This window comes from Aliidiomarina shirensis (genome assembly GCF_003987345.1).
GTDB lineage: Bacteria > Pseudomonadota > Gammaproteobacteria > Enterobacterales > Alteromonadaceae > Aliidiomarina > Aliidiomarina shirensis.
The window spans coordinates 1-57671 of the sequence record NZ_PIPP01000004.1; the positions used below are offsets into that span (position 1 = coordinate 1).

Genomic DNA, 57671 nt, shown 5'->3' on the forward strand with positions numbered 1-57671 from the left:
GTATAAAAGTAAACTTTCATACCTGCCACCGAAATGGCGTTTGGTTGATGCTTTTCTTGCGCAAGTGCCCACACAGATTACTTGGCTTGATATATTGTTAAAGAACGTTTGCTCGGCTCAGTGGAGCGCGTAGCAGGGAAGCGAATTTTACGCGACCCAGTGAAGAAGTCAAGAGCTTGATTTCATTTTTTATCAAATCATTTTGCTTGGTTCTTACTGGCTGCCACCTCGGTGACAACGGAGGCGAATTATATAGATCATATTTGATCGCGCAACCCCCAAATATGCTTTTTTCTTTAAAAAAGACTCGTTCGCTCGAACTTTCACCAAGTACAGATCATTTCGCGAACAAAGCCTCCGTTTTGATACATTTTATCAACAAAAAGGCCCGCTCTTTTTCAAGAGCGGGCCATAGATTCTTGTTCATATTTTGAGATGTAACTTATCTTTTTGGCTAATATATCTATTCAGCAACGTAAAACAGGCGATTCTCTAAGTTAGTTATTCTAACTTTGCTACAAACTAATCTTTATTCTTTTCACCATTAGCCGAGTCGGTTGCCTTCACATTCTCGTCTTTGCTGTGGTTGGTTGGTGTATCGATATCATCTTTCTGGTCACCGAGCACGTGCTCAAGTTTCAACTTGTTTACGTTTTTGATTGTCATTACCGGGCCGGATACCGCGTAAGCAGTAAACAATAGAAACAACACGAGAGCCGGTTCAGTTGCAACAATAACAAATACAAGCACCACTAAAAGGATAACGAGGAAGTTAACCTTGCCTCGCCAATCAACATCTTTAAATGAATGGTACTTAAAGTTGCTCACCATCAAGAGGCCACAAGCGATGGTAAATAGCACTACTATTAGGCTCACACTTTCAGGATCAAAATCGTATTTCGCACCAACCCAAACTAAACCAGCCACGATAGCTGCTGCGCTTGGGATAGCTAAACCTTGAAAATACTTTTTATCTGCACTTGCACTAGCGGTATTAAACCGAGCCAGCCTCAATGCACCACCTGCCACGAAAATAAATGCAGCCAGCCAACCTAACTTACCCACATCATGTAGCGCCCAGTTATAAGCTACTAACGCTGGTGCGATACCAAAGGAAACGATATCGGCCATACTATCGTATTCGGCACCAAACTCACTTTGAGTATTCGTTAAACGAGCAACCCGCCCATCGAGACCATCAAATACCATAGCAACAAAAATGGCAATTGCCGCTAACTCAAAGCTTCCATTCATCGAGGCAACAATGGCATAAAAGCCTGAAAACAAACCAGCGGTTGTCAGCAGGTTTGGTAACAAATAGATACCGCGATGTTTATTCTGGTCTGGCATAGTTTTTCCTGTGATTACAAAAAGAATCTTATCCGTTAGCTTCAAAGCATATCATATTTGCCTACTATATATAAAAAGCGCTACCCAGAGATAGCGCTTTTCATTACGAGCGATGTCATATAGAACAACACTTGGTTACTGCTTGAGTACCAATCCTTCTTCCCCAGCATCCACTTTAATAACCTTTCCTGGTATCAAAGTTCCTGCAAGAATTTGTTGTGCCAACGGGTTCTCCAATTCATTTTGAATAGCGCGCTTCAAAGGCCGGGCACCGAAAATAGGATCGAAGCCAACTTTTGCAAGCTGAGTAATTGCCGCATCGGATACATCAAGTTTGTAATCTCGGCTTTCTAGACGATCGAACAAACGCTGCAACTGAATCTTAGCAATTTTATTCAAATGTGAATCCGCCAGTGGATGAAACACAACCGTTTCATCAATTCGATTAAGAAACTCAGGTTTAAACGCAGTTCGAAGAACATCATTTAACATCGCTTTCATTTCTTCGTATTCAACTTCGCCGGCATGCTCTTGAATTAAATGGGAGCCTAAATTCGAGGTCATGATGATTACGGTGTTGCGAAAATCTACCGTACGCCCTTGGCCGTCGGTAAGCCGCCCATCATCAAGCACCTGCAACAAGATATTAAACACATCAGGATGTGCTTTCTCCACTTCATCAAGCAATACTACCGAATATGGGCGACGGCGCACTGCTTCCGTTAAATAACCACCTTCCTCATACCCAACATATCCCGGAGGTGCACCTACAAGCCGAGCAACACTGTGCTTTTCCATAAACTCCGACATATCAATTCGTACCATTGCATCATCGGAATCAAACATAAATCGAGCTAGTGCTTTGCACAGTTCCGTTTTACCCACCCCAGTAGGGCCAAGAAATAGGAACGAACCCGTAGGTCGATCCGGGTCGCTTAAACCCGCTCGCGAGCGGCGAATTGAATTTGCTACTGCAACCACAGCTTCATGTTGACCAACAACCCGTTGATGCAAATTATCTTCCATATGAAGAAGCTTTTCACGCTCACCTTCCAGCATTCTTGCTACAGGAATACCTGTCCATCGCGCAAGCACCTCAGCAATTTCTTCATCGGTAACGCGATTTCGCAGCAATGTCATCTCTTGAATTTCCGCGCTTAACGCTACTTCTAACTGGCGTTCTAAATCTGGAATTTTTCCATATTGAAGCTCGGCCATGCGATTAAGATCTCGAGCCCGATTGGCTATTTCAAGATCATTTCGCGCCTGATCCAACAGCTCCTTTATATGTTGGTGCCCTTGCACCGCCATTTTCTCGCTATTCCACACGGTTTCTAATTCTGCGTATGAACCTTCGAGTTCACTTAGTTCATTACTCAACGTTTCTAAGCGCTTTTTACTCGCATCATCTTTCTCTTTCGCCAGCGCCTGCTGTTCAATTTTTAGCTGAATGATTCTACGTTCAAGGCGATCCAACTCCTCAGGTTTTGAATCCATTTGCATGCGAATACTAGAGGCGGCTTCATCAATGAGATCTATCGCTTTATCTGGCAGCTTACGATCACTGATGTAACGATGAGATAACGTTGCCGCCGCTACAATAGCGGGATCGGTAATCTCAACAGAATGATGGAGTTCATATTTTTCCTTCAAGCCTCGAAGGATCGCGATCGTATCTTCAACAGAAGGCTCTTCTACTAGAACCTTTTGGAAGCGGCGCTCGAGAGCTGCATCTTTCTCAATGTATTTTCTATACTCATCCAACGTGGTAGCGCCAACACAATGAAGCTCCCCGCGTGCTAAAGCTGGTTTCAGCATATTGCCGGCATCCATTGCACCTTCCGCTTTACCGGCACCCACCATGGTGTGCAGCTCATCGATGAATAAAATAACTTGCCCTTCTTCTTGCTGCAGCTCATTCAAAACCGCTTTTAAGCGCTCTTCAAATTCCCCACGGTATTTTGCGCCAGCTAACAGTGCACCTAGATCTAATGAAAGTACGCGTTTGCGCTTTAAGCCTTCAGGCACTTCGCCGTTAACTATACGCTGGGCCAACCCTTCAACAATGGCGGTTTTACCCACCCCTGGTTCACCTATCAGCACTGGGTTGTTCTTCGTACGCCGCTGCAGCACTTGTAAAGTTCGGCGAATTTCCTCATCCCGGCCAATAACCGGATCAAGCTTGCCCTGCTCAGCACGCTCAGTTAAATCAATTGTGTATTTCTGCAACGCTTGGCGTTGCTCTTCAGCGTTTGCATCATCAACACTTTGCCCTTTCCGCAAATCTTCGATTACCTTTTCTACCTGCTTAGTCTGCACACCCTGTGATTTAAGAAGGGCGCCAAGCTTGCCTTTATCTTCCGTTGCCGCAAGAACAAATAACTCACTCGAAATAAAACTATCTTTCCGTTTCTGCGAGAATTTATCGCATAAATTTAATAAGTTAGCGCTATCCCGAGAAATTTGAACGTCGCCACCAGTGCCCTGAACTTCGGCTACACTATCGAGAATTTTAGTTAGCTCAGCTCTAAAGGTGGCAATGTTAACACCAAGTTGCTGGAGCAACGGCCGCACAGAACCGCCATCTTGGTTCATGAGGGCAAGCATAATATGCACAGGCTCAATAAACTGATGATCACGCCCAAGCGCCATTGATTGGGCCTCCGCGATAGCGGATTGAAATTTACTTGTAAAACGTTCCATACCCATGATTTACCTCACTGAAAGCATAAAGTAATGCCAATACAAGTAATGTGGGTATGTTTTCTGCTATTTCAAGGATGTTTAGGAAGGATTGTAAAGAATTATTTACGTGCGCCAGATCAATGTAGCCATGCGCCCCGTTTTACCATCGCGGCGAAAAGAAAAGTAATCCAAAGGCTGGTTATAAGTACATTCACCGCCGCCTGACACGGATTGCACTCCATGAAGCTGCAGCTGCTGGGTAGCTATCGCATATATATCTGCAAGGTATTTCGCACCATAAGGCCGAAATGCATGCGCTAAATCACTATGTAACGACAGCATTGCAGTACGTACATCTTCACCGACTTCAAATGCATTAGGCCCAATGGCAGGACCAAGCCATGCATGTATCTTATTTTTAGGAGATTTAAATTCTGCGAGCGCATGCTCTAAAATATTACTCGCCAAGCTGCGCCAACCACAATGAACTGCGGCTAACTCTTGCCCATCTTCACTAGCCAGTAATACGGGCAAACAATCCGCCGTCATTATTACCAAAGGTGTGTTCGCACAATCGGTATATGCCGCATCCCCCTCAGGTATATCTTTACAGCCATTTTCTGAGATGCGAATTACACCGTTGCCATGCACTTGATTCAGCCAGCAAGGTTGCTTTGGAAGTTTTAAGTATCGCGTTAATCGCTTCCGATTCGTTTTTACTGCCGCCGGCAAATCATGCACATGCGCCCCTAAGTTCAAACTTCCGTAAGGGGCTACGCTCACTCCACCACTGCGTTGGCTACTAAAGCCATGAACTTTGTCAGCTATGGGCCAGTTCGGCAGTAAACCACGAATCATACTTCTTTATGTTCCTTCAAATCAGTTCGCAATGCCGCTAACAAGTCCTGCATATCATCAGGCAATGGCACTTCCCATTCCATTAGCTCCCCCGTTCTTGGGTGCTCCAACGCTAATCGAATAGCATGCAAAGACTGCCTAGTGAATCCTCGCAATAGCGTAATAAAAGTTTCGCTTGCTTGCCGAGGAGGTCTTGGCCGCCCGCCATACTGCGGATCACCAACAAGTGGATAACCTAAGTGAGCCATGTGCACGCGTATTTGGTGCGTCCGGCCACTTTCTAATCTTAAGCGTAACCGAGTGTGCGCGCGAAACCGTTCCGCTACCCGATAATGCGTTACCGCCGGCTTGCCTGATCGCGTAACTGCCATTAACGTGCGCTTTGTTGGGTGCCGGCCAATCGCCGCGTCCACAGAACCACCCGCGGTCATAACACCGGTACAAACCGCTTCATACTCACGGGTAATTTCCCTCGCTTGCAAAGCAGCCACTAAGGCCGTGTAACTTGGCAATGTTTTCGCCACCACCATTAAACCTGTGGTTTCTTTATCCAACCGATGCACGATACCAGCGCGTGGCAATTGCTCAAGGCTAGTACAATGATGCAACAACGCGTTCAGCAAGGTTCCATCAGGTGTACCGGCGCCAGGGTGCACCACCAAACCAGCAGGTTTATTGATAATTAAAATATCATCATCTTCATAGATAACGTTTAAATCAATAGCTTCTGGTGCCGAGAAAACCTCCGGCTCAAGCGTTGCTTCAAGCACAACCTCTTGACCTGAAATAACTTTTTCGCGTGGCTTTGTTACTACTTCGCCATCTATCCGAACATTACCTTCTTGAATCCAAGTTTTTAAACGCGAACGCGAAAAATCTGGGAACAATTCTGCTAATGCTTGGTCCAATCTCGCACCTAGAAGGTGATCAGCAATAATTGCTGTTTGTTTCACATAGTCTGTCATAGAACCTGCGTTATGCATCCTCGTGCTGTGCATCGTTGCTTTAGTACGTTACAATCTGGAATTAGTACCTAGTGTACTTCAGATGATGATAAACATCCCAGGGAATTCAACGGAAAAATAAAAGAGATCAGGTTAATCATGAGAGTAGTTCTTTCGATCGCCATCTGCGCAGTGTTATTTTTAAGCGGATGTTCATCTCGCTCAGACGACAATATACAACGTTCTGAGCTAGAAAATTTATACGAATTATCACAAGATTATTTGCAAAATGGGCGCTTCGCCGATGCGGCAACGTTATTAAGCCAAATAAATGCGCGTTACCCTTTTGGCCCATACGCACAGCAAATTCAACTCGATTTGATTTATGCGCAATATAAGGTAGGCCGACAAGATCAGGCGCTTACGGTTATTGACCGCTTTTTATCATTAAATCCAAATCATGCGGATAACGATTACGTTCGTTACATGCGTGGGCTTGTGCACCTTCAAGCCGAAGGCGCATTTTTCCAAGATGTATTTGGTGTCGATCGTAGTGATAGAAACCCAGTTTATGCCGAGCGCGCGTTTGATGATTTTGCTGAGTTAGTGCAACGTCATCCCGACAGCAAGTATGCCGCTGATGCACGCCAGCGCATGGTATGGATTCAATCTCGCTTAGCTAAACATGAACTTGCGGCAGCGGAATACTATTTACGCCGGGAAGCCTACATGGCAGCAGCGCGGCGCAGCGTTTACATTGTGGAGAATTTCCCCAACGTAATCGAGGCCAAGCGTGCACTAGAAATCATGGTAGCCAGCTATGAAGCGCTAGATTTAACGCAAGAAGCGAATGATGCACAGCAGGTGTTGAACGCTAACTTCTAAAATAATGGGCGCTATTTAAACTTAAATAGCGTCCTCATTTTCTTCCCCAGTACGAATTCTTATCACCCGCTCCACCGACGAAACAAAGATCTTCCCATCACCGATTTTGCCGGTTTGTGCCGTTTCAATAATAGCCTCTACACAACGATCCAGATCATCATCGGCAACTACAATTTCAAGTTTCACCTTCGGTAGAAAATCAACCATATACTCAGCGCCACGATACAGTTCGGTATGGCCACGTTGGCGGCCAAACCCCTTAACTTCAGAAACCGTCATCCCGGCAATACCTACCTCCGATAATGCAGCGCGCACGTCATCGAGTTTGAAAGGTTTAATGATTGCTTCAATCTTTTTCATAGAAGTTAACCTTCGTTCTTAGCAAATGAATTCATCAATGTATGCACATAATGATTCGTTATTGGATAGCGGCGATCTTTATTGAAATTACGCCGAGTTACTTTCGGCCCTACGGCTCCTTGGCGCCGCTTATATTCGTTTCGCTCGATTTTACGAATAATATCTTTTACTAACGTTTCTGAATATCCCAAAGCAACCAAATCTGCAATCGAAAGATCACGCTCTGCATACCCATCAATAATCTCGTCCAACACCTCATAAGGCGGCAAAGAATCTTGGTCTTTTTGATCCGGCGCTAATTCTGCCGAAGGTGCTCGGGTAATAACACGTTCAGGAATTGCGGGGCTGTCTTTTGGGTTCAGTGTATTTCGGTAAATTGAAAGCTGATACACCAAACACTTCGGCAAATCTTTAATCGGTGCGAAGCCACCACACATATCGCCATAAAGCGTGCAGTAGCCAACCGCTAGCTCGCTTTTATTACCCGTGGTTAACAACAAACTGCCGTGCTTATTCGATAACCCCATCAAAATTACCCCACGGCAGCGTGCTTGCAAATTCTCTTCTGTAGTATCCCGTTCGGTATTCCCAAACAATGGCGTTAACGTTTCCATGAAACTATTTACCATAGGTTCAATAGGAACAATGTCGAACGCACAACCTAAGGTTTTCGCTTGTGCTTCGGCATCAGCCACACTGATGTCAGCGGTGTACCGGTATGGCATCATAACTGCGCGAACTTTGTCACCACCCAATGCATCCACCGCAAGGGCAAGCGTTAATGCCGAATCGATACCACCGGAAAGACCAAGTAATACACTCGGGAAACCATTTTTTTGTACGTAATCGCGGAGCGCCAGCACCAGAGCCTGATATATGCTCGCGGAATTGTCTGGCACGGTAGGTAGCTTTTGTTTAACCGGTTGTACACCATCGAAGTGAGCCGTTACTACCGCTTCTTCACAATGTGGTAAATGCACAGCAACATCACCGCTAGCATCGAGCACCACCGAGTTGCCATCAAAAATCAACTCATCTTGCCCACCCACGGCGTTCACGTACACCAAAGGCAGTTGTGTCTCCTTACAGCGGGCCGAGAGAACTTGCAGGCGCTGCGAATACTTATATTCTTCAAACGGGGAGGCGTTTACCGACACCAGAATTTGCGCGCCAGCTTCCCGAGTTTGTCGTGCAGCCTCAGGGCTCCACAAATCTTCACAAATCAATAACCCGATACGCACGCCTTGCAATTCAACTACTACCGCTTCATCGCCTGGGGTAAAATATCGGTTTTCATCAAAGACACCATAATTCGGAAGCTTCCGCTTATGATAAGTGGCTACTTGTCGCTTATTAGAAAAAACCGTTAATGCATTCCAGAACGTTTCGCCATCGGTTTGCGGATGCCCAACCGCTACGGCCACATTCTCAGTGGCAGCAGAAATCTCATCGAGAGCTGAGGATACTACTTGGTATAAATCGGGGCGGTAGAGAAGATCTTCAGGCGGATATCCCGTTATCGCTAACTCTGGGAAAATAATTAGATCAGAACCTTCATGTTCAGCGATAACTGCCAATATTTTTTCTTTGTTCGCTTGAATCGCACCCACGGTAAGGTTTAATTGCGCCAAGGTAATATTTAACGGTAAGTGCATGCCGACATCCAATTCCAAGCAAAGGGAGATGCGCTAAGTGCGCTCTAATGCTGCGAATAATATAGTAACCTCAAGCCCCTCGCAAACTTCAGCAAGGTGCGAGTAGAAAACGGCTATCACCACTGGCTAAATAAAAACCCGGATGTTCATCATCCCGTTCTGATTCAGCAATTTCTGCCCATTGATAATATACATTTCGCTGCACCCGAGCCCTGAATTGATCACGCACTATCACTGCAGGTAAATCATTATCAATAACTAGGGGGTGAGATTCGTTGATGAGATAACGCTCATCAACGTTAGTGGATACTTGTAAAAACGGTTTATCGTCTTTTGTAACTTGCTGCCAAGTGGTGATAACAAAGGGCAAATCGTCAACTTGGATGCGAACTTTCTCGGCTGGTGTCACCAGAAAATATTCGCTGCCCTCTCGTTTTAGCACGCTCGCAAACAAACGCACTAATGCGTGCCGACCAATTGGCGAGTTCATGTAAAACCACTGCCCATCGGCCGCTATGCGAATATCGATATCGCCACAAAAAGGTGGGTTCCATTGCTCAACTGGCGCTCTATGCTGATGCTCCAAGCTAGCTTGTAGTTTACCTATGTCCATAATTCGTATTTAGTTTTGGCGCAACAAATACCAAAGTGTTGCTTCGGTGCGATTAGAAACCTTAATCGCTTTAAAAATCGCCGATAAATGCACACGAATGGTACCTTCAGTAATACCAAGGATATTCGCAATCTCTTTATTTGATAAACCCTGAGCGAGAAGCTGCATAATTTCCCGTTGCCGCGGCGACAATTTTCGATCTGCCTCGGTTTGTTTACGATAAGGGAGATCATCAAGCGGTAGATAGGGCTTATCTTGCAATAACCCATGAATGGCAAGTTTCACACTCTCGGCGCTCGCATCTTTACGCAAATAGCTTTGCGCACCCTGAGCGATTCCGGTTTGAATATCCGCTGTAGCTCGACGCCACGTAAACAACACAATATGGGAGTTAGGCGCTAAGCTATGCAGTGTATTCGTAACAAACCGATGATCAGCGTCAGGTAAATCTAATTCAGCGAAAATAAGATCGTAAGTTTCCCCTGAATTAATGTAGCTTTTCGCTACTTCAAGGCTTGTTGCTTCGTAAATTGCAACTGATCCTGGTTGCGAAGTCAGCAAATGAATCAGCCCGGTTCGCGTTAGAAACTGCGGATCAATAATTAAAATCTTCATAATCGCTTGTGCTCTCTACAGTAACAGCAGGTGTTCGGTAAGAAACATGTTGATGGCGAGTTCCCCTCTATTTACACAAACTTTAACAAATATATTAGATAAGTGTTAGCTCTAGGTGTGTAAATAGAGATTATTCGATGCCTTTATGAGATGAATCTCATAGTATTCCTGCAATATCGCGTTCGTACTAGCTAGATTCAATGAATTGAGTGCTTGTTAAATCAGAACCTGTACTGATGGTAAAAAACGAGTATATTAACTATTACAATTTTTTGGCTAACAAAAGGTCCGCAATGAAGGCAATTAAACTTCTTACGAACTGGGTTCAAACAGTTTTTCGCTCTAGCAAACGTATTCGAAACGTCCCGCACCAACTGCTCAGTATTAAGCGTTGCCTTGCTATTTCTGCATCAACACTACTGCTCTTAAGCGCTGCGAACGTGGCAGCAGAGCAACAAGAGCAATTCGCAGACCATACGATTTTCCACAATTTTAATGGTTATACCTTCACGGGTGAACCGGGAAATAACGCACGTCTATTAAGCTTTTCGGTTATGGTCGTTGCCGATGGTAAAATTGTGGAAACTGGAACCAATAGCCTCATCGAACAATACGCAGGCGCGCAACAAATAGATTTGCTCGGCCGCACGGTAATACCAGGATTAATCGATGCGCACGGGCATATTTCCAGTTTAGGCGAGAACTTAACTCTGGTAGATGTGCGCGGAACCACGAGCCGAACGCAGGCTGTTGCCGCAGTTGCAAACTACGCAGATAAGCACCAAAGCCAAGAGTGGATTGTTGGCCGCGGTTGGAATCAGGAGCTGTGGCCAGATCGACGTTTCCCTACTCGGCAAGATTTAGATGAAGTAATTAATGATCGCCCGGTTTGGTTAGTGCGTGTTGATGCACATGCTGGCTGGGCTAATTCGAAAGCTTTGGAAATGGCTGGGATAACGGACGATACTATTGATCCTCCTGGTGGGCAGATTATTCGTGATAGTTCTGGGAAAGCAACCGGCGTATTGATTGATACCGCTATGGCCATGGTGCAAGAAGCACTTCCAGTAGCAACGGATGAAGAGCTAGCCGACATTAACAGTAAAGCATTCCAGCACTTATTATCGCTTGGGATTACCCAAGTTCACGACGCTGGCGTAGACGCTCGCCGCTTACAAATATTTAAAGACCTCGCTGAAGCTGAAGAACTTCCGCTACGTGTAAACGCAATGATAGCGTCGAGTGAGCCTCGGTTATTGGAGCTTCTAGAAGCCGGCACCTTTCGTAGCGACAACGATATGCTACAAATTAACAGCGTAAAAGTTTACGGTGATGGCGCGCTGGGCAGCCGAGGTGCTCGTTTAATCGAACCATATAGCGATGATGCAGAAAACACCGGACTACTCATTAACCCGGAAGATCGTGTTCGAGAATTATTTACGGTAACTCATAATCACGGCTTTCAAATTAATTACCATGCCATTGGCGATTACACGAACCGTTTAGCTTTGGATGAATTTCAGCGGTTAGCAGATTCAGAGCACGATTATCGCCATCGTATTGAGCACGCCCAAATCGTGAGTATGGACGATATACCGCGGTTTTTAGCTCTGAATATCATTCCATCGATGCAACCAACGCATGCCACAAGCGATATGAATATGGCGGAAGACCGCGTGGGCTCTGAGCGCATTGCAGGTGCGTATGCATGGCGCGAATTCTTAGACCAAGGTTCTCTCATTGCCGCTGGTTCAGATTTTCCAGTAGAGCTAGCGAACCCGTTTTATGGCATTCACGCAGCAGTTACACGCCAAGATCGTGATAATCAACCGGTAGAAGGTTGGTATCCAGAGCAACGCATGACCTTGCAAGAGGCATTACGAAGCTTCACGTTAGATGCGGCTTACGCAGGCCATTTAGATAACGTAACTGGCAGTTTGGAAACAGGTAAGTGGGCAGATTTTATTGTTCTTGACCAAAACCCTCTGCGCATTAAGCCAGAAGATTTATGGCGAGTGCGTATCGAGTATACGTTTGTAGCGGGCAAGGAAGTTTATAAACGCCCTATCTAGAGCGGCAAAAGAATATTGCCATCTAAAGTTGTAATGAGGATACCTATGGCAGACCAATTTTTATTTGCCGATGAAGCGGCCGACGCAGAACCAAAAGAGTCCTGTCCGCCGTTTCATATTCTCGTGGTCGATGACGACGAAGAAATTCATGTTATTACAAAAATGGCCTTATCTGATTTCAACCTTGATAAACGCCCTTTAGAATTTCATTCGGCCTACTCTGCGAAAGAAGCAAAAGAAATTCTTGCTACGCGTGATGATTTTGCCCTCATGTTACTCGATGTGGTGATGGAATCGGATCATGCCGGGCTTGAGGTAGCGCGTTGGACCCGAGAAGAACTAAAAAACAAACTCATTCGTATTGTTTTGCGTACAGGTCAGCCTGGGCAAGCTCCGGAAGAGGAAGTTATTGCAAAATTTGATATAGACGATTACAAAGAGAAAACCGAGCTTACCTACCGTAAGTTGATGACACTGATGTATTCAAGTTTACGCGCGTTTCGGGATTTACAGGCTATCGAACACTACAAATCTGGCTTGGAACGCATTATTAAGGCATCCGCTGAAATATTTTCTGCGCAATCCTTAAACCAATTGAGCCAGGGTATCTTAGAACAGCTCGTAGCTTTATTAACGCGCACGCAAACGGCCGCGTATTGCAAACTAAACCCCGAGGGCTACACCGCCAGCGCTGATACCGATCAGCCTTTGCAGATCATTGCCGCAACCGGTGAATACAAGCAGCGTGTAGGCGAGCTTCTGAAAAATAACGATGCCCAAAGAATAGTGAATGAGTTGCGCGAGCGCAAAGAAACGGTTTCCTACGAGATCCATAATGACACCTATTACGGGCTCTATAAAACCTCGCAATCACAATACTATTTATTGTATATCAGGGGTATTGGCGAGCTAAGTGATACTGATAAGCATCTATTAACCTTGTTTATGAACAATACAGCCATTGGTTTCGAGCACGCACTTTTGTTAAACCAATCACGCTGAATCAATTACACTGAATCAATTACGCTGAATCAATAACATTAATGCAGTGAGCAATAAAACATTATGAGTATCGATCAAATTCGTCGAGATTACACACAGCGTTCACTTGAACGTAGCGATCTACAAGCAAACCCGATCAGCCAATTCCAGCAGTGGTTTGATGATACTTTAAATAGCAATTGTGGCACCGATCCAACAGCAATGGTTCTTAGCACTTGTGCAGAGAACCGACCAACGCAGCGCGTTGTGCTGCTGAAAGGAATTGCCGAAAATGGTTTTGTGTTCTACACCAATTATGAAAGCCAGAAAGGCAAACAACTCAGCGCCAACCCTAATTGCAGCCTGCACTTTGCTTGGTTAACCCAAGAACGTCAGATCACTATCACCGGAAAAGCGGAACGTTTATCCATCACGGAAAACACCCAGTACTTTCAATCGCGTCCACGCGCCAGCCAACTTGGCGCTTGGGCCTCTGCTCAAAGTGAAGTGATTGCTGATCGGAAAAGTTTAGAGCAGCGTTTAGCCGAAGTTGAAACCCGTTTTACCGGTGAAGAAGTGCTACCTTTGCCGCCATTTTGGGGTGGCTTTCGTGTCGTGCCTGAAACTATCGAGTTTTGGCAAGGAAGAAGTGGCCGCTTACACGACCGTTTTCGTTATCAACATACCGCAACAGGTTGGCTACTCGAGCGATTACAACCCTAAAGTAGCGGGTAGCTCAACACCCAACTTTTCGGCACAGTGTTGTAAGCGCGGCCAAGTAAGTTCATCAAGGAGCACACCTCGCTCGGCTTGCTCTTTTAACTTTGCAAGCGCACCGCTACCGGGAATTCGAACCGGCTGATTTTTATCGATCGGCTCTGCATTTTTACAGCGTTGCAATAAATCGTCCACTACACGCTCAAACGCCGCTTTTCCAGCAAACGCTTCAGGATCGATAACCTGCACAAATAACGTATTTTGCTCGCCATCATTTATAGCATCAGCCCGCCCATAGCCACTTAGCCCTAATGTCCAAAGCTCACTTTGCAAACACAAACCATAGCCTTTATAACCTAAATCACCACCGCCTAAAGGCAGCAACGCACCGCCATCTTCAATGTAAACTTTCGGATTATTCGTTATTTCACCCGATGCGCTAACAATTGCAGGCCAAGGCAATAATTCCCCGCGATCATATGCTTGCCGCACTTTACCCGCCGCAGTAACCGAGAAACTCATATCTAACAACATCGGATCAGCCGATGTGGGCACACCGATTGCATAAGGGTTCGGCGAAAATACACGGCTAACACCGCCTGCCGGCGCTACACTCGATTGCGCCGGGGTAGCCGCCATCAGATTGACCAAAAGCCCTTTGTCGGTAGCGATTTGTAAATACGCGGCTAAACTCGCAACATGCTCACAACGGCGCACCACAACGGTTCCGGTGCCTGCATGAATCGCCATCTCACATGCCTTCTCAACCGCTAATGGTGCAACATATAAACCCGGTAAAGCATTTGCATCCCACGTTTCCACAGCGGCTCGGCTATTCAGAACCGTAACCTCACCACTTCCAGAGGCCGCGCCGGTTTGAAGCTGCTTTACGTTATAAGGTAAACGGCGCATACCGTGGGTATTAAAACCTAATAAATCCCCCCAAAGTAATGATTGCGCCATAGTTTTTGCGATATCCGCGCGCGCGCCAGCTTTTTCAAAGCAGGACGTTGCAAACTGCAATAACTCAGTTTTTGCTACTCGAACTTGGGTCATAAGCCAACCTTTTAGATAAAAAATATAGTGTAACCGCTAAATCATACTTGGTCAGCGCCCTTTCGTCCGTTAAGCTGTAAGATTAATCAGATTTACGAATACCTGAGGAAAGGAAGAGAAGATGGATAAGATCGCTGTTATCACCAGCGGGGGTGATGCACCGGGAATGAATGCGTGTATTCGAGCCATTGTAAACACCGCATGGCAAGATGATGTGGAAGTTGTTGGCTTTCGCCACGGGTTCCGGGGTATCGCTCAAGATCTCGCGCAGCCACTACATCCCGATGATATGCGCTTGGTAAGTCAGCGTGGTGGAACGTTTTTGAAAAGCTCTCGATATCCAGAGTTTCGCGAAGTTTCCTCAGCCCAGCAGGCCGCCAGAGTTTTAGATAGCCACGGCATCAGCGCACTTATCGTGATCGGTGGTGATGGCTCGTTTCGCGGCGCAGCGCATTTACAAGCGCATTGGCAAGGCCAAGTAATCGGTATTCCGGGCACTATTGATAACGATATCGCCGGAACGGATACCACAATAGGCTTTTCAACAGCGGTTGATACCGCCATGGATGCAATCGATAAAGTTCGAGAAACTGCAGAAGCCATGGCCCGCGTATTTTTAATTGAGGTGATGGGCCGCCATGCTGGTTTTATCGGCTTACACGCAGCCATTGCTGGTGCTGCCGAGGCAATGTTATTACCCGAACTCGAACCGCAACCCAAACTAGCCGATATGGCTGATAATATTCTGCGTGCCCGCGAAGCATTTCCGGATAGCAGCTATATTGTGGTGGTTGCTGAGAACTTATGGCCTGGCGGGGTTCATGAACTCGGCAATAATTTATCCAAAGCAACAGGCGTAACGTGCCACCCTTGCCCGCTCGGCCACATTCAACGAGGCGGTAGGCCGAACGCGCAAGATCGGATACTGGCAATGCAGCTCGGTGCAGCCGCAGTATCTGCTATTCTTGAAGGTAAACGGACAATAATGATCGGCCTAGAACAAGAGCACGTAGTAGAAGTTCCGCTACATTTAACCTTTGCGCGCGATAAGCCGCTTGATCAACGCTTAGTGCAATTGCAGCTGGGCCTACAGGGTGTAAATTTAGCTTCAAAAAGCGCAACGAAAACCGCATAATAGCGGCCCTTTTCACACGGCATAATAAAGTTTCTAAAGGTGGTTAAACAATTGGCAAATATATTCCCTATTTCAGTAACCCTTGATGAGCCAGTGCGCGCCTATTTTGGTGCTGATTTGGCAACCGAAATCACGGCAAAACATACCTATGTTATTGGCTTTGGTTTTGATGGCACTGCCTGTTTTCGTAAAGGCACACGTTATGGGCCTGATGGCCTGCGCGCTGTATCTGAAGATATTGAATCATATTCGCCATATTTAGATTGCGATTTAGAAGATTACGAATTCTTCGATTTAGGGAATTTGCAGCTTGGTGATAGCACTGATGTTGAAACTCAGTGGCATCATGCTAGCGATGATTTTAAAAAGATTTTTAATGACATTGATTTGGCTACGAACCAAGTGAAAGTGTTAACACTTGGCGGCGAGCATTCAATTTCTTATGCGCCGATTGTGAAATATTTGGAACAGTATCCGAATTTAGTATTGTTGCACTTAGATGCCCACGCTGATTTACGTGATGGCTTTACCGGTTACCATTACTCACACGCTTCAATTATCCGCCGCGCACTTGATCATTTCGGCCCGGAGCATGAACTGATTCAATACGGTATCCGTTCTGGCACCCGCGAAGAATACGCTTACATGCGGGAACACAAAACAGTTCGTACTTCGCGGAAAGATTTCCTCGAAAGCGTAGCTGCCATTCCTGCCGATCGGCCAATTTATTTAACCTTAGATTTGGATTATTTCGATCCCTCATTCCTACCAGGAACCGGCACACCAGAGCCCGGAGGCGAAGATTTCCATTCGTTTGTAAGTTTAATTAAGTTATTAAAAGAACGTAATTTTGTTGGCTGTGATGTGGTAGAACTTTCTCCGCAAATCGACCCCACCGGAAATTCAGATGTATTCGCAGCAAAAATTGTTCGCGAATTGTTATTAGTACTTGAGGAGAGCCGCGCATGACACAGCAATGGAATATCGAAGATGCGGAAGCGCTTTACGGAGTAAAACGCTGGGGCGCAGGCTATTTCAGTATCGGCGAGCATGGCAATATTCAAATTTCGCCGAATCATCGTAAGCCCGATGTTTATATTGATATGAACGAAGTGTTAGCTGAAATGAAAGCGGAAGGTATTGAATTCCCAGCCGTAATTCGCTTTCACGACATATTGCGTTCACAAGTTGAAATTATCAATGAAACATTTCGCGATACCATTGAAACGGCCAACTACAGCGGCAAATACGTTGGTGTTTACCCGATCAAAGTAAACCAAATGCGCGAAGTAGTAGAAGAAATTCTTGATGCCGGTGAAGCTTATAACTATGGTCTTGAAGCCGGTTCTAAGCCCGAACTTATGGCTGTGCTGGCGTACAATGAAAACCCAGAAGCGCTCACGATCCTAAATGGCTATAAAGACGAAGATTATCTTACACTTGCACTTCTAGGCCGCCACATTGGCCGCAACATGATTGTGGTAGTTGAGAAGTTTTCTGAACTTGAAATGCTCGTGCGGTTATCGAAGAAATATAAAATCGACCCCATGATCGGCCTGCGCTCGAAAATGATGGTACGAAGCACCGGTAAATGGTCGAGCTCTAGCGGCGATCGCGCAAAGTTCGGCTTAAGCATCGCCGAAATTGTAAACGCGATGGAATATCTGAAAAGCCACGATATGCTGCACTGTGCGAAACTTTTGCACTTCCATATTGGCAGCCAAATCTCCGATATACGCAAAGTGAAAGAGGCCGTTACTGAAGGCGCGCGTTTGTACGCAAAACTTGTACAAATGGGTGTTCCGCTTGAATATCTAGATATCGGCGGCGGTTTAGGCATTGATTACGATGGTAGCAGTACTACTACCGATTCATCGCGCAATTACTCCACCGAAGAATACGTCGCGGATATCGTGTATGGCGTGAAACAAATCTGTGATTTGGAAGAAGTGAAACACCCCAATATCGTGAGCGAAAGTGGCCGCGCTATTACTGCACATCACAGTCTGGTTGTTACCAACGTGGTTGGCGAAGTTAACCCTGGCGCTACCGAGTTTGATTTTAGCGCGGAAGAAGGCGAACACGTTCTTGTGAGCAACATGCGTGAGCTCGTAAACGGCCATGATATTCATCCGCAGGAACGTTACAACGATGCGGCCGCCTACAAGCAAAGCGCTTATGAAGCATTCAAGCTAGGCATTCTATCGATTCGAGAAATGGCGAAGATAGATACGATCTACTGGCGCGTATTAACCGACATTCATCACGGTTTGGATAGCGAAACTCGGCAAATTCAAGAGCTAGAAGAGCTTGAAGATACCTTAGCTAGCCAGTATTTAGCGAATATGTCGATTTTCCAATCGGCAGCCGATACGTGGGCGATCGGGCAGTTATTGCCTATTGTTCCGCTTACGCGTTTGCATGAAAAACCGGAAGTACGTATTTCTATTGCCGATATAACCTGCGATAGCGATGGCAAGATTGGTAAGTACATCGAAGGCAACAGCATTAGTGATAACATTCCGATGCACCGGTTACGCAAAGGTGAATCATATCCAATTGGTATGTTCCTCACTGGCGCATACCAAGATGTTATGGGCGATATGCATAATTTATTCGGGCGCCTCACCGAAGTGCACATTTTCAGCCACGACGACGAGCCAGGCGCTTTCTATATCGAAGAGATTGTTCCCGGGCACTCTGCTGAGAAAGTGCTTGAAACCATGCAGTACAACACTGATTACATGGCGAAAATGGTTAAGAAATCGATTGATAAGCAAATTCGTAAGGGCGCACTAGCACCTCGCGAAGGTGTGCGTTGGAGTGATTTCTACGAGAGTTGCTTAGCGGGTACAACTTACCTTCGTGATGAGCGCAAGTAGCATAAACAGGGAGTTTGCTCAGGAAAAACCGTAGAAATGGGTATTTCCTGAGCAGTTGAACGGCAAACGCCAAAAAGCGGTTGACTTCACCTGCCAGAAAACGTTTAATTGCACCCACATTACGCAGCAGCGTATAGCAAGATTTGCCCGGATAGCTCAGTCGGTAGAGCAGAGGATTGAAAATCCTCGTGTCGGTGGTTCGATTCCGCCTCCGGGCACCATTATTTTAAAGGCCTCGCTAGCAATAGCGGGGCTTTTTGCTTTCTGCCTTGTACCAATTTTGTACCCTAGGTACTCACTCCATAATTCAAAAATACCTACTTTGGCTAATATCTACTGCGGGTATACAAAAACCCCCGTTTTTCTCCTCGCATTTTCTAAAATTTGTGTTAACCTTGCCGCGCTTTTTCTACGGGTTGGCGCAAGAATATCCAATTCTAGCCATCATACTCTCCAAAAAGCTCCCTCCCTTCGAAGTTTAAGCGCGGCCAGCACGCATGTGCATGCCTATTACATGCAGGTTTTAGAAATGAAAATTGCAATAGGAATTTTAGCTCTACTTTTTGGAACATTGTTAAGCGCTCCTGCTTACGCAGCGGTTCCTGAACTCGATATGACCAACACCACCATCGGCTTTTTTGCTCTCGGTATATTTGTCCTAGCTTACATTTTAGTTATGGGCGAAGAAAAGCTGCACATGCGAAAATCAAAACCCGTACTTGTTGCGGCAGGCATCATTTGGATTCTTATTGGCTGGGTTTATACCCAACAAGGTATGCAGGATGCGGCTGAGCATGCATTTCGGCAAACGCTTTTAGAATTCTCTGAGTTAATGCTCTTCTTGCTCGTTGCCATGACCTATATAAACGCGCTTGAAGAACGGCGTTTATTCGATGGTTTGCGTTCATGGCTTATTCGCAAGGGGTTTAGCTACCGTTCTTTATTCTGGATTACGGGCGTGCTCTCATTTGCAATTTCACCTATCGCGGATAACCTTACTACGGCGTTGCTCATGTGCGCGGTTGTTATGAAAGTTGCCGAAGGTGATAAAAAATTCATTGGTATCTGCTGCGTTAACATCGTAGTTGCAGCCAACGCCGGTGGTGCATTCAGCCCGTTTGGCGATATTACCACGCTAATGGTATGGCAAGCTGGCATGGTAGCCGCCCAAGAATTCTTGGTACTCATGGTACCAGCACTGGTGAACTTCCTGATTCCAGCGGCAATTATGAGCTTCTTCATTGAGAACCGGAAACCAGCGGCCATGAGCGAAAGCGTTGAATTAAAACGCGGCGCTTTCCGGATTACCTTCCTATTTTTACTGACGATCGCCACAGCCGTTGCCTGCCATACCTTGCTTAATCTACCGCCAGTGCTGGGTATGATGATGGGCCTTGGTTACTTGCAGTTCTTCGGCTATTTCCTCCGTATGACGCTTCCGGGCTCTTTAGCTCGGAAAAAAGCGATGGCAGAACGAGTTGGCGACCAAGAACGCTTGAAGCGCTTAGGAAGTGTGGTGCCTTTCGATGTATTTAGCCGTGTTTCCAGAGCTGAGTGGGATACCTTACTGTTCTTCTATGGCGTTGTGATGTGTGTTGGTGGCCTCGGATTCTTAGGGTATTTAGGCTTAATGTCTGATTTTCTCTATAACTCGTGGAATCCAACCTACGCAAACGTGGCATTAGGCATGGCATCTGCGGTTATCGATAACATTCCAGTAATGTTCGCCGTACTCACCATGCAGCCTGAAATGTCCCATGGTCAATGGCTTCTTATCACCTTAACTGCAGGTACTGGTGGTAGTTTACTTTCCGTTGGCTCGGCAGCTGGTGTAGCGCTTATGGGGCAAGCTCGTGGCTACTACACCTTTATGACCCATCTAAAATGGGCGCCAGCCATATTCCTCGGATATGTTGCCAGCATTTTTATGCACTTATGGCTAAATTCCAGCACGTTTAACTTGTACGGTATTGTGTAATACCAACATGTTTTACTAAAAAGGCGAACCTCAGGGTTCGCTTTTTTATACCCTTCGCTCCACTATTCAGCAGATTTATGCGGCCTATTTATTCATTGCGTGAATGGCTATAATTTTTTGCATAGATTGGATGAATGTAATTTCTAAGCTCATACTGATTTCGTGTTTAACAATGAACTAACAAATCAGGCTTAATTATGAGCAACCAAACAAATATAACAAACGATCTCGTTTTTACTGAAACCCTGACTCCGGCGTTTCAAGAAATTTTTACCGAAGAAAGCAAAGCATTAATTGTCGAGCTTACGCGTAAATTTAAACCGCGCTTACAAGAGCTGTTAGCCAGCCGATTAGTAGCACAAGAAACTTATGATCAAGGTGCGTTGCCAGATTTCGCCGAGGAAACAAAATCAGTTCGCAACGGTGATTGGCATGTTGCATCGATTCCAAAAGATCTGCAGAAACGTCATTTAGAAATCACCGGCCCGGTGGAACGAAAAATGATCATAAACGCACTCAATGCTGATGTTGATGTGTTTATGGCTGATTTTGAAGATGCGCAATCACCCACCTGGGATGGCCTTATTCAGGGGCAAATTAACCTACGTGATGCCAACCGTGGCACCATCGAACATACCGATCCAACCAGTGGAAAGCAGTACACATTAAAAGAAAACCCAGCTATGTTGATTGCGCGAGTGCGTGGCCTTCATCTTCCGGAAAAGCACCTGCTAGTTGACGGCCAACCGGTTCCCGGTGCCCTTCTCGATTTCATTCTTTATTTCCTCCACAACTACGAATCTAGAGGTGCCAAGGGTAGCGGTGTATATCTTTATGTTCCAAAGCTTCAGCATCATCAAGAAGCGCTGTGGTGGAACGATGTATTTAGCTACTTGGAAGATAAATTAGAGCAACCGCGAGGCACGGTTCGCTGCACCGTACTTATTGAAACACTACCGGCAGTGTTCCAAATGCACGAAATATTGCACTGCTTACGCCACCACATTGTTGGCCTGAATTGTGGGCGTTGGGATTACATCTTCAGCTATATAAAAACATTACGTGCACACCCAGATCGGGTTTTACCAGACCGCCAAGTGGTGAGCATGAACCAGCCATTCTTAAGCGCATATTCTCGCCTGTTGATTAAAACCTGCCACCAACGCGGTGCCTTAGCAATGGGCGGCATGGCCGCTTTTATTCCGAGCAAAAACGAAGCTGAGAACGCTGAAATTCTTACCAAAGTACGAGCCGATAAAGAGCTTGAGTTCAGCAATGGCCACGATGGTACATGGATAGCGCACCCAGGATTAGCACCAACCGTGCGCGATGTTGCGGCTAAATATCTCGGTGATTATCCGAATCAACTCCATGTTACCCGCGATAACGACGCTGAAATTTCGGCGGCTGATCTGCTCGAGCCCAGTGCTGGCGAACGAACTGAAGCGGGTATGCGAACGAATATTCGCGTAGCGCTGCAGTATCTCGCGGCATGGTTATCCGGTAAAGGCTGTGTACCCATTTACGGGCTTATGGAAGATGCCGCAACCGCCGAGATATCCCGCACCTCAATCTGGCAATGGATTCAACATGAGAAAACCCTCAACGATGGCCGAACCGTTACCAAAGCGCTGTTTCGCAGCATGTTGGAAGAAGAAGGCAAGGTTGTTGCCGATGAAGTAGGTGCCGCGCGCTGGCAGAACGAAAACTTCGAAACGGCAAAAACCTTACTTGATGAAATTACCACAGCCGATGAACTCACCGAGTTCCTTACGCTGCCCGGATACCAATATCTATAAAAATCAAAACTTAACTACCTTATTTAACAAGGAATACAACAATGACAACACCAAAGCACATGCAAAAAGAAATTGAAGCACTTGAGCAAAAATGGGCAACTGAGGAACGTTGGAAAGGCGTTCAGCGTACTTATTCAGCAGAAGATGTTATTCGATTACGGGGCTCGCGCAAAACCGCTCACACGCACGCAGAGAAAGGCGCAGAAAAGCTTTGGCGCTTAGTTAATGGCGCCGCACAGGAGAAGTTCGGCAAGAACTACGTAAATGCCCTTGGCGCACTTACTGGTGGCCAGGCGGTACAGCAAGTAAAAGCCGGCCTACAAGCGATTTACTTATCCGGGTGGCAGGTAGCCGCAGATAACAATTCAGCAGCTAGCATGTACCCTGATCAATCGCTATACCCGGTTGATTCCGTGCCAAAAGTAGTCGAGCGTATTAATAATTCGTTTGCGCGCGCCGATCAAATTCAGTGGTCGAAAGGTATTGGCCCAGATGATGAAGGCTATGTTGATTACTTCGCGCCTATCGTTGCCGATGCAGAAGCTGGCTTTGGTGGTGTACTCAATGCTTATGAACTCATGTTGGGTATGATTAAAGCCGGTGCTGCCGGAGTTCACTTTGAAGATCAGCTCGCTTCTGTGAAGAAGTGCGGCCACATGGGCGGTAAGGTGTTAGTACCCACGCAAGAAGCGGTGCAGAAGTTAATTGCCGCGCGCTTAGCTGCCGATGTTTCCGGTACTGATACACTGATTGTTGCTCGCACCGATGCGAATGCCGCTGATTTGCTCACCAACGATGTCGATCCTAACGATACCCCATTCTTAACCGGCGAACGCACCGCCGAAGGTTTCTACAAAGTGAAAGCGGGTATTGATCAAGCCATTTCTCGGGGCTTAGCTTATGCACCATTTGCTGATTTGGTATGGTGTGAAACCGCCAAACCGGATCTCGAAGAAGCACGCCAATTCGCAGAAGCTATTCACGCTAAATATCCGGGCAAATTACTTGCATACAACTGCTCACCTTCATTTAACTGGAAGCGTAATCTCGACGATGCCACTATCGCCAAGTTCCAGCGCGAGCTTGCCGCGATGGGTTACAAGTTCCAGTTTATTACCTTAGCGGGTGTGCACAACATGTGGTACCACATGTTCAACTTGGCTTACGATTATGCTCGTAACGATATGTCAGCGTACGTGAAGCTACAACAGGAAGAGTTTGCTTCAGCCGACCGTGGTTATACGTTTGTGGCGCATCAACAAGAAGTTGGCACAGGATACTTCGATCATGTAACCAACGTTATCCAAGGTGGGGTTTCATCAGTAACCGCGCTAAAAGGCTCTACCGAGGAAGAACAGTTTTCGTAACCTGTTCCGCTGAATAAAAAAGATTGGGGAATTGCTCCCCAATCTTTTCGCTCAGTTTAAAGCGCAGATTCTTGTACTTGCCCTTCCTGTTTATAAACAACGCCTTCCTTCATTACAAAATCAACGCCTTGTAACAAATTGATATAGCGCAGAACATCTCCGCGAACCGCAATAATATCCGCTACTTTTCCCGCTTGAATTGAGCCAAATCGATCTTGCACGCCCATCATCACTGCCGGCCAATACGTTGCCGCGCGGATAGTTTCCATGGCATCAAATTCCATAACATCTACCCACCAAGCCATTTCTTGCCAGGTTGATTGGCAATGAAATTTCATCGGAATACCACTATCCGTTCCAATCAACATAACCACGCCCGATTCTTTCAACTGCGCGATTTTGTTCTTTAACGTTGAGCGCCGTAATGGCGTAAGCTGCATGTAACCGAGTTGAGCGGGCTGCGTAACAGAAGAACGAATATCCGCAATAATATCGGCTGATAAGCCCCGTTCCCAACACGGATCGTCCAACCGCGTAGGGTTCTGCACCGTATTGGTATAGTTCCATAACCCCTCTACCGTGGGCGTCCAAAACAACAAGCCATCGAAGATACCGGTTGCGGTACGCTCGATTAAGGAATCGAGAATATCCTGCGGGTACCCCGGCGCTGTTGTAAGCCCCGTATGTTCGAAGTTATCAATACCGATATCCAAACCAACACGAATTTCGTCCGGTTTATGGGCGTGCCCAACCACTTTCATTCCCAATCGGTGGGCTTCATCTACAATCGCTTGCGCAACCTCTATTTCCATATCATCGTGGTCAATTAACTTAACCATTTCCATGCCTGCTTCGTGCAGTTGTTGCACTCTGCGCTGTGCCTCTGCAACGGTTCTTACTTCCCAGCGATAATCGCGTTGCCACTCAGCTACTTCATGCTGCAAAAAAGGTCCGGACGTATATAAATGCGGGCCAGGTATTCGGCCGCTTTGAATGGCTTCTTTTACGTTTTTAGATGCCGCCAAAGGCGCACCTAAATCACGCGTGCTGGTTACACCCGCGAGAAGCAGTTGCAACGCCGCCGCGGGCATTATTTCACTTTCAAAACGGTCCGAATAAGTAGCATTCCAATGTGGGTAATCGGCGTGCCCAACCAACATTAAGTGAGCATGATTTTCCCAAAGCCCGGGAAGCAAATCATGCCCTCCCATATTAATTTCTCGATATCCTTCTGGAATTGGCAGCGTATCAACAGTACCTACCTGTTGAATAATACCGTTATCAATCAACACCACGCTGCGTAGAATAGGTTCCGCAACGGTACCATCTATTAACCGTCCTCCAACCAACGCGATTTTCTCGGCCTGCGCAGGCCAAGTGCATGCAAGCAATATACAAAAAACGATACCCCGAACCATAAGCACCCCATTGTTATTTTTATTAACGTTAATTCAGCTTAGATCGAATACCTTGATATCACAAAGAAAACGCCCTAAGTGGCTTCATCATATTTCACATGAAGAAACCGAATAGCTTGTGGATAGGGGAATACATCGGCAATAACACCCGCCTTAATTTTATCTTGCTGTTCCTGCCAATAACTCGCACGTGCCAATTCCGGGTATAAAGCTAAGAATCGAGTTCTTAATTTAGGGTTGTAGAAAACGTATTGCGGTAGTTGTTCAGGGAATACATCGTTGGGTGCTACTGAGATCGAACCGGCATCTTGCAAAGAATCTTCCATGGATTGTGCTTTCGGTAATTCTCGAAAATTCATTTCATGCAGATATTGCACCTCATCGTAATCATAGAAAACAACACGTTTGGTGCGCGTTACCCCAAAGTTCTTTAATAGCATATCACCGGGGAAAATATTTGCCGCGAGCATATCTTTTAGCGCTTGGCCGTAATCTTCGATGATCGCCGAGGTTTCCTCATCGTTCGCATATTCGAGATAGATATTCAGCGGTGTCATCCGCTTTTCAATATACATATGGCGAATGATTAATAAATCGTCCTCAAACTCCAAAGAACTGCCAATGCTACTTTTCAGCTCCTCCAATAAATCGGCAGAAATACAACTCAATGGCAGGGCAACGTTTGAATATTCAATCGTATCCGCCATGCGCCCCACGCGATCGTGGCGTTTTACTAATTGATAGCGTGCCAGCACTGTATCGCGGCCAAATGGTTTACTTTCACCAAACTCATCGCGAATCACCTTAAACACATACGGGAACGAAGGCAGAGTAAATACCATCATGACCAACCCACGAATACCGGGAGCCGCCACCATTTGCTCATCCGATTCAGCAAGGTGCGTTAGTAATTCGCGGTAGAACTCGGTTTTCCCCTGTTTATGTAAACCAATTGCCGAATACAATTCAGCTAGGGTTTTGCGTGGCATCAATCCTTTTAAAAATCGCACCAAGGCCGACGGCGCGCGCGTATTCACCATGAAATAAGCCCGTGAAAAGCTAAAAATAATCGTCATTTGATTCACGTCAGTAATCAGCGCATCAAGAAATAGCTCACCTTGCTTGTTCACCAGCACAGGCACAATAAAAGGGTATTGGTGCTCTTCGGTAACAATCCGCCCCACTACATAAGCAGCTTTGTTTCGATAGAATGGATTCTGTAATACATCAAGGCGCATTTGATGAGCGGCAAGCGCACGAACATTCGCTTGGCGTTGAAACGCGCGCATCAATTGAGAAATATTCGCCTCTAAATCTGCAAATTTAGCCGTGAAGTGCATTTCATGAATAATTCGCCGCAACGTTTCCCGAACACCCTCGGCGACTGGGAAATAACTTTGATACTCGGTTTCTACGGGCAAAGGAATTCGCCGCGCTAAGGTAGATTCCACAAATATAAACTGATTGTGAAAATAGCGGCGGTGAAAAAGTTTACAGAACACTGAGTTAAAGAAAGTTTCTGCGAGTTCTGCCTGAGGATGAAACTGCAGTAACTCCTCATAGATATTTCGTACTTCCTGCCAAAGTTGCGTGTTCGGCTCATCGGAAGATACCTCTTGATTCAACAAGGTAATGGTTTCTTGCACCCGTAAATCATAAAACGAAATACGCTCGCGCGCCGCAGTTTGCAACTTGCCCCAAGCTCGCGCGGTAAAATACTGCTCCGCCGTATTGGTAATCGCTTGAAACAGCTGATAGTGATGTTGGAAACCCTGCAATATCAAGCGTGCTATGCGGCGACTTTCCGCCATAAACTAATCTCCTAAAAAACGGGAACTAACATTGCAGTTCTGAATTGCTTCTTTATAATTCATTCATCTTATTTATTATAATCAGCATAGGCAATTCATCTGATGAATCATTTTCGAAATATCGATCTTAATCTTTTGATATATCTTGATGCGTTACTTCGGGAACGAAACGTTACCCGTGCTGCAGAACAACTGAATATTACCCAACCTGCAATGAGCAATGGCCTAAAACGTTTACGTAATTTGCTCAATGATCCGCTGTTAGTGCGCACCAGTGAAGGCATGGTGCCTACCGAACGCGCCCTATCCATGCAAAAGCAGGTTCGCCAGATTTTGTATTCGGTGGAAGAAGTGATTCAACCTTCTCGAACCTTCACCGCTGAAAGTAGCGAACGTGTTTTTCGCATCATGGTTTCTGATTATGCCGCCTCTACATTGATGTCGCCACTCTTGAAAGCATTGCGTGATCAAGCACCGAAAGTAACCATCGATTTAATGACACCCAGCGATGTCAGCTTTCATGATGTGGAAAATGGCAAAGTGGATATCGCCATCAATCGCTTTGATGATCTTCCGCAGTCATTCCACCAGAAAAATTTATGGCGCGATGATTTCACCTGTTTGATTCACCATGAGCACCCACTCATCCAAGATTATTCATTGGAAAATTATCTAGCAGCACAGCATTGCTGGGTTAGTAAAACCGGCTTTGGTGTAGGCATCGGCATGACCCCCGATGCCGTTCAAAAGCTTGGTTGGGTTGATGAAGCGTTAGCAAAAATTGGGCACCAACGCCGTATTCGGGTTTTTACCCGGAACTACCACGTTGCAATGCATTTAGCGCGTGAAGGTTTAATTGCCACGCTACCTACGCGTGCGGCGGAATTGTACGCGGATAACCCCGATCTGGTGCTACGTAAGCCACCCTTCCCAATTCCAGAAATTGATTTACAAATGATATGGAGCCCGCTCCTACAGCATGATGAAGGGCACCGGTGGTTCCGGCAATTAGTAGCGGATGTTGCTGCAGAAAGCTGCAAATAGGTCATTATCTATCCAGCTACGATAATCAGTTTCCAATAAAAAAGGCACCCGAAGGTGCCTTTCAAAACTACATCGAACTTAAACGTTCAAATTATTTTTCAAAATAGAATGGCTTGCGCTCACGAGCATTTCGGCCAAGCTCATTCATGCTTTCGGCATCAAACAAACGGCCGTTAACCATGGTGTGGGTTACCCGATCGCTCACTCGGATATCTTCAAGAATATCCCCATCGATAATGGCTAAATCAGCCAATTTACCGACTTCTAGCGAGCCAATCGCATGCTCCATTCCAAGGCTAACCGCAGCATCGTAAGTAGCCGTGCGTAATGCTTCAATTGAATCCATGCCGCCTTGCGCCATCATCCAAATTTCCCAATGCTGCGCCAAACCTTCACGTTGACCATGAGCACCTGCAGTAACTTTTACACCACGATCTTGTAAGGCATGAGCACCCGAGGCTACATTGATGTGATTGTAATGATGCGAAGGTGCAATTTCACGACGCATAGAGCGTGGGCGTAACACACGTTCCGGCACATAAACGCTCAAGCGCGGGTGATTCCACACATCAGTGTGGGCATACCAATAGTTTTCACCCCAAATTCCGCCGTAGGCAACACCTAAGGTTGGCGTATATGCGGTTTCCGTTTGCTCCCACAATTGCAGCACATCATCGAAAATAGTTTCCACTGGAATTGAATGCTCAATCACCGAATGGCCATCGGTTATCATGCTGATGTTATGTTGGAATAACGAGCCGCCTTCAGGCATTACCATCATTTCAAGTTCACGAGCGGCTTGAATAATTTGTTGGCGTTGATCCCGGCGTGGTTGGTTATAACTTTTCACCGAGAAAGCGCCTACTTTTTTCATGCGCTCAAGGTGAAAACGAGCATCATCTAAGCTATCAACATGTGCCGTCGCCGAAGGGCTATTCGCGCCATATAAAATCGTACCGGTAGAGAAAATTCGCGGCCCTACAATCGCACCCGCTTTTTGCATTTCACTGGCAGTGAAAATTTGTTGGGTATTATTCGAAGGATCGTGAATGGTAGTAACACCAAAGGTTAAACCAGCATATAACGCCCAGTTTTGCTGCGGAATAATTTGGCTTTCACCTTGCGCACCGTGGGCGTGAGTATCGATAAGCCCTGGAATCATGGTTTTTCCAGTGAAATCGATTACTTCCGCGCCTTCAGGAATGTTCACTTCAGAACGCGCCCCTACTGCGGTGATTTTGTTACCACTTACAATCACGGCGCCATTTTCAATGACCTGCTCGCCATTCATGGTTACAACCGTGCCACCCACAAAAGCAATGGTTTGCTCCGGAATATGCGTAGCGGCGGTAAAGCCGATATTCGTGCCATCCGCTACCTTCTCGAAATCACTATCACCACCAATATCGAACATGCCGTTAAGGTTCGCTGAATACAACTCTGGGCCTAGCGTCCAATAAAGGTTGTTGCTATCGGCCGTCCATGAAAGGTTATCTCCCGCTCGCTGAGATAGTTGCTCAATAGGGAACTGCCGATCATTTGGGCCAATATTAATTGCTGCACCACGCTCTACGAAAGGCGTTACAAACACGCGGAAGCGTTCTGCGAAAGCGAGATATTTGCCATCAGGCGAAACCTTGAATTCAGTAGCATGCGATGATGTATACAGCGTACGCGTTTCCCCACCATCAATTGCGATACTGCGAAGTTCAGGGCCGTTCGCACCAAAACCATTTACATATATCCGATCGTTACGGGCACCGAATTGCACTGAACTCCCGCTACGGGCGATACGTTCCGGGGTTTCACCATCAAGTGGCAAATGATAGATACCCGATTGCAAACCATGCCGTGGATCCGTTAAGTAGCCACCGCTGATTTTGCGGTAAACAACAGATTGGCCGTCTGGTGAAAACACCGGTTCCACAAATTTGCCCGGACCCGTTGGCAATACGCGTTCACTATTGCTACGTAAATCACGTACAACTACCTGGCCTTGTTCCTCATCGTGCCAAGTGGTGTAAACCAAGTACCGGCCATCGCGCGAAAACGAAGGGAATAATTCAAAACGGTCATTTTGTTCAGTTAAACGCTGAGCATCACCATCCGGTAAGCCACGGGTATATAAGTAGCCTAGCGCTTCATAGATAACTTGATCGGTATTCGGTGAAACCACCGCACTGCGAAGCATGCGCACATCAAAATCATCATGCTCGATGTGTTGGCGGAAACGCACCGCGTTTTGAACTTCTTTTTCCACCGAAACATTAAATGGAATGTTGGCCGTACGCCCACTCTCCACATTTAATCGATGTATTTGCCCTTTTGCATAAAACACCAACTCTGATCCATCCGTGTTCCAGCTCATGCTCGGATAAACACCATGAATAGCCCAAGTTTCCTGCATATCCCGGCTTAAATCAGAATACACCGCTTCACTGGTGCCCGTTTCTAAATCATAAAGATAAAGCTTACTTTGAAAATCATCCCGGCCTACATACGCAAGGTAGCGGCCGTCAGGCGAAGGCACTGGACGCACTGCGCCACCCATTCCTGAGATCACCGTTTCAATATCACCGGTTTCTAATTCGTAACGTTTGATACTGTAAATTCCAGAAATGGAATCTTTGTTGTAATGGAAAGTTTGGCCTGGGGTATCGTCTTGTGAGTAATACACAAACTTACCGTCTGGAGAAAACGCCGGCTCACCCAGATCTTTTTGATCATTTGGCCGCGCCGTAAGCATAACCCCTTGCCCACCACTTCGGTGGTACATCCAAATTTCACCTGCACCTAACGAACGGCGAGCGGTAAAGTGTTTGCGCGCAACAATGTATTCACCATCGGGGCTCCATGCTGGGCTATTCAATAAGCGGAAGCTTTCTTTGGTAACTTGCCAAGCATCACTGCCATCAGCTTTCATGATCCAAATATTATCGCCACCACCTTCATCGGATGTGTAAGCAATATATTGGCCATCCGGGCTATAAGTTGGTTGCATGTGCCAGCCGATACCACCGCGAATCAACTCAGCTTCACCACCACCCGCAGGCATGCGGTAAATATCACCGAGCATATCGAATACCACGTGAGCGCCGTCTGGGCTTATATCAACACTCATCCAGGTGCCGCGATCCGTATTTATTTCTACGGTGCTGAATTCACCCATAGGTTCGCTAACATTCCATTCAGAATCAGCGCTCGCTATACCACCAACACACAAGGTTGCTGCCATACCTGCGATGGGAATTAATTTCTTCAATTTAAACATGAGGGATCCCTAGTCATTGCTATCAAATAATGGCTGATAACTTATCGTTTGCCTACTTCACCGGTAGGCTTTGGTTATCTTGTTGTAAACCACCGCGAGGCCGTTGTCTACGGCCTCGCGGTGAGCTCACTAATGCGTGCGATTAAGCCAACATCATCGCCACCGCCACTACAGCGAGTGCCGCTAGCATCGGTACTAACACGGTAACTACGAAAATATCGCGATAGGCTTCTTTATGGGTTAATCCCATTAACGTAAATAGTGCAATTACCGCACCTGAATGCGGAAGCGAATCGAGGCCGCCCGCCGCTAGGTTGGCGATACGATGCAGCAATTCAGGTGCAATGCCGAGTTCAAGATACGCGGGCGCTAAGCTCGACATGAAGATCTGCAAGCCGCCAGAAGCCGAGGCGGTAATGCCTGAAATAAGGTTAGCGGAAATAAACACCGAAACTAACGCTGGCAAATCGAGCGCCAACAACCACCCGGCGAACGCATGGAAACCTGTGGTTTGAATAACGACCCCACCAAAACCGATTACCGCGGCGGTATTAATTAAGGGTAATAATGCATCATCAGCACCTTGCCCCGCTGTGCGAACAAAATCCTTGCGAACCGGAGGGAACAGCACATAGCAAATACCGGCCCCCATCAGCAACGCGAAGCTGGCCCAAAGAATAGGCTGCGTTAACGCAAAATTAATCCAATCTGCGCTGATTGCGAATTGTTGCAGTAAACGAGGTAAAACAATTAGGGCTAAAACTACGAGCACCGGTAAAATTGAACGGCCCCAGCCAGGCAACTTACTTCCCGGGCTACCCGCCAGCGCAGCCATTTGCTCATCCTTTGCGGTGGCCACATAACCTTCTCCGTTTGCTGCTGCTTTATGCCACTGGCGTTGTAAATACCAAATACCTAACCCTGCCATCAGCAAACCCGCAAGCACGCCATACCAACCACCAGCAAACAAATCGGTGCCGAGTGAATTCGCAGCAATAACGTTGTGGATCGAAGGTGTTCCCGGCAGCGCCGTCATCGTGAACGTACCGGCGCCTAAGGCGATAGCGGCAGCATATAAACGTCGAGGAATATTCGCTTCTTTCATTAACGTAACGCCAATTGGATACATGGTAAAAATAACCACGAATACAACAACACCACCGTAAGTAAGTAACGCACACACAAGCATTGCAATGAGCAACGCGCGTTTTGCACCTAGCCACTGGGTAATAGCCATGGCAACGCCTTGGGCTGCTTGGCTGGCAGCCATAATCCGGCCGAACAAAGCACCACAGAGAAACAATAATAAGAAATTACCGGCGAAGCTAAATGCCCCAGATGGTCCGAATGGAAAGTGTTGGAGAAACACTTCTTGCATCGCCATACCATTGGTAATGCCGATAACCAAGATAGCTAACAGTACCGCAAGCAAAATATTCCAGCCACGCAACGCAAGCCCAATCAATAAAGCCAGGCCTACAAGTAACCCTATATTCCCAAGCATAATGAAACCCTGTTGTTATTAATATTAGGTATCAAGGTAGCAAAAAATGTATATCTTCTGCTACTGCTAAAAATTCCTGCGGGTGCATCGCCTTGGTGAAGCTCTGAAGTTGCGCTAGCGGCATGGGTTTCGCTAACAAGTATCCTTGGGCCTCATGGCAATGGCTGAGCTTTAGAAATTTCAATTGCGCTTGCGTTTCAACACCTTCGGCAATGATCCGCAAATCTAGGTTGCGCGCCAACTGTAAAATATCGTGATACAGCAAGGCATAGCGCGCATTGTTTAAAGCATCATGTAAAAAGCTACGGTCAATTTTCACCGTGCTAAGGGGTAATTTCTTCAGGTAACTTAAACCGCAATAACCGGTGCCAAAATCATCAATGCTCAGGGATATTCCCATTTGCCGAAGTTGCTGCAAAGCACTGAGCAAAGGCGGGGACGATTCCAGAACAACGGTTTCGGTAATTTCTAAATCTAAACATTGAGGCGCAATACCGGATTCTGCAAGATATTGCTGAACAACGGCAACTACAGGTACTTGTTGCAGATAGCTAACCGATAAATTGACTGAAAGGCGTTTCACAAACGGTTGCAGGCGGGAGAAATCTTGTAATGCTTGGCGCAAGGTCCATTCACTGAGGTGAACAATTAAATCGCTTTGTTCTGCTACCGCCACAATCGCTTCCGGGCTCAACCAACCAAAGCGCTTGGAGTTCCAACGCAACAATGCCTCAACGCCTGTTAACTGCTGCTCCGCTACAGAAAACTGCGGCTGATAATACAAACGCAGTTGATCAGTTTGCATCGCGCGCCGAAGATTATTTTGAATAAACGCTTTGGCCGATAACGGGGTTTCGTTCATAGCAGGTCCGGATCAAGTGGGTGACCTCAAAAGCCTAATACAAAACCCGCCTGCTGCACGGCAGTTCAGCGATAACGCCACGAAACACGGCAATCACTGATATTGGTAGAAGCCGAACCTATTTTACCGTTGCGAACGGCTTAAACCTGATAGCTCCGTTACCCGCGCCAGCAGAACAGCGCCGATAATGAAAAATGCGATAACCATTAATAAGGCGTTCTGCCGAGAAAACAGATCGGCGGCAATACCAAAGGTAGCCGCCAACAACATGGCTAAACGATTAAACACGCCCCACAGCCCGAAAGCACTGCCATCGCGTTCCGGCGATGCCAACAACGCCACCAACGAACGGCTAGACGCTTGAATAGAGCCAATACCGGTGCCGGCGAGCAGCGCAATAACTAAAAATACATCGCGCACACTCATATTTAGCCAACCGGCAATATCATAAATGCCGTACATACCACTGATGGCAATAATCCATAAGCCAATAACAGCGAATAATACTTTACGGGCCCCGACAAAGCGCTCAACGACACCAAATCCTATGGCACCGAACAACGCGCTGAACTGAGTAGCTAGAAACACGGCAACCAAATCGGTTTGCGAGAGCCCAAGCTCGCCGGTACTGTAAATACCAATAAATTTTATTACGGTTTGCACGCCCGCCATATAAAACAAGAAGGCCCAAAAGAATCGGAAGAGCACCGGTTGTAAGCGCTGTTGCCGGAATAAGTTCAAGCTTTCGCGCCAATGCTCGCGAGGAACCAAGTTCGCTACTTTCGGTTTATCTTTAACCAGTACAAACGTGGGAATAGCCACCAACACGAAGTAAATTGAAATCGCGATCATGGCCCATTGATGCTGTGCTATATAAAGGCCTTGTTCGGCAACAGGATCGGCGCTGATGATAATGACAGAAACCATCACCATACTCACAAAGCCACCCAGATAACCAAGCCCCCAACCAAGGCCGGATACCAGCCCCATATTTTTTCGGCTCGATAACTCAGGCAAAAACGCCGACATAATGGCTTCACCCACCATCCATGCAGTATTCGTAATCAGAATGATGGCAATGCCCCACCAAACATCCCCGGGGCCGATAAAATATAGTAGGCAGGTAAAACTGGCACACACTAAGGTGGACCACGCCAAGAGTTTCTTTTTCGAAACCCCTCTATCGATCCAGTGCCCTACCATTGGCGAAAGCACCATGGCAATTAATGTTGAACCAATAATGGCAATCGACCAATAGGCATCACGCCATTGGCTTTCTGCCGGCACAATATAAGCTACAAAAAATGCTGAATAAACGAAGGAAATAACAATGGTGGTGTAGGCTTGATTGGCAATATCATACATGGCCCAGCCAAAAATCTGCCGTTTTGGAGCATTTTTGGCTTCGCTCGTTACTGATGTACCTACCATTCTTGGTATCCTTAATTAAACCCGTTAACTAGCTGCTTCGGTTTCTACAATACCGTTACGGTTAAGCACAACTTTCCAGCGCTGGATGTCATCTTTATCACTCCAGCGTTCGCGAATAACAATGTTCAATACCGAGCGTTTTTCCACGATATCACGCACTACCTCATTACCCTCTTGCCGGTAAATCGGATAAGTGCTTTGTTCCAATAGCGGTGCAAGTACCTCAAGATCCAACACAATGGTTTCTCGGGTGGTTGCATAGCCACTTAAAAATCGTGAAGGCAGCATTTTCGACCAACTACTGTAATGCAACACCGCTTCTCCCCGTTGTGGGGTTGATGCGCGGCGGGCTTTTTTTATCTCGCTCGCAAGATCTTCAAAATTTTTGTAATCAATCCACTCTACCGATTTACCCACCACGTTTTCATTGTTCGGGTCAACAAACTCATGGCGCCATTTCGGCCTACCCTTGCGCAGCCAAAGCCAAAGTTTTTGTCGAATATCGTCTTTGAATACCTCGCGCACCGCATATAGTAGCGCTACTGCAGCAATGAAAACCGCCGTCACGTCGCCCAAGGTATCGCGCGCACGCAAAACGGCGTAGGAAACCGCCGTCATAACCACTGCGGCAACGCCTGCTTTTACAAAGCGTTCCTCGATATTCCCAAGCTCATGGCCTACGCGCCGCAAGGTAACCGGGAATTCAATAAGCCGGCGCAATAACCGCATTTTGTTCGACATCCGCGTACTATCAGTTTGCACCCGCTCCGAGTTGTATTCATTTTCGTTCCGGTATTTGCTTTCCCGGCGGGCTATTCGCAACAACAGTTCACGAATATCTTGTTCATCGCTCGCAAACTCGAGCTCCGCGGCGAGGCGTAAAAACTGCTGCTCTGAAAACCAAGATAGGTAGTTATCAACGTTCGTATAGTACCGGCGCAGTGCATCGTCTTTCGGGGCTGTGCGGCGTAATCGGCGCATAATGGTAGCGCTCAAATCAAGGAGTTCCGCGAGGGTTTCGCGCAGGTTTTCTGGCCGTTCGCGCAGAATTCGCCCCACTTCTTGCTCAATGGCGTTTACATATTGATAGGCATATAAGCTTAAGCTCAGCCGGTATTCTGGCGTGGGCCGCTCTTGTTGCTTCGCTAAACGCTGAACCAAGCGGCTCCGCACCAACGGTTCTAACTGCACTTGGCTATGGTAGGTTCGCGTAATATGAAAAGCTTGATGATAAAGCGCCCGCTCGGTAACCACATCAACGGATAAACCCAACTCACCCGGCACAAACAAGAATATATCTAATTTGTGTTCCGGATAATCACCGAGGTTTCGCACAATGCGTAAGCTAAACGAATCATTGCTATCTACTGTAACCACGTGCGCCTATTAATCCTGTGCCTGTAAGAAGTTTTCCACCGATTCGCCGGTGAGCTTGCCGATCCGTATAAATATGTAAACTATAGCACCCATTAGAATAATCATGGTTGGCAATACAATTACGGGAAAGCTCAATGCTGTCATTCGCGCTATTTCATTATTGAAAGCCTCGGTACCTGCTGGGCTTACAACAATCATGCGCGCCAACATGTAATTTAACACCGCAGAAAGAAAGAATGCCGAAGCCACGGCGTTGCCGCCATAGTTTAACGTGCGCTGAAACTCTTGCGTTTTCCCGCGCTTTGCAAGCACCGCGTATAATTTATCTAGATCCAGCACTTTGCGATTCAACAAAATCTTTTCTACCACCGGAAAGCGCGTAAACCGGCTACCGAACACCACGATCCCTATAATTGCCGGTACCGCCGCTTCCTTGATCGCGATATATGCTGGGTCTAGCTCTAATAAGCCGATACCACCGGTTAATAACACGCTTACCAGGCCAAGAATTGAAAAGCCGTTGATTTTTCGCCGCCGATATAACTCCCAACAGCCAAAGCCAAACGGAAATGCAAGCGCTAGCGCAAGAGCCGCGGCAGCTCCGAGCCGAGCATCATTACTCAACTGCATCAAGATAATGACTGGCAGGAAAATATTAAACAGCATATTAACCATCAAGCCAGGTTCTTTAGCCGCTTTATTCGAACTGTGGTTCCGGTATTCTTGCATAAGTTACTTCTATATTGATGATGGAGTTTGTGCAACTGCGTGCAGAGAGCATAATATGTGGCAAAAGCTTACCACTTTAGGCTTAGCATAGTATGCTATTTGCTAACATTTTGCAGCAGTGCATGCATAGGGTAATATACGTTTCTATTCTAATGAACATGGAAATTTTATGAGCAATCGTAACGCTTGGTTTCGCCGTTTTTGGCCATTATGGCTTGTTATTATCATTGTTGTTTTTGCTTGGTGGCCGGGCCGTAGTATTTTTATAAATACACTTACCGAACGTGAAGCCCAGCGTATTGCCGATATAACGCCCGCGCAAGGCGCAGCGCATACTCCCGAGCGATTAAGCATTGAGCGCATCATGACCGATTTACATTGGCTCGCGGATGCCGAGCGCGAAGGCCGCGCACCTGGTACTGAAGGCAGCAAAGCCGCTCGTGAATATATCATTAACCGCTTCCAAGAACTCGGCCTCACACCAGCAGGAACCGAAGGCTACGAGCAAGCATTTAGCCACGAGCGGGTTGAGCGCGCCATCAACGTTCTTGGTAGTGTTGTTGGGCAAGATCCAACGCTCCGAACAATTGTTATCACCGCCCATTATGATCACCTTGGCGTGCGCAATGGCACTATCTATCATGGTTCTGATGATAACGCCTCAGGCACCGCAGTTTTACTCGAAATGGCACGTTATTTCAGTGAAAACCAACCACAACACACTTTATTATTTGCGGCATTAGATAGTGAAGAGCGCGGTTTACTCGGGGCACATGCGTTATTCACAAGTGGCCACCTCGATCCGAAAACCATCGCCTTCAATGTAAATATGGATATGCTAAGCCGTAATACCGATGAGCTTCTTTACGCTGTTGGTACTTATCACAACCCTTGGTTGGTGCGTTTAGTGCAGCGCGTACAGGAAGAGAATGGTGCCCGAATTGTGATGGCCCATGATCGGCCTTGGTTTAAAGCCGGCCGTACCGATGATTGGACACTGAGCTCTGATCATGGTCCATTCCATGAACAAGGCATTCCTTTTATGTATTTCGGTGTGGCGGATCATCCTGATTACCATGCTCCAACCGATACTTCCGACAAAGCCGACGAGGAATTCTTCCGAATTACCGCCGAAGCCGCTTTCAGCTTTACAAAATTGATCGATCAAGTACTTGCAGAAAAACGTTAGTCGTTTATGTTCGCAGTATTGAAGAACAGAGGTATTAGCTAAGTGCGCTCGATTTATCCATGGCTCCGTACCGCTGCGTGCTGTGTTGCCGGCTTTGCCGCAACCAGCGCGATAGCGGAAGAAGTAACGCCATTACACCCTAAGTTTAATGAGCTGTTTCAGCGAACATTAACCCTCGATAACGTGCCGGGTGGCGTTTATGCTGTGGTGCATCGGAATCAAATTGTTGAAATCCAAGCATTCGGTGTTCGTCAGCGTAATGGCACCGAGCCGGTAGATGCACACACTGTATTTCGTATTGCTTCAGTATCAAAAACGTTTGCCGGCACCCTAGCAACCCTGCTGGCAGAACAAGGCCAGTTTGATTTATCCGATCCGGTAAGCCAATACGTACCGGACCTCCAGTTTAAAAACCCGCAGTTTAATATTGATTTAGAGGTGGGCCACCTTTTAGCCCACAGCTCAGGGGTTGTGCCCAATGCCTATGATAATTTGATTGAAGCCGATTATCCTCGGGAACAGATTTTGCCGCATTTTAATCGCATTAACCCCATGTGCGCGCCGGGTGCGTGTTATGGCTATCAAAACGTTTTATTCAGCTTGGTAGAAGATGTAATTGCACAACGAACCGGACAGGATTACAGCCGTTTAGTAAACGATTTAATCTTTGAACCATTAGCCATGAGCGATGCATCTATCGGCCTACAAGGCTACCTTGGCAGTGATAACCGCGCCGCAGCACATATTCGCGGCCGCAATGGCTGGTTTCCGCGCGAAGTAAACGCTAACTACTATCGCTATGCAGCTGCAGCCGGCGTAAACGCGAGCGCTACCGATCTAGCACAATGGTTAATCGCGCACATGGGCTATCAGCCAGATGTTCTGCCGTTATCGGTTTTAGAGCAAATTCGGACCCCGCAAGTGCGCACCACTCGCGATCTACGCCGCCGAAATTGGCGGCCACTGCTTTCCGATGCGCACTATGGGTTAGGTTGGCGCGTATACGATTTAAAAGAAAAAACGCTGATTTACCATGGCGGATGGGTAGAAGGGTTTCGTGCCGAAATATCCTATTCTCCCGATTATGATGTTGGTTTGGTGATCCTAATAAACGCCGAGAGCACGGCGATGAATGGCCTTTCGCCATACTTTTGGCGCGATGTACTGCCGCGCATGGAAGCAGAGCAATGGGTGCCCTATCAGTATGCCAATAGCATTCAACCACTGCCTACACCTTTGCAAAAACCTGAAAGAACCGTAAATTTCCCATTTGATCTGTGTTATGCGTGCTTACTTTAACGCAAAAGCTATTCAGCTATAATTAAAGCTCTTGGTTAAAGCCAATCAGGCCTATTTCAATAGCACGCAATACAGCTCGAGTTCGATCTCTCACACCTAGCTTCGCCATAATTGAGCTCACTTGATTTTTCACGGTGCCTTCTGATTTAAACAGAACCTCAGCAATTTCTCTATTTGAACAACCCGCCGCCATCAGGCGTAAAATTTCGAGCTCTTTAGTAGAAAGTTCTTCAGGTTTTTCAAAGGCCGCAAACTCAGAATGCAAACCCTTTAAACTATTCAGCAAAGAAGTAGTAATGGTTGGTTGAATCATTGATTCACCCGCTACCACTCGCTCAATACCGCTCACCAGTGTTTCTAGTTCAACATCTTTCAGTAAATAACCTTTTGCCCCGGCTTTTAGTGCTTCAATCAGCATTGTGTGATCGTCAAAGGTAGTGAGAATCAACACCGGAACCTGTATGTTTCTCTCACGCATGGCTTGCAATAATTCAATGCCATTCATTTTTGGCATTCGCAGATCAAGCAATACAATATCAACCCGGCTAGCATGAGATTGCAACCAAGTAAGAGCTTCAGCACCATCGGCTGCTTCTTCCACTACATCAAGATGCGCGGAAAGTGACAGTAACTTGGCAAGTCCCTGCCGAATCAATTTTTGGTCATCAACCAGCATTACTCTGTGCTTCATAGCTGCGCTCGCATATTCATACACTCACTGGCACCTTCAAGCACACGGTTACGCCCTTAGCCTCACGCTGAACAGAAAGAGAGCCCTTAATATTCTCTAAACGCTCCTGCATTCCCTTTAATCCATTGCCAAATTGAATAGGCTGATCGCCTTTTCCGTTATCGCGTACACAAACTACGAGTTCGTTCGCCTCTTGTTTGATTGCTATATCTATGCGCGTGGCTTTTCCATGCTTTAAACTATTGGTAATACACTCCTGTACGCCACGGAGAATAGCTAAAGCATGCTCTAACTTGAGTACATCAACCCTATCAGGCACGGCTAAATTAACGTCAATGTTAGGCAAATTGCCCACCAACGCTTCTAATGCTTGCCGTAAGTTAAGTTGTTCATGCTCTCTCATCTCGCTCACAGCAGCACGCACATCGGCCAACAGTAATTTCGAGATCGCTCGTGAGCGTTCAACATCCGGCTTGTGTTTCTCAGGAATTTCGTGCGCTAACACCTGCAACTGTACCGAAAGAGCGGTTAGGTGATGGCCCACCACATCGTGAATATCACGCGCGATACGCATCCGTTCATTTTGCAGTGAAGCCTCTTGAACAAGTGATTGCATTGCAACCAACTCTCGGTTTGCTTGTTCTGCCCGCTCCTTTTGTACCTCAGCGTTTCGCCGCGCTTCCATCATTACCAACGCAAAAATGTTGAAGGTATAAAACAAAGCACCCGTAATCAAAACACCGCTACTTTGCCAGCGCAGGAAGAAAATACACCAAGGAAGAATACTCCATAGCGGAGATATCCAAAGGGCATAGCGGAACGGTATGAAATAGGGAATTTGCGCAGACCAAACAACGAGAAGAATGGCACTAAACATGTGCGGGGTGGTGTACATAACAGCACAAATAAGCGTGAACTGGCCACCAATAGCGGCAAGCTTGGCCCACCGTGGAAATGCATTATTATCGTAGGTGTTGAAAAAGAACAACAAGGTAAACGCGGCGTAGAGAAACGCAAGCGTAACTAAACGCTGAGAGCTGGCATCCGTTGTGGATGTTAACAACCACAAATCAAAAGCAGCGACCAGCAATATAGTGCCGATGCCGCTTAACTGGTCTGCGTCTAGTGGTAATTTTTTTAATTTCATGTTTTCAGTATGCAGGCAATTCTAGCCATCGCCAATAGGCTAAAAGTCACTTTTAAAATCATTACTTCTGGCACTAACTGTAAGTTCCCCTTACTCATAAACTTTACTCCAAAGTAATCAGAGATGTGTTCTTAACACCCAGTTGTCACTAGGAGTGATCGTTATGCTAACCATTTATCAAACAATAATAGCTATTCATGTGCTCGCGGGTGCATTCGCACTCTGCCTATTCTGGATTCCTGTGCTTGCACGTAAAGGTAGTGTCAACCATAAGCGATTCGGACGAATTTATGGAACCAGTATGCATACCGTTGCGTTTTCCGGCATTACTATGTCGGTGTTAGTTTTAATCTTCGGCGTTACGGTTAAACCCGAACTTGCTGCGGTTCCTCACCTCACCGCAGCACGACTAGAACAGGCCTATGTTTTTGCTTGGTTTTTGATACACCTTGGCATCCTCATTCACTGCGCGATTATTCACGGGAATCAAGTTTTGGAGCACAAAAAAGATCGATCAGGCTTAAAAAAACCAGTAACGCTCGCTATCAGCGGAGCTCTCGCCCTTAATGGCGCACTACTGGGCATCTATGGCCTACTCAACAGTATGATTTTATTAATAGCGTTCGGTGCTCTAGGCATTGTTATCGGGGTATCCAATCTCGTATACATTTTCCGCAAAAAAGTATCACCCACGGCATGGTTACGAGAACACTTAGGCGCATATTTAGGTTCAGGAATAGGCGCCTATACTGCCTTTATTGTATTTGGCGGCAGCTCAATTTTTCAGGCTACTGGCTGGCTACAAACTGCACTTTGGATCGCACCCGGTGTTATTGGCTCGATCTTTGTGGCGAAGCTCTCAAGAAAATACGATCCCCCGAGAAAGGCTGCCGCAATCAAAGTAAAATAAGGAACCATAAGAGCTAGAGGCAGGAGTCATGCCCCAGGCTCTGGTACATCGCTCTTATTAACATCCTGTGAGTTGGCAACCGAAGAAGCGAATGCCTTGTCGTCTTGATCCGCATTCAAGCCATCTTGCTCCTCGCTTTTTGCGGGCGTAAACGACAAGCGCGAGAGCAATGGGAAATGATCTGAACCAATCGACGGTAACCGCTGGATACTCCGAACCGAGAAGTGATCGCTATGAAACAGGTGGTCCAGCGGCCACCGAAGTAGCGAATAATCCGCATGAAAAGTATTGAACATACCGCGCCCCACTCTGGGATCGAGCAGGCCACTGAGTTTACGAAACAAGCGGGTTGTGCGTGACCACGCAACATCATTCAAATCACCGGTAACAATAATGGGCTGATCGTTATCAGCAACACTGCGCGCAACAATGATAAGTTCGGCATCGCGCTCCTCCGATTCATCATTTTCAGTGGGGCTTGGTGGTGCAGGATGCAAAAAGTGCATCAACACCCGATCGCCACTGCCCAGCTCTAAACGCGCATGCATCGATGGAATATCCTCTTCAACTAAGAAGGAAATTTTCTTCTCATGCAACGGTAGCCGCGAATACACGTGCATCCCATAAAGGTTATCCAGGGGGCATTTCATGGTTTCGGGCATATCCACTTCAAGGCATTCGAGCTCGCTTTCCCACCATTTATCCGATTCAAGGGTAACAAGCACATCAGGCTTGAACTTATTAACGAGGGCAATAAGCTTATGCACATCGCGGTTGGAGGTAAGCACATTGGCAGTAAGAATACTGAGCTGCCGATCCGCATCAACATTCTTGCTCGCGCGAACCTCCGTGCGCCAGAGTTTGGTATAAGGCAAAACCCACCAAAGCTGCCACGCCAGGCACAGCGCAGTTGCAGCAATAACGGCCCATGATGGAATCTCAGAAAGGTTAAGAAATATCAGTTGCAGCAATATCAATAGCGCCGCACAACACGCCAGCTGCATTCTTGGGAAATCGAAACCCCTTATAATCCAATGAGGATTGCGCGACAAAGGAAGTAGCGTGGCTACCACAATTAAGCCTGTGGCTACATAAATGAGAATATCCAACGCCTACCTCCTGACCATAGATTCAGTTCCGTTTCGCATAACCACTGCCAATAGCGCTGAATGGCAGTTTTAAACCAAGCTCTGGAACTTGTAGCCCTATCCACGCCGGCAGCGTGTTGCTGTTAGGCCCCGGCACAGCGCGATATTGATCAGCCCACGGGTAGTTTGCTACCGCATCTTCAATTTGCGGAATCAATTCTTTAGCCTCATCACCACGAAGCGAGAGCACAACTTCTGGGCGCGCACCGTACCAATAGCGATCGGGTGTAGCCGTTTGGAAAGTGCGCAGCGCTGGGCGCCCCTGATCAACTCCCCAGCCTACCACTTCATATACCGCATACTCTGCTGCATCTTCGTGCTTTACCGCAATCCACGTATGCACCGCAAACCAACCTCTCCAGCCAAACGCATCGGCAGCGTAAACTTCAATCACGGCTTCTGGAGTTTCCAGAGGAGACGGGGCTAACCCAGCGGGTTCACGAGAAGCATCACGCCAATCACCATTTGAGCACGCAGTTAGTGAAAACAAGCACACAGAAACAAAAATTAATACGCTTTTCATCATTTACAACTCTTATATTTCAGCAATAGAGATAGCCATTTAAGTGGGTATTAACATAGCATTTCGTACAAGGTGTGTACGATGAAAGTGAAGCAATTGATCTAATTACCATCGGCTTAATTCAGGTTTTGGGTTTGTAAATTAGATGCGGGAGCTGGGCAGGCAGCGGGTGATGCGTGCTGTTACACCTTATTTCGCAGGTGCTCCTGCTGAACCCGCAAGAATACCGCCATCAATGTTTATCTCCGTTCCTGTCAAATATCCTGATTCATCCGAAGCTAACATTACAGCAACACAAGCTACTTCGTGAACTGAATCTCGTAACTGCTATCAGCTTTGCTCCCTGAAGCAAGGTCAGTGACTTGGCCTACAACAGTATAGATACCCTCAGGGTCTGATTGCTCAAGAATTAAATCTAAAGCGGGGTCTGCCATCAATACCATTGGCCTAGCGGGCAACACGCCTGCACCACCCGCGTAGTTTCTTTGGCCCCAAATTGGGTCTCCGTCTGGGCCCAAGATATAAGTATCTATCGAGTACCTGTATCTTCCATCGTCACCTGCAGTAAGGCCCGTAACGAGAAAGGCCGTAACAAGTAACTGATCTGGTTTGGCTACCCTAGTGCGCTTTATTGTAACTCCCTGCTCTGGCGGTGTATTCAGCCACTCCCTAATGTATGCGTCACTTTCCGACGCAACGATTATTAAATCAAGATCTCCTTGAGGCCTTGCCTGAGGCCCGGGTATCTCCTCCGCATTTGCTACCCCCCAAAAAAAGATAAGTGAGAGCAGCAACAAAATCGGTTTATTTATCATAATTCTCCAAAAGTCATAACTGCCTGCATAAAGTGCACAAACACGGCGGCTATAATCGGCACGAAGTGACACCGGCGCCGTGTTTGTGTCTCAGCGAGTATACGAGCGAGCTAACGCGTTTGTTAACTGGTTTTTCACTGCACGAATGCTTCTTCAGAACTGACCATACATTGTTTAACTTGCTGAGTTTCGTTCGAACGATTAACGATCCAACACTCTTGATATATAGAACAATAACAAAGCTCTATGTTTATTTTTTCATCGAACTCTAAAATGTCTGAGATTAGTTCTCCACGATAGTGAAGAGGCGTAACTGTTTGTCCGGATGGGACAGTAATGCTGTTTATATGAGATTGGGTAATATTAGAAAATTCGCTAACTTCAGACCATCGTTTTATTGGTTTCGAGCCAACACTGACTTTTGCATATTGAATTATTGCGGGGCCAGTACCTTTATTTGCTACCCCATAACTGAATTCTTCGCCACTATAACTTCTAAATAATTCTAATTTAGGCCAGACAGATGCTCTAGCATATTCTCGGTCTACGGAAGCAGAATAAACAGATATAACGGCAGTCAAAAGGCCAATGAACAAAGCGGATAAAGCCACTATCATTTCTGGGTTTCTATACCACTTTACTTTTTTCATTTAGTTAATCCTTTTAAACTATGGAGTCAGAGATCAGTTAACACTTGAATACTAAGCATGCGCATTGTATTGAGGGCAAGAAACGGGGCGTGAGATCGATAAATATTGAGGATTTCATGAACAGTTCCCTATGTTCGTACAGCGCAATCTGTGCGTACTTGCTTGCATCCGAGTGCATGCTTGTTTTTCATTTCGTGAAGTAGACCATAAACGGCTTTGAGCGATTAGGCAAGTTGATAATGTGCTTAGTATTCAAATGTTAGGGGCGATTTTATGAGAGTAAATTTGAAGGTTATTGGGGCGCTTTTGATTCTAATATCAATCTCTACAGTGTTTGCTCATTATGTGAGTGATTTTTTGGCGATTGACTCGTGTCTGGATTCAGGAAGAGCTTTCAATTATAGCTTAGGAGAGTGCGGCAGTGGGGTGCACTATGAAACCAAACCATACTCGGTTCGGTTCCGTTGGTTAATTGTATTCGCCGTGGCAAGTTCTATAGTCGGGGCCTATCTTCTAACAAAAAGCTCAAAAGCGACACCAAAAAGCGGCGCGCTTTAGCTTGGCGTTATCCATCTTGAAATCCTAAACTATGAAGCTTACCCTTTTCTAAATAGGCGGGAGTCCTCCTATGAACACAACCAAAGAACACGACGAACGAATGGCGAACATGACGTTTTCCTCTGTGTACCCACACTATGTTGCAAAAGTTGAGAAGAAGGGAAGAACCATAGAAGAACTACATAAAGTCATTGCATGGCTTACCGGTTTCGAAGCAACAGATCTACAGCGTCTAATTGAAAATCAGGCTACATTTGAGCAATTCTTTTCAGAAGCCACTATCAATCCGAATGCAAGCCTGATCACTGGTTCAATTTGTGGTTATCGAATTGAAGAAATTGATACTACCTTAACCAGACATGTCAGGTACTTGGATAAACTGGTGGACGAGCTTGCAAAAGGACGCAAGATGGAAAAGATCCTGAGGTCGCCATAGTTCGATCGACTGTGGACAACAAGGTCAGCCACTGTGACGTCTTTTCCGTTACGGCTTCTCCTTCACTACAAAGCCCCGGGCTCTGGATTCTCAACAAGTTGCCCGCCGTTTAGGCGTGCTTTAGGAGGCAGTTCTTGACCGATAGAATTTCAGCAATATCAGATTTCATGATTCAGTTGGATGCTTTGAAATCCGTAAATCGCCGAACCTACATCAATGGTGGCGAGAGAGTAGAAAACTCAGCAGAACACTCATGGCATTTAGCAATGGCATGCTGGGCTTTCGCAGAGCTACTGCAAGATGACTATGATGTGCCGAAACTCATCAAACTTTCACTACTCCATGATCTTGGCGAAATTGGTGCAGGAGATACGTTTCTTTACAGCAAGAATAGAGACAGTGCACACGTTGAAGAGCGTGAGAGTGTAAAACAAATAGCCTCGCATCCCGGTAATCCAATTGGGGATATCGTCGACCTCTGGGAAGAACAAGAGGCTGGCGAAAGCAAAGAAGCAAAGTTACTGAAAGTCATCGACCGTTTATTGCCATTTCTTCATAACATTACCAGCGAAGGCCGCGCGTGGCAGGACAATGGCATACATAAGAACCAAGTATTAAAAATGCATCAGTTTATTGAGGCTGAGAGCCCAGAAATATATGCCTGGTTTATTGAGAAACTTGAATATGCCGTTGAGAAAGGTTGGCTAAATACCTCCTAACGAATCAATTAACTTCGCTGCGGCGCCGGTTATTGAGGCGTTCGCGTTTCACGAGGAAGAGCGCGCTTGATGATTACAACCAGAGCGAGTTATGGCTCGTCTACAAGGCTTTCAATCGCCGCAACTGCTTTCTCCACGCCACGCTCTTCTCGCAATTTGGCTCCGAGCTCCGCGGCATGATCGATGATACTTTGATTTGTGGTTATCTCTTTAATGGCCGCCACGAGCCTATCCACTGTCAGTTTCTTGAACGGAATAGGGGCTGCTGCGACGTTCAACGAATGTACGCGATTTCCCCAAAAAGGTTGATCACCAAAAAACGGAATAACAACCGACGCTTTTCCTGCGCGTAAGGCAGCAGCTGTGGTTCCTGCGCCTCCATGGTGCACAACGCCACACACACGAGGAAATAGCCATGAGTGAGGCACGTGATCAACCGCGATAATTTCCTTGGGTAGAGCCTTTATTTTCATACCGCCCCAACCCGTTGCGAGAATACCCCGCACGCCAGCGCGTTGCAGCGCTTCAATGACAATACTTGCGAGCCGCTCGGGGTCACGCCCTGTCATAGATCCAAAGCCAACATAAACAGGCAATGGGCCTGCCTCTAAAAAGGCTGAAAGCTCTGGTGAAGGTTTATAATCTTGGTCATCATCAGCATGCCAGTAACCACAGATACTAGCAGTTTGGGGCCAGTCGTTAGGTCGTGGCAGTACCATATTGCTATAGCCATGAATAACTGGAATTGGTGTGCCATCGGCGTTTTGTAATAGGTTAAAGCTTTTTGCTTTCGGCAGATGATTTGCTTTGCGCCATGCTCGAGCGTGCTTGGCAACCGAGAGCCTAATTAATTGATTAACAAAGCTATAAGAGAGTTTGTTATACCACCCGCCCAACCTCAGCTGCGGCATTATCATGTTGGGATACTCAGCTGTGGGCACTAATCCTGGTACCACGAGTGCCATCAGAACTGGAATCCCGAGCTTTTCGGCAATATCTGGTGCGATAAACGCCTTGGGGTGAAACACAATGATATCTGGTTTGCACTGTTTTGCCGCGGCCCAACTCTCGTCCACGAGGGCGCGCTGAATAGGACCTATTTTTGTGAGCAAGCCTAGCGTGCGCTTCACGATTTGAAATATGTTGTTTGTATCTTCCAATGCGCCTTTACCTTCTGGCGCATCCAGCAACCTCAGCATACCGTCATTCATGAATGCATAGTTCAGCCCAGCGGCTTTGATAGTTTCGCTAAAGCGTGAGCTCGTTGAAACTGTTACGCAATGCCCCGCCCGCTTTAAGCCTTGTCCCAATGCAACATACGGTTGTACATCGCCCCGGGTTCCGTATGTAAGTATAAGTACGTTCATGTTTTAGCCTAAAGCCAACGCTACTATCAAGCTTCCGCACAACACCGTAATCACAAACCAATGCATCATAAAAATGCCGCTCGTTGGCCTTCTTTCTCGAAGCGTTTGTTATGTGTGTACTACTGAGGAGCGCTGCTTAATTGCAACAAATCCCATTTATTTCCATAAAGATCCTGAAAAACCACAACCGTGCCATATTCTTCAACTCGTGGCTCACCGTTGAAAATAACACCTTTGGCTTTCATCAACTCATAGTCTCGCCAAAAATCGTTCGTTTGTAAAAACAGGAAAACTCTACCTCCAGCCTGATTACCGATAAACTTGGCTTGTTCCTCTGTACTCGCTTGAGCTAAAAGTAAATTCGTTCCATTCGAATTTGGTGGTGAAACTCGAACCCATCGCTTACCACCACCTAAATCGGTATCTTCAACTAACGTAAACTGAAGCTTTTGGGTATAAAACTCAATGGCATCGTCATAGTTTTCGACGACAAGGGCGATATTGCCAATCTGCTGTTGAACGACTTTAGGCATAATTGCTTTCCAATATGTTAAATACGGGGTTCTATACTACTTTTTTACGTTTACCGAGAGCACATAAAGCATGCAAAAAAGATGACCACTTTGCCAAATCGGCGTGCTTTGACTTGTTATACATATATTTTTTCAGTTTTAAGCCACCAAAGAACACGCGCTAAGTGGCCTTTGAATTCTTCAATTGACTCACATTCTCCCGTGTGTGGAAAACTGCTTTCTTCTGATTCGATTTCCGTTATTTGAATATCGAGGCACAAGACACGGTTCCAGGAGCATATCGAAATAATATGAGTTCGTGTTTCTAGATCAACGCAGGCAGCTTCCCGACCGGAATCCTTAAATTTGAGCTCGCTGCAAATAGAAATGAAATAATCGTTATTCTCGTTAAACCAGCGATGTAGTATAGCGACAGGGTTCATTTCGTTAATACCGCTCATGATGCATAACGCCTCTCAAAACGTACGGCTACGAAATGGAGGCGAAGCCGCAATGTAGTTGACGTCGCCGTGACTGGCATTGTTAAATGCCTTAACACGCCAACGCTTTGATTACATTCCCAAGAATGACACCTGCCAAACCCATTACGCCGGCAATCCACCAACGAAAGTCTTTCTTGTGTTCGATCTCCTGTGAATGCAAATTGATTGCAGTGCTAATCAATGTCGAGATGTCAGAATTGGCGAGAGGTGATCTCGTTATTCTAAGTTTCGCTTCGTCCGACAACGCTCTAAATTCATCTCTAGAAATTTTTTCTTCCCTATCAACATCGAGAGGCTCTCATTCTGCCACGATCGAACCTGAATAATTCAGGATGCTGCTCGAAAATTTGACGCCAATACTCAGCTTGGCCTTCATCCCCAGAAATTCGGTCTGCCCAACTGGCAAAATCGAATTTATAAGTGGCCACCACCTGACTGGCGGATATAACGTCAGCCAATCGACTTTCATTGTCTGTGTACGGCCTATCAGATAGACAATTCATAACCCTCTCTAGATTTAACGCCAGCGTTACGGGCTTGTTTGAAGTGCTAGCGGAAAACCCGTCTAGGTAGACGCGATTGCTAAAACGGAATGTTTCCACCGATAATGTCATCAAGAACCTCATCCATCCCATAGACTTTCTCCTTGACTATCGCATAGAGATCGCGAAAGGATTCTACAGCCTCTTTTGTAGCCAAATCCTTTGTGTTGTATGCAACAGACTCTGGCGCAGCCTCCTCCCATTGTTGGTCTGGGATTCCAGCCAAATCGCTTAAATCGACTTCTCCAGGGTAATATTGCAAATAATAGACACCTTCATGATTCCTAAAGATAGACCAGTTGTGTTTATTCTCGTATTTAAAAAAATACTCAGTGTGGTGCTGACCCTTTAATACGTTATTAATCAGGTCCGGGTTCGACACCATTACATTTATAGCTCTAACTATCTTGCTCATTATTCATTTTCTCCAACCAAATTATCGATACTCTTGACGTTAAGGTGCCGCAGCCGCTCACGAAGCTCGCTTACAGCAGCGCGCTTCTTCGGTTCGGTTAACCTTCTCTTGTCAGCGACGAGACTCTCGAGTTCTCCTAGCATTTCGGCAAAAATTGTCTTCAAGTTATCGTTGCCCCTAATTTGGCCGATTATCTCGTTGAATATGTTTATTATCTTCTCGCATTGTTCTGGATCCTTGGCGTTATATTCATTTAATCTCTCGATCTTTTCTTTAACCTCCGACAATGTGAGCTGGTATGTGTAGTTGAACAGCACATCAACCAATGAAGATATGGTTTTTCGCTTTGCCACAAACAAATAGATAGCTATGCCTGACGCTACGATTGTGAACAGATTGGACGTCAACGATAGCCACTCAACAAAGTATTCCAATCAGCTTCTCCTTATACTGGGGTAAGTGTTAACGGCGCGAATTGCTGCGCCTTGTTATGAATTTGAGCAATGGGGCATCCCATGAGCATCAAGCTTGCTATTCTTCCTCTTCGTCTGTGGTCTTACCACAGCTTGAGCATGTGTCTCCGAATGAACCATCATCATCTTGGTAGGCGACTATTCCAGAGTCTTCCTTGCCAGGATTCATCGACTCAAAGCATTCATCACAGAATAAATCTGTCGGGTAGTTTTCGCCCGATTTCTCTGAGCTTAAATCTCCCCATACTTGACATATTTTCATCGTCCATCCTCCTTCATCTCATGGGTTGAACTTCATTACTCTTGACGCCCGCCAGCACGCGCGGCTGTGTGGTGTAGGAGAAGCCGAAACGGAAAAGCCGTCGCCGTGCCTGCGATTGTTATCCGCTATCCGTACCGTCACTTGAAAGTCCAAAGGCGCACATTAATTACTCTATCAACCTCTTTAACAATAGCTCTTCATATGGAATTAGTCCTAATCGGCCCCAGTCCACGTTTTTTATCTTGCTTATGATAGCTTCTATTGAGTCGTCTTCAGAAATAAATCCTTCAAATTTTTTTGCTAGTGAGGTTGGAATATTATACTCAATTAATTCAGATAGATTTGGCGGCAAGAAACCGTGCTCAATTTGAGTGGCGTAATAATTATAGTTTCCAGAATTTTCTTTGAAAACATACTCTTGTAAAGAAGAGACTGTTATGAGTAACTTAGGCAACTTAAACTGAAACCACGTCCTTATTGTACTTAGTGCTATTGAAATTGCATCTTCTGGTGAATTTCCTTTGTTAATTAGCCGTGCAATAAACGCCCCTAAACTTTTAGACTGAAAATATAAGTTTGTATAAAACGTTAATTGTTTGGATGACCAAACTCTGCCCTTTGTATCTGTATTTCTTAATAAATGTGTCCAAGCTAAATCAATCACTGTCGCAAGCTGTTCATATTTGGGATAGCCTGTCCAGCATAGCAAGCCTCTTAAACTTTCTTCATTTGCTAAAATCGCCTCTACTAAAGATATTTGTCCATCTATTGGCATGCCTGAATTTTGCTTAACAAGAGTCATCAACCCTAGATCAACTTCATCATATTTTTTAATTTGATTTTTAGAATCCTGAGTAAGATCAGCTTGATTCATATACATTAAAATATCATCAGGAGCATTTTTTTGAGAGATTATTGGTACATCAACATTAAAACTAAGCTGATCAGGCTCCTTCTCCATTTTGTACACATTGCCTACAAAGTGCTTTCGCATTCTTCCGGCTCGACCAGCAATATTTTTGAAATCAAAGAAGTCTATTTTTTTTGGGCCTTTTTTCCTATGATAAAGAATGACATTTTTTGCACTCGTATTTACTCCCTCTATAAGGGTCGCGGTACAAAAAAGGAACTGAATATCACCATTATTAAAAAGATCAACCAACGTACTACCAAGGTGTCTCGGCATCTCCCCATGATGAACGCCAATTGATTGCAAAAGAAAATCATTGAATGACCATGAGTCATGAATGTTGATTCTACACCACTCTACAACGTGAGAATTTTGTTCAGATGGATAGCTTAAAGCTTGGTTCAATAGAAATTTTATGAAGTCCGAAGCAAGTTCTTTTGTTTTGTCTGGAGAAGAGCAATATATTAATGTTGGCTCATCTAGGCCAACTAGAAGATTATATAGATCCATCTTCTTTTTATCTTCTTCATTTTTTCTATATTCACCAACATAGTGTTCATTTACAGCTACAGTCGCAAAATCGGTTTTAACCCATTCAAAATTAAGATTACTTTTAAATTCATCTTCAAGATCAGTTACAACAGGTCCAAGTAAATAATAGTTTTTTGTGAGTTGAAGAAGTTTGTAAAACGCTTGATTTAGCACAATTGCTCTATCATCGTCACGAGTGATGCTTAGTTTATAGAACTCATCAATTGCAAAAAAATCAATACTAGGGAAGTCATTGAATTCAAGAACACGCTCGGCGGTGAAAAGAAAAATATTGCCTCCTTCGTGATTTGCCTCCTGCCGTGTGGACACAATTAGTTTATAGTCCTTATATTTACTTAACGATTTTCTTGTCTCATCAAGTAAAGCCAAAGTTGGCTGAATAATTATAATATTTCTATATCTATGGCTGGATACTAATTCATGTATAAGCAGGGTTTTCCCATAGCTGGTAGGAGCGCTCAAAACAACACTTTTAGATTGCTCTAAAATTTCCGAAATCTGCTGTTGTGAACTATGAAGATATACGTCTTCAATATATCTTGATTTATGATACTCCTTGCGGAGAGCTGAAATTTCATTATCTACATCACCCAAATAAGGATATAGACCGGCACATTCAATCAGATCGTTTAACATAGGCTTTACGCCTATGTGAAATGTGCTGCTTGCATCGATTGATCTAATAAGTAAATCCCGTCCTTTTGTTTCAAAATCCTCACTGCCAAGCAAGCTAGAACAAGCATCACAAATAAAATATGACTTTTCAAAGTCAAGATTTTCGCAATTGAGATAATTAGCCGCCTCTAGGTATAATTCTTCCATACTAAATCCCCTGCATGTTCTTCAATCTGTTATCTAATGCGGCATTTAATTCTGATTTATCAGGTACAGGCAACAACATTAAAACTATTTCGACATTTGTATCGATTAACTTATCTGAAAATATCGAATTCAAACTATATATTTCGGTTGAGAAGTCATCGATATATTGTTGAGTGGCCTCGGCATGATTTTGGTATAAGCTACTGCTGTATGTGCATACCATTGGTATCACAATGCTAGAAAATATATTTTCTAACTTTTGCTCTTTGGCCATCAAATCTCGCCAGTACTGAATATCTGGCGTATCTTCAGGTATTTTTCTTTTTAATAAACTAAACTCTCTCTTAAGAAAGTCAGCATTAACATGATTGGACACATCTTTAGCTAACTCTTTAACACCTTCTTTTCCATCAGCATATAGTTTCGACTCTCCCAGCCATAGCTTTTTGCCATCGCCACCAACCGTGATGTGGACTCCATCGAATCCATGAACTACTGAATTCTCAGAATCTTTGAAGTATATTTTTGAGATTAGAGGTATGGTGTTGTGAAAATCCCTTAATAACAAATGCAATATAAGCTCACCAAATTCGCCTCGCTTATGATATTTTTCAGTTGTATATACTGTTGCAGCAGCTTCCCTTAGTTTCTCAACTACCAATTCAATTGGGATTGACTTTCCTTCATGGTAACCAAGCGCAAATTCAGGAATAACTTTTGTTAGTACGTCAACTAAGGGCTCAAAACGAAATTGATTTTGATCAAAACCAGCACAATATGCTTTTAGACTCGCATCAGAAATACGCTGTTCCAGCACGAGGTGAGAGTTAAAAGGTGCCACCATTACTATAAATCCCTGTTTTTATATTGTGTCTGCTTTGGGTCGAAAGTGAAATTACTCCACACTGTATAACGCCCACATAAAAGGCGAGCGTTAGCGTGCCCAGCACACGTTTTTTGTGGGCGATTTTTAATGTGTTTGTTATGCAGATTTAGCATTTTTTTGTACTCTTGAGCTTATTCTGCCGATAAGTGACTTCATGTTTGCAAGAGATTCATTCATATAATTTCTATCCATAATAAGCTTCTGGCCTTCACTTCCGCGTGCGAAATCGACAGCTTTCTTAATATATATCCGGTTGATCAAGCTTGAGTTATGCACTAAAAGATCTCTGGATGCCTTGATTTCTATCCAGGAAGATTTCAGGTCTTCTTCAAGCTCAATATCGAGAACGATTTCCATATACTGAAATTGAAGAGTCGGTGCAGCGTAAAATAGAGATATTAGTTCCTTTTCAATGAGTGACTCGATAAGCTCTGAACGTGAAGGCCTGTCTATAACCTCGTTTACATCTATTTTTTTAATATGATCTACACCTTGAATTCTGGTTTTCAACTTTTTCTCGTCAAACCTCAATGCTAACGAAAGCACTTCGTTTAAAAATGCCTCAACCTGCGCAACCAGATAGGAAAATATTGATTTGTGAAGCTCATGCTCTTTTGCATTTTGAACAATCTTGGCAACTTGCTCCTTTGTTCGATTAACCTTCTTTTCTGGTTTCTTCGATGGAACAGGGAATTTTTTCGCTGTTAGTAAGGCTTCATCACCCAGTGCACCTTCGAGTGCCTCAATGGCTAGCGAACTCCAAATGAATACGTCATTGATGCTCTGTTGGTATTTAGTTCGTAGTGCACCTACTGATTTATGGTATTCGGATTTAGTCACTTGAATACGTCCCTTTCAGCATAACATTTGAATACTATGCACACGTGGTGTATTGACAACAAAGAAAGGCGTGCGGGGTCGATGAATACTGAAGATTTCATGATCGGCTCCCTGTGTTCGTACGATACGATACGATACGTGCATGCTCATTTGTGTTCGCATGCTTGCCTATTATTTAATCGATAACGTAAACCATAAACTGCTTGACACAATTAGGCAAGTTGATAATGTGCTTTGGCTGAAGCAGATACACGGCCATTAAAAAGCCCGCACAAGGCGGGCTTTAACTTCTAAACGATTTATTTACGGCAAACAGCTTATTCCTGATAAGCCGATAACGGTGGGCAGCTGCAAACTAAGTTGCGGTCGCCGTAAACATCATCAATGCGGTTTACGCTTGGCCAGAACTTGTGGTCGCGCAGCCATGTTTTCGGGAAGCATGCTTCTTCACGAGTGTATGGGTGCTGCCAATCACCTGTTACATCAGCCAAGGTGTGCGGTGCATTCACTAGCGGGTTGTTATCCGCTGGCCATTCGCCCGCAGCTACCTTATCAATCTCAGCTTTAATCGCGAGCATGGCATCGCAGAAGCGGTCCATTTCTGCTTTTGATTCTGATTCCGTAGGCTCAATCATTAGCGTACCCGCTACTGGGAAGCTCATGGTTGGCGAGTGGAACCCGAAATCTTGCAGGCGCTTAGCAATATCAATTTCCGCAATACCGGTTTCTTCTTTCAGCGGGCGTAAATCGATAATACATTCGTGCGCTACACGGTCGTTTCGGCCAGTGAACAAGATTGGGAAGTGTTCACCTAAGCGTTTGGCCATATAGTTGGCGTTCAAAATCGCTACTTCCGAAGCTTTACGCAAGCCGGCGCTGCCCATCATGGCGATATACATCCACGAGATAGGCAAAATGCTGGCACTGCCATAAGGTGCAGCAGAAACCGCGCCATTGCCTTTCGCTAAACCGTTGCCATCGCTTAATACGTGGCCCGGTAAAAACGGAGCTAAGTGGCTTTTCACACCGATAGGGCCCATGCCAGGTCCGCCGCCGCCATGCGGAATACAGAAGGTTTTATGCAAGTTTAAGTGAGAAACATCTGAGCCGATGTAACCTGGTGATGTAACCCCTACTTGCGCGTTCATGTTGGCACCATCCATGTAAACTTGGCCGCCAAACTCATGCACGATATCGCAAATCTCGCGAATACCTTCTTCGTATACGCCGTGCGTAGAAGGATAGGTAACCATGGCACAGCTCAGGTTATCCGCTACTTCTGAGGCCTTCGCGCGTAAATCGGCGATATCCACGTTGCCTTTTTTATCGCACGCAACAACCACTACTTTCATGCTCGCCATTTGTGCTGAAGCCGGATTGGTACCGTGTGCTGATTCTGGAATCAAGCATACGTTGCGGTGCGCTTCACCACGGCTTGCATGATAGCGTTGAATCGCTAATAAACCGGCGTATTCACCTTGTGCGCCCGAGTTTGGTTGCATCGAAAGGTTATCGTAGCCAGTGATATCAATTAACCAATCAGAAAGGGTTTCCAGCATTTCTGCATAGCCCTGCGCCTGATCTAATGGGCAGAACGGATGCAAACCACCAAATTCTGGCCATGTAATTGGGATCATTTCAGCGGTAGCATTCAACTTCATGGTGCACGAGCCCAATGAAATCATGCTGTGATTCAAGGCTAAATCTTTGCCTTCAAGCTGACGAATATAACGCAGCATTTCAGTTTCAGAGTGATACTGGTTAAATACTTCGTGGGTTAGGAACTTGCTTTCGCGCTTGAGGTTCGCCGGAATAGACGCGCCTTTATCAGCGCAATCTGCATCTAGGTTATCCACATCTAAGCCGTGGCCTTCGCCCAAAATCACATTGAACAAGGTATCGATATCTGCACGGTTTTTCGCTTCATCTAAGCTAATACCAAGGAAACCTGGGCGATCGGTGCGGAAGTTCACTTCTGCCGCTGTTGCGCGCTCTAAAATAGCGTTGCGCACATCACCGCTAGCTTTAATAGTAATGGTATCGAACCAAGTAGAATTAACTGGCGTGAAGCCCTTCTCAGTTAAGCCTGCCGCTAGAATATCG

Annotated in this window: 50 protein-coding genes and 1 tRNA gene (1 of these 51 running past the window's edge); 17 read left to right on the forward strand and 34 right to left on the reverse strand. The window is 45.8% G+C overall.

Features of this window, described 5'->3' with window-relative positions; genetic code table 11:
• Positions 1 to 522: 522 nt before the first annotated feature.
• From pssA to rluD, 4 genes are all read right to left on the reverse strand, one after another.
• Positions 523 to 1350 carry a CDP-diacylglycerol--serine O-phosphatidyltransferase gene (pssA, locus tag CWE13_RS09210; protein WP_126808014.1) on the reverse strand — a complete coding sequence of 276 codons (828 nt, stop codon included), beginning with the start codon at positions 1348 to 1350 and terminating at the stop codon, positions 523 to 525.
• Between the two features lie 135 nt (positions 1351 to 1485).
• The gene (clpB, locus tag CWE13_RS09215; RefSeq protein ID WP_126808016.1) at positions 1486 to 4059 is read right to left on the reverse strand and encodes an ATP-dependent chaperone ClpB; all 2574 of its coding nucleotides are present in this window, start codon (positions 4057 to 4059) and stop codon (positions 1486 to 1488) included.
• 99 nt (positions 4060 to 4158) lie between these two features.
• Positions 4159 to 4893 (reverse strand): peptidoglycan editing factor PgeF, encoded by a 735-nt coding sequence (gene pgeF / locus CWE13_RS09220; RefSeq protein ID WP_126808018.1) that lies wholly within the window; start codon positions 4891 to 4893, stop codon positions 4159 to 4161.
• Entirely contained in the window at positions 4890 to 5858 is a 969-nt protein-coding gene (rluD, locus tag CWE13_RS09225; protein WP_126808020.1) for a 23S rRNA pseudouridine(1911/1915/1917) synthase RluD, read from the reverse strand. The genes pgeF and rluD overlap by 4 nt, the downstream gene beginning before the upstream one ends.
• Before the next feature lie 138 nt (positions 5859 to 5996).
• Between rluD and CWE13_RS09230 the strand changes: the two genes are divergently transcribed.
• Positions 5997 to 6722, forward strand: coding sequence for an outer membrane protein assembly factor BamD (locus CWE13_RS09230; protein WP_126808022.1), 726 nt, complete (start codon positions 5997 to 5999; stop codon positions 6720 to 6722).
• A gap of 21 nt (positions 6723 to 6743) precedes the next feature.
• Here CWE13_RS09230 and glnB read toward each other — a convergent pair whose 3' ends face one another.
• From glnB to CWE13_RS09250, 4 genes are all read right to left on the reverse strand, one after another.
• Positions 6744 to 7082 carry a nitrogen regulatory protein P-II gene (gene glnB / locus CWE13_RS09235; RefSeq protein ID WP_126808024.1) on the reverse strand — a complete coding sequence of 113 codons (339 nt, stop codon included), beginning with the start codon at positions 7080 to 7082 and terminating at the stop codon, positions 6744 to 6746.
• A 5-nt stretch (positions 7083 to 7087) separates the two neighbouring features.
• A complete protein-coding gene (locus CWE13_RS09240; RefSeq protein WP_126808026.1) occupies positions 7088 to 8737 on the reverse strand; it encodes an NAD+ synthase in 1650 nt (549 codons plus the stop codon).
• Between the two features lie 88 nt (positions 8738 to 8825).
• Entirely contained in the window at positions 8826 to 9350 is a 525-nt protein-coding gene (locus CWE13_RS09245) for a DUF1285 domain-containing protein (protein WP_126808028.1), read from the reverse strand.
• A gap of 9 nt (positions 9351 to 9359) precedes the next feature.
• Positions 9360 to 9965: a LuxR C-terminal-related transcriptional regulator gene (locus CWE13_RS09250; protein WP_126808030.1), complete on the reverse strand. Its 606-nt coding sequence runs from the start codon at positions 9963 to 9965 to the stop codon at positions 9360 to 9362.
• A 293-nt stretch (positions 9966 to 10258) separates the two neighbouring features.
• Here CWE13_RS09250 and CWE13_RS09255 point away from each other — a divergent pair, with 293 nt between their 5' ends.
• The 3 genes from CWE13_RS09255 to pdxH all read left to right on the forward strand — a co-directional run bounded on the left by CWE13_RS09255 (position 10259) and on the right by pdxH (position 13741).
• Positions 10259 to 12037: an amidohydrolase gene (locus CWE13_RS09255; RefSeq protein WP_126808032.1), complete on the forward strand. Its 1779-nt coding sequence runs from the start codon at positions 10259 to 10261 to the stop codon at positions 12035 to 12037.
• 45 nt (positions 12038 to 12082) lie between these two features.
• The gene (locus tag CWE13_RS09260; protein WP_126808034.1) at positions 12083 to 13039 is read left to right on the forward strand and encodes a DUF3369 domain-containing protein; all 957 of its coding nucleotides are present in this window, start codon (positions 12083 to 12085) and stop codon (positions 13037 to 13039) included.
• Between the two features lie 63 nt (positions 13040 to 13102).
• Positions 13103 to 13741 (forward strand): pyridoxamine 5'-phosphate oxidase, encoded by a 639-nt coding sequence (gene pdxH / locus CWE13_RS09265; protein ID WP_126808036.1) that lies wholly within the window; start codon positions 13103 to 13105, stop codon positions 13739 to 13741.
• On the opposite strand, the gene CWE13_RS09270 is transcribed toward pdxH, so the two are convergent.
• Positions 13730 to 14791 (reverse strand): Ldh family oxidoreductase, encoded by a 1062-nt coding sequence (locus tag CWE13_RS09270; RefSeq protein ID WP_126808038.1) that lies wholly within the window; start codon positions 14789 to 14791, stop codon positions 13730 to 13732. The genes pdxH and CWE13_RS09270 overlap by 12 nt on opposite strands.
• Before the next feature lie 121 nt (positions 14792 to 14912).
• On the opposite strand from CWE13_RS09270, the gene CWE13_RS09275 reads away from it, so the two are divergent.
• The 7 genes from CWE13_RS09275 (at position 14913) to aceA (ending at position 23952) form a co-directional block, all read left to right on the forward strand.
• Positions 14913 to 15926 (forward strand): ATP-dependent 6-phosphofructokinase, encoded by a 1014-nt coding sequence (locus CWE13_RS09275; RefSeq protein ID WP_126808040.1) that lies wholly within the window; start codon positions 14913 to 14915, stop codon positions 15924 to 15926.
• A gap of 51 nt (positions 15927 to 15977) precedes the next feature.
• On the forward strand, positions 15978 to 16895 hold the full coding sequence (gene speB / locus CWE13_RS09280; protein WP_126808042.1) for an agmatinase: 918 nt from the start codon (positions 15978 to 15980) through the stop codon (positions 16893 to 16895).
• On the forward strand, positions 16892 to 18808 hold the full coding sequence (gene speA / locus CWE13_RS09285) for a biosynthetic arginine decarboxylase (protein WP_126808044.1): 1917 nt from the start codon (positions 16892 to 16894) through the stop codon (positions 18806 to 18808). Before speB ends, speA begins: the two co-directional genes overlap by 4 nt.
• Positions 18809 to 18953: 145 nt before the next feature.
• A tRNA-Phe gene (locus CWE13_RS09290) sits at positions 18954 to 19029 on the forward strand.
• A 308-nt stretch (positions 19030 to 19337) separates the two neighbouring features.
• Positions 19338 to 20786: a sodium:proton antiporter NhaD gene (nhaD, locus tag CWE13_RS09295; protein WP_157980955.1), complete on the forward strand. Its 1449-nt coding sequence runs from the start codon at positions 19338 to 19340 to the stop codon at positions 20784 to 20786.
• Positions 20787 to 20983: 197 nt separating this feature from the next.
• Entirely contained in the window at positions 20984 to 22585 is a 1602-nt protein-coding gene (aceB, locus tag CWE13_RS09300) for a malate synthase A (protein WP_126808048.1), read from the forward strand.
• A 41-nt stretch (positions 22586 to 22626) separates the two neighbouring features.
• The gene (aceA, locus tag CWE13_RS09305) at positions 22627 to 23952 is read left to right on the forward strand and encodes an isocitrate lyase (protein WP_241973670.1); all 1326 of its coding nucleotides are present in this window, start codon (positions 22627 to 22629) and stop codon (positions 23950 to 23952) included.
• Positions 23953 to 24008: 56 nt separating this feature from the next.
• Here aceA and CWE13_RS09310 read toward each other — a convergent pair whose 3' ends face one another.
• Together CWE13_RS09310 and aceK are read right to left on the reverse strand one after the other, a co-directional pair.
• Positions 24009 to 25370 carry an amidohydrolase family protein gene (locus CWE13_RS09310; protein WP_126808050.1) on the reverse strand — a complete coding sequence of 454 codons (1362 nt, stop codon included), beginning with the start codon at positions 25368 to 25370 and terminating at the stop codon, positions 24009 to 24011.
• 74 nt (positions 25371 to 25444) lie between these two features.
• Positions 25445 to 27181, reverse strand: a complete 1737-nt coding sequence (aceK, locus tag CWE13_RS09315; protein WP_126808052.1) for a bifunctional isocitrate dehydrogenase kinase/phosphatase — start codon at positions 27179 to 27181, stop codon at positions 25445 to 25447.
• A gap of 102 nt (positions 27182 to 27283) precedes the next feature.
• Between aceK and CWE13_RS09320 the strand changes: the two genes are divergently transcribed.
• Positions 27284 to 28225 (forward strand): LysR family transcriptional regulator, encoded by a 942-nt coding sequence (locus CWE13_RS09320; protein ID WP_126808053.1) that lies wholly within the window; start codon positions 27284 to 27286, stop codon positions 28223 to 28225.
• Between the two features lie 91 nt (positions 28226 to 28316).
• Here the strand turns inward: CWE13_RS09320 and CWE13_RS09325 are convergent, their stop codons facing one another.
• The 6 genes from CWE13_RS09325 to CWE13_RS09350 all read right to left on the reverse strand — a co-directional run bounded on the left by CWE13_RS09325 (position 28317) and on the right by CWE13_RS09350 (position 37399).
• A complete protein-coding gene (locus CWE13_RS09325; RefSeq protein ID WP_126808055.1) occupies positions 28317 to 31496 on the reverse strand; it encodes an amidohydrolase family protein in 3180 nt (1059 codons plus the stop codon).
• Positions 31497 to 31638: 142 nt separating this feature from the next.
• Positions 31639 to 33000, reverse strand: a complete 1362-nt coding sequence (locus tag CWE13_RS09330; RefSeq protein ID WP_126808057.1) for a GntP family permease — start codon at positions 32998 to 33000, stop codon at positions 31639 to 31641.
• A 31-nt stretch (positions 33001 to 33031) separates the two neighbouring features.
• On the reverse strand, positions 33032 to 33862 hold the full coding sequence (locus CWE13_RS09335) for an EAL domain-containing protein (protein ID WP_126808059.1): 831 nt from the start codon (positions 33860 to 33862) through the stop codon (positions 33032 to 33034).
• 123 nt (positions 33863 to 33985) lie between these two features.
• Positions 33986 to 35293: an MFS transporter gene (locus CWE13_RS09340; RefSeq protein ID WP_126808061.1), complete on the reverse strand. Its 1308-nt coding sequence runs from the start codon at positions 35291 to 35293 to the stop codon at positions 33986 to 33988.
• A 24-nt stretch (positions 35294 to 35317) separates the two neighbouring features.
• Entirely contained in the window at positions 35318 to 36670 is a 1353-nt protein-coding gene (locus CWE13_RS09345; RefSeq protein ID WP_126808063.1) for a hypothetical protein, read from the reverse strand.
• Positions 36671 to 36679: 9 nt separating this feature from the next.
• Positions 36680 to 37399 (reverse strand): VC0807 family protein, encoded by a 720-nt coding sequence (locus CWE13_RS09350; RefSeq protein ID WP_126808065.1) that lies wholly within the window; start codon positions 37397 to 37399, stop codon positions 36680 to 36682.
• A 169-nt stretch (positions 37400 to 37568) separates the two neighbouring features.
• Between CWE13_RS09350 and CWE13_RS09355 the strand changes: the two genes are divergently transcribed.
• Both CWE13_RS09355 and CWE13_RS09360 read left to right on the forward strand, forming a co-directional pair.
• Entirely contained in the window at positions 37569 to 38588 is a 1020-nt protein-coding gene (locus tag CWE13_RS09355) for a M28 family peptidase (RefSeq protein ID WP_126808066.1), read from the forward strand.
• A 42-nt stretch (positions 38589 to 38630) separates the two neighbouring features.
• A complete protein-coding gene (locus tag CWE13_RS09360) occupies positions 38631 to 39887 on the forward strand; it encodes a serine hydrolase domain-containing protein (RefSeq protein ID WP_126808068.1) in 1257 nt (418 codons plus the stop codon).
• A gap of 22 nt (positions 39888 to 39909) precedes the next feature.
• Here the strand turns inward: CWE13_RS09360 and CWE13_RS09365 are convergent, their stop codons facing one another.
• On the reverse strand, positions 39910 to 40578 hold the full coding sequence (locus CWE13_RS09365; RefSeq protein WP_126808070.1) for a response regulator: 669 nt from the start codon (positions 40576 to 40578) through the stop codon (positions 39910 to 39912).
• Between the two features lie 16 nt (positions 40579 to 40594).
• Positions 40595 to 41725: a sensor histidine kinase gene (locus CWE13_RS09370; RefSeq protein ID WP_126808072.1), complete on the reverse strand. Its 1131-nt coding sequence runs from the start codon at positions 41723 to 41725 to the stop codon at positions 40595 to 40597.
• 163 nt (positions 41726 to 41888) lie between these two features.
• Here CWE13_RS09370 and CWE13_RS09375 point away from each other — a divergent pair, with 163 nt between their 5' ends.
• A complete protein-coding gene (locus CWE13_RS09375) occupies positions 41889 to 42635 on the forward strand; it encodes a hypothetical protein (protein WP_126808074.1) in 747 nt (248 codons plus the stop codon).
• A 26-nt stretch (positions 42636 to 42661) separates the two neighbouring features.
• On the opposite strand, the gene CWE13_RS09380 is transcribed toward CWE13_RS09375, so the two are convergent.
• The 5 genes from CWE13_RS09380 to CWE13_RS09400 all read right to left on the reverse strand — a co-directional run bounded on the left by CWE13_RS09380 (position 42662) and on the right by CWE13_RS09400 (position 45771).
• Positions 42662 to 43744 carry an endonuclease/exonuclease/phosphatase family protein gene (locus CWE13_RS09380; protein ID WP_126808076.1) on the reverse strand — a complete coding sequence of 361 codons (1083 nt, stop codon included), beginning with the start codon at positions 43742 to 43744 and terminating at the stop codon, positions 42662 to 42664.
• 22 nt (positions 43745 to 43766) lie between these two features.
• Positions 43767 to 44309 (reverse strand): DUF3750 domain-containing protein, encoded by a 543-nt coding sequence (locus tag CWE13_RS09385; protein WP_241973671.1) that lies wholly within the window; start codon positions 44307 to 44309, stop codon positions 43767 to 43769.
• Positions 44310 to 44495: 186 nt separating this feature from the next.
• Positions 44496 to 44591, reverse strand: a complete 96-nt coding sequence (locus tag CWE13_RS09390; protein ID WP_198677940.1) for a hypothetical protein — start codon at positions 44589 to 44591, stop codon at positions 44496 to 44498.
• Positions 44592 to 44605: 14 nt separating this feature from the next.
• Positions 44606 to 45121, reverse strand: coding sequence for a hypothetical protein (locus CWE13_RS09395; protein ID WP_126808078.1), 516 nt, complete (start codon positions 45119 to 45121; stop codon positions 44606 to 44608).
• A gap of 134 nt (positions 45122 to 45255) precedes the next feature.
• Positions 45256 to 45771: a hypothetical protein gene (locus tag CWE13_RS09400; protein ID WP_126808080.1), complete on the reverse strand. Its 516-nt coding sequence runs from the start codon at positions 45769 to 45771 to the stop codon at positions 45256 to 45258.
• Between the two features lie 628 nt (positions 45772 to 46399).
• Here CWE13_RS09400 and CWE13_RS09405 point away from each other — a divergent pair.
• A complete protein-coding gene (locus CWE13_RS09405) occupies positions 46400 to 46765 on the forward strand; it encodes a DUF2200 domain-containing protein (RefSeq protein ID WP_126808084.1) in 366 nt (121 codons plus the stop codon).
• Between the two features lie 134 nt (positions 46766 to 46899).
• On the forward strand, positions 46900 to 47484 hold the full coding sequence (locus tag CWE13_RS09410) for an HD domain-containing protein (RefSeq protein ID WP_241973672.1): 585 nt from the start codon (positions 46900 to 46902) through the stop codon (positions 47482 to 47484).
• An 89-nt stretch (positions 47485 to 47573) separates the two neighbouring features.
• Here CWE13_RS09410 and CWE13_RS09415 read toward each other — a convergent pair whose 3' ends face one another.
• The 10 genes from CWE13_RS09415 to gcvP all read right to left on the reverse strand — a co-directional run.
• A complete protein-coding gene (locus tag CWE13_RS09415; RefSeq protein WP_126808086.1) occupies positions 47574 to 48851 on the reverse strand; it encodes a glycosyltransferase in 1278 nt (425 codons plus the stop codon).
• A 119-nt stretch (positions 48852 to 48970) separates the two neighbouring features.
• Positions 48971 to 49384 carry a VOC family protein gene (locus tag CWE13_RS09420; protein ID WP_126808088.1) on the reverse strand — a complete coding sequence of 138 codons (414 nt, stop codon included), beginning with the start codon at positions 49382 to 49384 and terminating at the stop codon, positions 48971 to 48973.
• A gap of 116 nt (positions 49385 to 49500) precedes the next feature.
• Positions 49501 to 49824 (reverse strand): hypothetical protein, encoded by a 324-nt coding sequence (locus CWE13_RS09425; protein WP_126808090.1) that lies wholly within the window; start codon positions 49822 to 49824, stop codon positions 49501 to 49503.
• 624 nt (positions 49825 to 50448) lie between these two features.
• A complete protein-coding gene (locus CWE13_RS09435; RefSeq protein ID WP_198677941.1) occupies positions 50449 to 50823 on the reverse strand; it encodes a hypothetical protein in 375 nt (124 codons plus the stop codon).
• Positions 50823 to 51257, reverse strand: a complete 435-nt coding sequence (locus tag CWE13_RS09440; RefSeq protein WP_126808092.1) for a hypothetical protein — start codon at positions 51255 to 51257, stop codon at positions 50823 to 50825. The genes CWE13_RS09435 and CWE13_RS09440 overlap by 1 nt, the downstream gene beginning before the upstream one ends.
• A gap of 97 nt (positions 51258 to 51354) precedes the next feature.
• The gene (locus tag CWE13_RS09445) at positions 51355 to 51558 is read right to left on the reverse strand and encodes a hypothetical protein (RefSeq protein WP_126808094.1); all 204 of its coding nucleotides are present in this window, start codon (positions 51556 to 51558) and stop codon (positions 51355 to 51357) included.
• Between the two features lie 166 nt (positions 51559 to 51724).
• The gene (locus CWE13_RS09450) at positions 51725 to 53842 is read right to left on the reverse strand and encodes a DEAD/DEAH box helicase (protein ID WP_126808096.1); all 2118 of its coding nucleotides are present in this window, start codon (positions 53840 to 53842) and stop codon (positions 51725 to 51727) included.
• A 1-nt stretch (position 53843) separates the two neighbouring features.
• Positions 53844 to 54686, reverse strand: a complete 843-nt coding sequence (locus CWE13_RS09455) for a HamA C-terminal domain-containing protein (protein ID WP_126808098.1) — start codon at positions 54684 to 54686, stop codon at positions 53844 to 53846.
• Between the two features lie 138 nt (positions 54687 to 54824).
• Positions 54825 to 55568 (reverse strand): hypothetical protein, encoded by a 744-nt coding sequence (locus CWE13_RS09460; RefSeq protein WP_126808099.1) that lies wholly within the window; start codon positions 55566 to 55568, stop codon positions 54825 to 54827.
• A 317-nt stretch (positions 55569 to 55885) separates the two neighbouring features.
• On the reverse strand, positions 55886 to 57671 hold the 3' portion of the coding sequence (gene gcvP / locus CWE13_RS09465) for an aminomethyl-transferring glycine dehydrogenase (RefSeq protein WP_126808101.1). The gene runs 1100 nt beyond the window's last position; 1786 of the gene's 2886 nt are visible here — the last part of the coding sequence; its start codon lies beyond the right edge, outside the window; it ends in the stop codon at positions 55886 to 55888.

What these genes read in the sequence shown, in the direction of transcription:
- pssA (WP_126808014.1), bottom strand. Translation starts at nt 1,350, where the DNA reads ATGCCAGACCAGAATAAACATCGCGGTATCTATTTGTTACCAAACCTG.
- clpB (WP_126808016.1), bottom strand. Translation starts at nt 4,059, where the DNA reads ATGGGTATGGAACGTTTTACAAGTAAATTTCAATCCGCTATCGCGGAG.
- pgeF (WP_126808018.1), bottom strand. Translation starts at nt 4,893, where the DNA reads ATGATTCGTGGTTTACTGCCGAACTGGCCCATAGCTGACAAAGTTCAT.
- rluD (WP_126808020.1), bottom strand. Translation starts at nt 5,858, where the DNA reads ATGACAGACTATGTGAAACAAACAGCAATTATTGCTGATCACCTTCTA.
- CWE13_RS09230 (WP_126808022.1), top strand. Translation starts at nt 5,997, where the DNA reads ATGAGAGTAGTTCTTTCGATCGCCATCTGCGCAGTGTTATTTTTAAGC.
- glnB (WP_126808024.1), bottom strand. Translation starts at nt 7,082, where the DNA reads ATGAAAAAGATTGAAGCAATCATTAAACCTTTCAAACTCGATGACGTG.
- CWE13_RS09240 (WP_126808026.1), bottom strand. Translation starts at nt 8,737, where the DNA reads ATGCACTTACCGTTAAATATTACCTTGGCGCAATTAAACCTTACCGTG.
- CWE13_RS09245 (WP_126808028.1), bottom strand. Translation starts at nt 9,350, where the DNA reads ATGGACATAGGTAAACTACAAGCTAGCTTGGAGCATCAGCATAGAGCG.
- CWE13_RS09250 (WP_126808030.1), bottom strand. Translation starts at nt 9,965, where the DNA reads ATGAAGATTTTAATTATTGATCCGCAGTTTCTAACGCGAACCGGGCTG.
- CWE13_RS09255 (WP_126808032.1), top strand. Translation starts at nt 10,259, where the DNA reads ATGAAGGCAATTAAACTTCTTACGAACTGGGTTCAAACAGTTTTTCGC.
- CWE13_RS09260 (WP_126808034.1), top strand. Translation starts at nt 12,083, where the DNA reads ATGGCAGACCAATTTTTATTTGCCGATGAAGCGGCCGACGCAGAACCA.
- pdxH (WP_126808036.1), top strand. Translation starts at nt 13,103, where the DNA reads ATGAGTATCGATCAAATTCGTCGAGATTACACACAGCGTTCACTTGAA.
- CWE13_RS09270 (WP_126808038.1), bottom strand. Translation starts at nt 14,791, where the DNA reads ATGACCCAAGTTCGAGTAGCAAAAACTGAGTTATTGCAGTTTGCAACG.
- CWE13_RS09275 (WP_126808040.1), top strand. Translation starts at nt 14,913, where the DNA reads ATGGATAAGATCGCTGTTATCACCAGCGGGGGTGATGCACCGGGAATG.
- speA (WP_126808044.1), top strand. Translation starts at nt 16,892, where the DNA reads ATGACACAGCAATGGAATATCGAAGATGCGGAAGCGCTTTACGGAGTA.
- nhaD (WP_157980955.1), top strand. Translation starts at nt 19,338, where the DNA reads ATGAAAATTGCAATAGGAATTTTAGCTCTACTTTTTGGAACATTGTTA.
- aceB (WP_126808048.1), top strand. Translation starts at nt 20,984, where the DNA reads ATGAGCAACCAAACAAATATAACAAACGATCTCGTTTTTACTGAAACC.
- aceA (WP_241973670.1), top strand. Translation starts at nt 22,627, where the DNA reads ATGACAACACCAAAGCACATGCAAAAAGAAATTGAAGCACTTGAGCAA.
- CWE13_RS09310 (WP_126808050.1), bottom strand. Translation starts at nt 25,370, where the DNA reads ATGGTTCGGGGTATCGTTTTTTGTATATTGCTTGCATGCACTTGGCCT.
- aceK (WP_126808052.1), bottom strand. Translation starts at nt 27,181, where the DNA reads ATGGCGGAAAGTCGCCGCATAGCACGCTTGATATTGCAGGGTTTCCAA.
- CWE13_RS09320 (WP_126808053.1), top strand. Translation starts at nt 27,284, where the DNA reads ATGAATCATTTTCGAAATATCGATCTTAATCTTTTGATATATCTTGAT.
- CWE13_RS09325 (WP_126808055.1), bottom strand. Translation starts at nt 31,496, where the DNA reads ATGTTTAAATTGAAGAAATTAATTCCCATCGCAGGTATGGCAGCAACC.
- CWE13_RS09330 (WP_126808057.1), bottom strand. Translation starts at nt 33,000, where the DNA reads ATGCTTGGGAATATAGGGTTACTTGTAGGCCTGGCTTTATTGATTGGG.
- CWE13_RS09335 (WP_126808059.1), bottom strand. Translation starts at nt 33,862, where the DNA reads ATGAACGAAACCCCGTTATCGGCCAAAGCGTTTATTCAAAATAATCTT.
- CWE13_RS09340 (WP_126808061.1), bottom strand. Translation starts at nt 35,293, where the DNA reads ATGGTAGGTACATCAGTAACGAGCGAAGCCAAAAATGCTCCAAAACGG.
- CWE13_RS09350 (WP_126808065.1), bottom strand. Translation starts at nt 37,399, where the DNA reads ATGCAAGAATACCGGAACCACAGTTCGAATAAAGCGGCTAAAGAACCT.
- CWE13_RS09355 (WP_126808066.1), top strand. Translation starts at nt 37,569, where the DNA reads ATGAGCAATCGTAACGCTTGGTTTCGCCGTTTTTGGCCATTATGGCTT.
- CWE13_RS09365 (WP_126808070.1), bottom strand. Translation starts at nt 40,578, where the DNA reads ATGAAGCACAGAGTAATGCTGGTTGATGACCAAAAATTGATTCGGCAG.
- CWE13_RS09370 (WP_126808072.1), bottom strand. Translation starts at nt 41,725, where the DNA reads ATGAAATTAAAAAAATTACCACTAGACGCAGACCAGTTAAGCGGCATC.
- CWE13_RS09375 (WP_126808074.1), top strand. Translation starts at nt 41,889, where the DNA reads ATGCTAACCATTTATCAAACAATAATAGCTATTCATGTGCTCGCGGGT.
- CWE13_RS09385 (WP_241973671.1), bottom strand. Translation starts at nt 44,309, where the DNA reads ATGATGAAAAGCGTATTAATTTTTGTTTCTGTGTGCTTGTTTTCACTA.
- CWE13_RS09390 (WP_198677940.1), bottom strand. Translation starts at nt 44,591, where the DNA reads ATGTTAGCTTCGGATGAATCAGGATATTTGACAGGAACGGAGATAAAC.
- CWE13_RS09395 (WP_126808078.1), bottom strand. Translation starts at nt 45,121, where the DNA reads ATGATAAATAAACCGATTTTGTTGCTGCTCTCACTTATCTTTTTTTGG.
- CWE13_RS09400 (WP_126808080.1), bottom strand. Translation starts at nt 45,771, where the DNA reads ATGAAAAAAGTAAAGTGGTATAGAAACCCAGAAATGATAGTGGCTTTA.
- CWE13_RS09405 (WP_126808084.1), top strand. Translation starts at nt 46,400, where the DNA reads ATGAACACAACCAAAGAACACGACGAACGAATGGCGAACATGACGTTT.
- CWE13_RS09415 (WP_126808086.1), bottom strand. Translation starts at nt 48,851, where the DNA reads ATGAACGTACTTATACTTACATACGGAACCCGGGGCGATGTACAACCG.
- CWE13_RS09420 (WP_126808088.1), bottom strand. Translation starts at nt 49,384, where the DNA reads ATGCCTAAAGTCGTTCAACAGCAGATTGGCAATATCGCCCTTGTCGTC.
- CWE13_RS09425 (WP_126808090.1), bottom strand. Translation starts at nt 49,824, where the DNA reads ATGAGCGGTATTAACGAAATGAACCCTGTCGCTATACTACATCGCTGG.
- CWE13_RS09435 (WP_198677941.1), bottom strand. Translation starts at nt 50,823, where the DNA reads ATGAGCAAGATAGTTAGAGCTATAAATGTAATGGTGTCGAACCCGGAC.
- CWE13_RS09445 (WP_126808094.1), bottom strand. Translation starts at nt 51,558, where the DNA reads ATGAAAATATGTCAAGTATGGGGAGATTTAAGCTCAGAGAAATCGGGC.
- CWE13_RS09450 (WP_126808096.1), bottom strand. Translation starts at nt 53,842, where the DNA reads ATGGAAGAATTATACCTAGAGGCGGCTAATTATCTCAATTGCGAAAAT.
- CWE13_RS09455 (WP_126808098.1), bottom strand. Translation starts at nt 54,686, where the DNA reads ATGGTGGCACCTTTTAACTCTCACCTCGTGCTGGAACAGCGTATTTCT.